Here is a 56589-nt window from a genome sequence, read left to right on the forward strand (position 1 = left end):
GCAAAGGCACGTACGTGCGTACGCTGGCGGTGATGATCGGCGAGCGGCTCGGCTATCCGGCGCATATGTCCGACCTCATCCGTACGGCGTCCGGGCCGTTTCGGCTTGAAGATTGCGTAACGTTTGAAGACGTTGAGCGCCGGGCGGCCGACGGGACGGCTGATGCCTTGCTCATCCCGATCGAGCGGGCGCTTTTTCATTTGCCGAAATATGAAATCAATGATAAAGTAGCAGAGAAGGTAAAAAACGGGGCGCTGCTCCGGCTTCCCGCTTTTTTAGAGAAGCTTGACGGGCCGGTCGTGCTTGTTTCGCCCGAGCGGGAAGCGCTGGCCCTGTACGTGAAGCATCCGGCGCGCCCCGGCTTGATGAAACCGCTCAAAGTGTTTCGTTAACGCCGCGGGTGCAGCGCGGAAATAAAGAAGGTAGGTCATGGACATGGAAACGCTGTTTCTTTCGCATCCCCACCGTCTCGAACGCCAGGCGCTCCCTCCGACGGTGATGGCGCTGGGCTATTTCGACGGCATCCACCTCGGCCATCAAAAAGTGATCCGCACCGCGGTCGAGATCGCCAACGAGCGTGGGTACGAAAGCGCGGTGATGACGTTTCATCCTCATCCGTCCGTTGTGCTTGGCAAACAGTCCGAGCTGCGCTCGATCACGCCGCTTGGCAAAAAGGAGCAGCTGATTGCATCACTTGGCGTCAACCGGCTGTACATCGTTGAATTTACGCCGACGTTTGCTGCGCTGTCGCCAGAAGCGTTCGTTGACCAATATTTGGACGGGTTGCACGTGAAACATGTCGTCGCCGGCTTCGATTTCACTTATGGGCGGTTCGGAAAAGGAACGATGGAGACGATGCCGATTCATGCGCGCGGCCGCTTTGGACAGACGGTCATTCCGAAGCTCGCGGTCGACGGGGAAAAAGTGAGCTCGTCCCGGGTGCGGAAACTGCTCGAAGACGGGGCGGTCGAACAGCTTCCCCGCCTGCTCGGCCGCTTTTATGAGCTTGAAGGAACGGTCGTTGCCGGGGAACGGCGCGGGCGGATGATCGGCTTTCCAACGGCGAACATCGCTTTAAACAGCGATTATGCCTTGCCGGCAGTCGGCGTCTATGCAGTCAAGGCGGTGATCGGCGGGCAAGTATATGAAGGGGTGGCGAACGTCGGCTACAAACCGACGTTCCATAAAACGCGCGAAGGATTGCCGAATATTGAGGTGCACTTATTCGAGTTTTCCGGCGATATTTATGGACAAACGATGACAATTGAGTGGCACCGCCGTCTGCGGAGCGAGCAGAAGTTTACCAGTGTCGATGAACTGACGGCGCAAATCGCCCGCGACAAGAAAGAGGCGGAGCAGTATTTCCGCTGTTTCAGCGAAAAGACTTGCATTTTGCCGGAAAAAGAGGTATTCTAATCAATGTATGCGAACCATTGCTTGGCTAGGCGAGTCACCGACGCCCGCTCGGCAATCGGGGATCTAGGACTAGGGAGGTGAACAAGGATGGCATTGACGCAGGAGCGCAAACGCGAAATCATCGAGCAGTTTAAAATCCATGAGAACGACACTGGTTCTCCGGAAGTGCAAGTTGCGATCCTGACGGAGCAAATCAACAACTTGAACGAGCATTTGCGCATTCATAAAAAAGACCATCATTCACGGCGCGGCTTGCTGAAAATGGTCGGGAAGCGCCGCAACTTATTGGCCTACTTGCGCAAGAAAGATGTGGCGCGCTACCGTGAATTGATTGAGAAACTTGGATTACGTCGATAAAAAAGCGGGAGCATTCCCGCTTTTTTGCTAGTTTATAGGCGTGATTGACACGGCGATGATAACAATGGTGCCAATTCGTCTATACTAATCATCAGCGGATCTATAATTTCATCTGTACATAGAGAGGAGTACTCGTCTGTATGGAACAAGAGAAACGCGTGTTTTCCATCGATGTGGCCGGGCGGCCGCTCATCATTGAGACCGGCGAGCTGGCGAAACAGGCGAATGGCGCGGCGCTCGTCCGCTACGGCGATACGGTCGTGTTGAGCACAGCCACCGCGTCGCGAGAGGCGAAAAACGTTGACTTTTTCCCGCTCACCGTCAACTACGAGGAACGGTTGTATGCGGTTGGAAAAATTCCTGGCGGGTTTATTAAGCGCGAAGGTCGCCCGAGCGAGAAAGCCATTTTGGTGAGCCGTCTCATCGACCGACCGATTCGCCCGCTGTTTGCCGAAGGATTCCGCAACGAAGTGCAAGTCGTCTCGATGGTCATGAGCGTTGATCAAGACTGCGCGCCGGAAGTAGCGGCCTTAATCGGTTCGTCGGTGGCGCTGACGATTTCCGACATTCCGTTTGAAGGGCCGATCGCCGGTGTCATCGTCGGCCGCGTCGACGGCCAGTTTGTCATCAATCCGACGGTCGAGCAAATGGAAAAAAGCGATCTGCATCTTGTCGTCGCCGGCACAAAAGATGCGATCAACATGGTGGAAGCCGGGGCAGATGAGGTGCCGGAAGAAGTGATTTTGGAAGCGATCATGTTCGGCCATGAGGAAGTGAAGCGGCTCATCGCCTTCCAAGAGGAAATCGCCGCCCAAGTCGGCAAAGAAAAAATGGAAGTCGTCCTTTACGAGCCGGATCCAGCGCTGGAGGCGGAAATCCGCCAGCTTGCCGAAGCGGACATTAAGCGAGCGGTGCAAGTGCCGGAGAAACTGGCGCGCGATGCTGCCATTGAAGATGTGAAAGCTGGCGTCATCGCCAAATATGAGGCGGAAGAAGCGGATGAGGAGAAGCTCAAGCAAGTACAGGAAATTTTGCATAAACTCGTAAAAGAGGAAGTGCGCCGTTTGATCACGGTCGAGAAAATCCGTCCGGACGGGCGCAAAGTCGATGAAATCCGTCCGCTTTCATCGGCGGTCGGCGTCCTGCCGCGCACGCACGGCTCCGGTTTGTTTACGCGCGGGCAGACGCAAGTGTTGAGCATTTGTACGCTTGGGGCGCTTGGCGACGTGCAAATTTTGGACGGGCTTGACCTTGAAGAATCGAAGCGGTTTATGCACCATTACAACTTCCCGCCGTTTTCCGTCGGGGAAACCGGGCCGATGCGCGGGCCGGGGCGTCGTGAAATCGGACACGGGGCGCTTGGCGAACGGGCGCTCGAGCCGGTCGTGCCGTCGGAGCGCGAATTCCCGTATACGATCCGCCTCGTTTCAGAAGTGCTTGAGTCGAACGGCTCGACATCGCAGGCCAGCATTTGCGCCAGCACGCTGGCGATGATGGATGCTGGGGTGCCGATTAAAGCACCGGTCGCCGGCATTGCCATGGGGCTTGTGAAAAACGACGACCATTACACGATTTTGACGGACATTCAAGGCATCGAAGACCATCTTGGCGATATGGACTTTAAAGTCGCCGGCACGAGAAAAGGCGTGACGGCATTGCAAATGGACATTAAAATAAAAGGATTGACGCGCGAGATTTTGGAAGAGGCGCTCATGCAAGCGCGCAAAGGGCGGCTCGAGATTTTGGATCATATGATGCAAACGCTCAGCGAACCGCGCAAAGAGCTGTCCAAATATGCACCGAAAATTTTGATCATGCACATCAACCCGGACAAAATCCGGGAGGTGATCGGACCAAGCGGCAAGCAGATCAACAAAATCATCGACGAAACCGGCGTCAAAATCGACATCGAACAAGACGGCACGATTTTCATCTCGTCTGTGGATGAAGCAGCCAACCAAAAAGCGAAGCAAATCATCGAAGACATCGTCCGTGAAGTCGAAGTCGGCCAAGTGTACTTAGGCAAAGTGAAACGGATTGAAAAATTCGGCGCCTTCGTTGAGTTGTTCAACGGCAAAGACGGGCTTGTCCATATTTCCGAGCTCGCTGAAGGGCGGGTCGGCAAAGTCGAAGACGTCGTTTCGATTGGCGATGAAATTTTAGTGAAAGTAACGGAAATCGATAAGCAAGGGCGCGTCAACCTGTCGCGCAAAGCGGTGTTGCGCGATGCCCGCAACATTGGAGGGGAACTGCCGCGGGAATCTAGGGAAAAACGAGGAAGACGGCCGGAGCGCCATCGCATGAAGCCTTAGGAATTTGTTTCTTAAGGCTCTTTTGTTATGTTCTATCCTGTCCCCCTAAGACATATGTTGTAGTAGTAAAAAAGGAGGGGGACAAGGGTGAACAACGGAATTGCCCGCTATATGGCGCTAGCGGTCATGTTTCTTGCCGCCTGGGCGGCGGTTCATTGGCCTCCGGTTGGCGATTACATCGCGAGCTGGCGTCCGATGGAAACAACCGCGATGAAAGAGCGCGACAAGCTGTACGACACGATCGTCAAACAAGCGAAGCAATATGAAATTCCCGCCCAAGATGCGGTCATCGATAAAGTATGGAAGGCGACGCCCGGCTACAACGGGCTCGCCGTCGACATTGACGCCTCCTATCAAAACATGAAGAAAACGGGGATGTTTGATGAGCGAAAACTCGTGTTCCGTCAAGTGCCCCCGCGCGTCCATTTGGACGATTTGCCGCCGGCGCCGATTTACCGCGGCCATCCTGACAAGCCGATGGTGGCGTTTGCGGTCAATGTCGCTTGGGGGGAAGAATACCTCCCCGACATGCTTGAGACGATGAAAAAATACGATGTCAAGGCGACGTTCTTTTTGGAAGGACGATGGGTAAAAAAACACCCGGAGATGGCAAAAATGATAGCAGACGCCGGCCATGAAATCGGCAACCATTCCTACAGCCATCCCGATATGAAAACGCTCGCTGTCGACAACATCCGCCGCGAGCTCGAAAAAACAAACGAAGTGATTGAGGCGGCGACATCGGTTAAATGCAAATGGTTTGCCCCGCCAAGCGGCAGCTACCGCGACGAGGTCGTCGAGGTCGCCGCGGAACTCGGCATGAAAACGATTCTATGGAGCGTCGATACAATTGATTGGCAAAAACCGTCGCCATCTGTTATAGTGAAACGGGTGACATCGAAAGTTCATCCTGGCGCCATCATTTTGATGCACCCAACGATGCCGACGGCGGCTGCACTTGACGAGCTGATCATCTCGATTAAGCAAAAAGGCTACGCCCTAGGCAGCTTGACGGCCTTATTCGATGAGAAAAGACTGGCAAACAAACAGGAGGAACATGGAGTTGATTAACAAATATACGTGCAAAAACGGTGTGCGAATCGTGCTCGAGCAAATTCCGACTGTAAGGTCGGTGGCCATCGGCATATGGATCGGGACCGGCTCGCGCAATGAAACGGAGCAAACCAATGGCATTTCCCATTTTTTAGAGCATATGTTTTTCAAGGGGACAACGACGCGCACGGCCCGGGACATTGCGGAAGCATTCGACAGCATCGGCGGGCAAGTAAACGCCTTTACATCGAAGGAGTATACGTGTTACTACGCCAAAGTGTTGGATGAACACGCGCCGCTGGCGCTTGAAATGCTCGCCGATATGTTTTTCCACTCGACATTTGTGGAGGATGAGCTGCAAAAGGAGCGCAACGTCGTGCTCGAGGAAATCAAAATGTATGAAGATACACCGGATGACATCGTCCACGATTTGCTCGGCAAAGCGTGCTATGCGGGTCATCCGCTCGGCTATCCGATTTTGGGCACGGAAGAGACGCTGCGCACGTTTACTGGCGACACGCTGCGCCAATATATGGCGGACTACTATACACCGGATCGCGTCGTCATTTCGGTCGCCGGCAACGTCGACGAACGGTTTATTGATGAGGTCGAGCGCTATTTCGGCTCGTTTGCCGCAGAGAGCAAGCCGCCTTCTTCAGGGACGCCGGCGTTTGTGCCGCAAAAGATCGCGCGCAAAAAGGACACTGAGCAGGCGCACGTATGCATCGGATTCAACGGGTTGCCGATCGGCCATCCGGACGCGTACCCGCTCCTCATCTTGAACAATATTTTAGGCGGCAGCATGAGCAGCCGGCTGTTTCAGGAAGTGCGCGAACAGCGCGGATTGGCGTATTCGGTGTTCTCGTACCATTCCGCCTACCAAGACAGCGGCCTGCTCGCCATTTACGCCGGCACAGGAAGCAGCCAGCTTGATGTGCTGTTCGAAACGATCCAGCACACCATTCGCCAGCTGAAGGAGGACGGAGTGACCGAAAAAGAGTTGCATAACAGCAAAGAGCAGATGAAAGGAAGCCTGATGCTTGGGCTCGAGAGCACGAACAGCCGGATGAGCCGCAACGGCAAAAATGAACTCCTTCTCGGCCGCCACCGCTCGCTTGATGAGATCATTGAAGAGATTGAAAGTGTCACGGTGGAAAAAGTAAACGAACTGGCGCGCACGGTTTTCACGGACGATTACGCGCTCGCCTTAATCAGCCCGGACGGCGTGCTGCCGCGCCCGCTCCGTTCATAGACCGAGCCCAAAAAAGCTAACGACCTTTCGCTAGGTTGTTAGCTTTTTCGTTTCCGCCTCTTTCACCCTTCCTCGGGGACGTCGATCATCACCATATCGGCGCCGATTTTGCGAATATATTTCCACGGCACGCGAATTTCCTGTCCGTCTTTGCGAAACCCGAACCATTTTCCCGTTGGGATGAGCAGCGCCTCGATCTGCCCCGTTTGCTCGTTGATTTCCAAATCGGTCTGCCCGAGCACCCCGAGCCGCTCGGCTCGGCTTACATCGACAATTTCTTTTCCGCTTAATTCGCTCAGCCTCATGCTGGTTTCCTCCTTTTTCGCTTCTTTACTTTATATGTAAGGAACAAAAACAAAAAAAATGACTGCCTCTTGTCAGCTTTGGGCGTATATCGCCCATTTTTTCCCGCAAGGATATTCACCTATATTTTCCTTCCAACATAAGATGGGAAAGGAAACGGAGCAGTTTGCCAGAAAAGAAGGTGAGCGTACAACATGATGCTGACAGGAATGCATATCGCCATCATCGGCGGCGATGCTAGGCAGCTTGAAGTCATCCGCAAACTCGTTGAACTCGACGCGAAGTTGTCGCTTGTCGGCTTCGACCAGCTCGCCCATCATTTCACCGGGGCGATGAAGCTGCCGATTGGCGAAGTCGATTTTGCCGATTTGGATGCGATCATTCTGCCGGTTCACGGCACGACGCTGGACGGAAACGTCAACAGCGTGTTTGCCCACGAACCGATTCCGTTTACAGAAGAGATGGTGCAAAAAACGGCGCGGCAATGCACGATTTATTCCGGCATCAGCAACGCGTATTTGGACGAATTGGTGAAAAAAACAGGGCGCAAGCACGTGCAGTTGTTTGAGCGCGACGATGTCGCCATTTACAACTCCATTCCGACCGCGGAAGGCACGGTGATGATGGTCATTCAGCATACGGATTTTACGATCCACGGCTCATGCGTTGCCGTCTTGGGGCTTGGACGCGTTGGCATGACCGTCGCCCGGACGTTCGCCGCGTTGGGGGCGAAAGTGAAAGTCGGGGCGCGCCGGTCGGAGCATCTCGCCCGCATTACAGAAATGGGGCTCGTGCCGTTTCACTTAAACGATTTGGAAAAAGAAGTGCGTGACATTGACGTCTGCATCAACACCGTGCCTCATCTCATCGTGACGGCGAGCGTCATCGCCAAAATGCCGCCCCATACGCTGATTATCGATTTGGCGTCAAAACCGGGCGGCACTGACTTCCGCTATGCCGAAAAACGGGGAGTGAAAGCCATTTTGGCGCCCGGGCTGCCGGGGATTGTCGCGCCGAAGACAGCTGGGCAAATCATCGCCAACGTCTTGGCGCAACTATTATATGCAGATTTACAAAAACGGGAGGAGAATCATGCATGAGCGGAAACAGCTTGAAAGGAAAACGGATCGGCTTTGGCCTCACCGGGTCGCATTGCACATATGATGCGGTGTTCCCGGAGATCGAGAAGCTTGTCAACGAAGGAGCGGAGGTGCTGCCGATCGTCACCTATACGGTGAAAACGACGAACACCCGCTTTGGCGAAGGGGAAGAATGGGTGAAAAAACTCGAACAACTGACCGGACATGAAGTGATCGATACGATCGTCAAAGCGGAGCCTCTCGGGCCGAAAATTCCGCTCGACTGCATGGTGATCGCTCCGCTCACCGGCAACTCGATGAGCAAGCTGGCCAATGCCATGACGGATTCCCCCGTGCTGATGGCGGCGAAAGCGACGATGCGCAACCACCGCCCGGTCGTGCTTGGCATTTCGACGAACGATGCGCTCGGCTTAAACGGCGTCAATCTAATGCGGCTTATGGCAGCAAAAAACATTTATTTCATCCCGTTCGGCCAAGACGCCCCGCAGGCGAAGCCGAACTCCATGGTCGCCTACATGCCGCTTTTGCGCGATACGATTCTTGCCGCGCTTGAAGGGAAGCAGCTGCAGCCGGTCATTATCGAGCGGTTCCGCTACAACTGAATCGAAAATCCATGTTCCGCATAAAAATGTTCTCTCGTCCACAGCGGAATGTGATAAAATAAAGACTATGAATTCACTTCTTAGAGTGACGATGTGGAAGGAGAATGGTGGATGGCTCAAAAACAATATCATGTCGCTGTCGTCGGAGCAACGGGGGCCGTCGGGCAGCAAATGGTGCGGACGCTTGAAGACCGGAACTTCCCGGTTGGAAAATTGACTTTGTTGTCATCGGAGCGGTCAGCCGGCAAAAAAATGCGCTTTCGCAGCGAGGAGATCGAAGTGCAGGCGGCATCGCCCGAGCGCTTTGACGGGGTCGACATCGCCTTGTTCAGCGCCGGCGGCGCCGTATCGAAAGCGCTGGCGCCGGAAGCGGTGCGGCGCGGAGCGATCGTGATCGACAATACGAGCGCGTTTCGGATGGAGGAAAACGTGCCGCTTGTCGTTCCGGAAGTGAACGAAAGCGACTTGACGTGGCATAACGGCATTATCGCCAATCCGAACTGCTCGACGATTCAAATGGTTGTGGCGTTGGAGCCGATTCGGAAGGCGTTTGGCCTAGAGCGCGTCATTGTCTCGACGTACCAAGCCGTCTCCGGGGCGGGAGCGCAGGCCATTGAAGAGCTCAACGAGCAGACGAAAGCGGTGCTCGAAGGGAAGCCGGTGGAGGCGAACATTTTGCCAGTGAAATCGGACCGAAAGCATTACCCAATTGCGTTCAACGCCATTCCGCAAATCGATAAGTTTCAAGACAATGGATTTACGTTTGAAGAGATGAAAATGATCAATGAAACAAAAAAAATTATGCATATGCCTGAGCTGAAAGTGGCGGCGACGTGCGTGCGCATTCCGGTGGCGAGCGGCCATTCGGAATCGGTGTACATCGAAATTGAACAAGACGGCGTCACCGCCTCTGACTTGCAGGCGGTGCTCCGCGAAGCGCCGGGCGTCGTGCTTCAAGATGATCCGAGCGAACAGTTGTATCCGATGCCGGCCCATTGCGTCGGTAAGTACGACGTGTTTGTCGGCCGCATCCGCCGCGATTTGGACAACCGCCGCGGCTTCCATCTATGGATTGTCGCTGACAACTTGCTAAAAGGTGCAGCCTCGAACTCGGTGCAAATCGCAGAAAGTTTGTTGAAGCTCGGGCTCATTTGAAAAAGCATCGAGGTGTTAGCATGAAACTCATTGTTCAAAAGTTCGGCGGCACGTCCGTCCGCGACGAGCGCGGGCGGAACTTGGCGCGCCGCCATATTGAACGGGCGTTGGAAGATGGCTATAAAGTCGTGGCCGTCGTATCGGCTATGGGACGTTGCGGCGATCCATATGCGACCGATACGCTGCTTAGTTTGATCGGCGGCGTTCATCACCATGTCACAAAACGAGAGCAAGATATGCTTATGGCGTGCGGAGAAATCATCTCAAGCGTTGTGTTCAGCAACTTGTTGAACGAACACGGCATCAAAGCGACGGCGTTCACCGGCGCCCAGGCAGGATTTTGCACGAACAGCGATCATACGAACGCGAAAATTCTCGAAATGCGCTGCGACCGCCTCCTTGAGGCGCTTCGGCAATACGACGTCGTCGTTGTCGCCGGCTTTCAAGGCATGGCGGAAAACGGCGACATAACAACGCTCGGCCGCGGCGGGAGCGACACGTCGGCGGCAGCGCTCGGCGCGGCGTTAAACGCGGAGTGGGTTGATATTTTCACCGATGTCGACGGCGTCATGACCGCCGACCCGCGCATCGTTGAGAGCGCCCGGCCGCTTGACGTCGTTACGTATACGGAAATTTGCAACATGGCGTACCAAGGGGCGAAAGTGATCCATCCGCGCGCGGTGGAGATCGCCATGCAGGCGAAAGTGCCGCTGCGCATTCGCTCGACGTACTCCGATGCCCCCGGGACGCTCGTCACTTCATCGGTGCGCGGCCGAAAAGGAAGCGATGTGAAAGAGCGGCTTGTCACCGGCATTACGTACGTCGCCGACGTCACACAAATCAAAGTGCTGGCGAAAGAAGGCCACTATGAGCTGCAGTCTGACGTGTTTCAAGCGATGGCCCATGAAGGGATCAGCGTGGACTTTATCAACATTTCCCCGTACGGTGTTGTGTACACCGTGAGCGGCGACATGACGGAAAAAGCGGTGGCCGCCCTGCGCCGCATCGGCTACGAACCGGCCGTGACGCCCCGATGCGCCAAAGTGTCGGTCGTCGGCGCCGGCATTGCCGGCGTACCGGGGGTGACGGCGAAAATCGTCACTGCCTTGTCGGAGCAAGGCATTCAAATTTTGCAGTCCGCCGACAGCCATACGACGATTTGGGTGCTAGTGAAGCAAGACGATATGGAAAAGGCGGTCAACGCTCTGCATGACGCCTTCTGTTTATCCGAGGCGGATGCGGGCGAAGATGAAGCGATTTGGAGCGAGGAGTGAAAACCGTGGTTCAGTTCGGGAACATCATAACGGCGATGGTTACGCCATTTGACCGAAAAGGGAATCTCGACTTGGCAAAAACAACGGAGCTTGTCAACTATTTGCTTGACAATGGCACAGATGCGCTCGTTGTCGCCGGCACGACCGGCGAGTCGCCGACGTTGACGACCGAGGAAAAAATCGCGCTTTTTCGCCATGTCGTCTCCGTCGTCAACGGCCGGGCGCCGGTCATTGCTGGAACGGGCACGAACGATACGCGCGCGTCGATCGAGCTGACGAAAAAGGCGGAAGAGGCGGGCGTCGATGCTGTCATGCTTGTGGCGCCGTATTACAACAAGCCGAACCAAGAAGGGCTGTATCAACATTTCAAAGCGATTGCCGAAAGCACATCGCTGCCGGTGATGCTGTATAACGTTCCAGGGCGCACGTCGGTGAGTCTTGCTCCGGAGACGGTCATCCGGCTGTCCGAAGTTCCGAACATTGTCGCTGTCAAGGAAGCGGGCGGCAATTTGGACGCCATGGCGGAAATCATTGAGCGTACGCCGGACGACTTTTTGCTCTACAGCGGCGACGACAGCTTGACGCTTCCAGTGCTAGCGATCGGCGGCAATGGCGTCGTCTCGGTCGCTTCGCACATCATTGGCAATGAAATGCAGGAAATGATTCGTTCCTTTTTAGCGGGCGATCATCAGAAGGCGGCGGCGCTGCATCGAAAATGGCTGCCGCTCATGAAAGGCTTGTTTGCCGCCCCAAGCCCGGTGCCGGTGAAAACGGCGCTGCAGCTGCGCGGGCTGGACGTTGGTTCGGTGCGCCTTCCGCTTGTGCCGCTCACCGAACAAGAGCGGAAGGAGCTAAGCCGCCTGCTCGATGCGCTGTCGTAACGAAACGATTCCCCAACGCTTTGCTTGCGCGTTGGGGCCTTTTTTTGCCTTGGCTGTGAAATCCATTGGCTGGTGAATGAACCATCTTGTGTTTTTCAGCATCGATTCGTTATAATAAAAGCAAGTGACTTTGAGCGGGTTAGCATCACAATTGGGAGGACGCAGCCTTGAAATCGAAAATAAAGCCGGTAGAGAAAATACGCATTTTTGCCCTTGGGGGAGTCGGAGAAATCGGCAAAAACATGTATGTTGTCGAATTGGACGAGGACATTTTTGTCATCGACGCCGGGGTGATGTTTCCGGAAGACGAAATGCTCGGCATCGACAAAGTGATCCCGGACATCACATATTTGATTGAACGGCAGCATCGCATTCAGGCAATTTTTCTCACCCACGGGCACGAGGAGCATATGGGGGCGATCGCCTACGTGCTCAAGCAGCTGTCTGTGCCGGTATACGGAACGAAGCTGACGCTCGGGTTGGCGGAGGCGCTGTTAAAAGAACAAGGGGTGTCGGGCGCGAAGCTCAATGAAGTTCATCCGGATGCGGAGCTCGTGTTTGACAAGGCGAAAGTGACGTTTTTCCGCACGATCCACAGCATCCCCGATTCGATCGGCATCAGTCTGCATACATCGCAAGGTGCGATCGTGTACACGAGCGATTTTAAATTCGACCAAACCCCGTACGGCAACAACCGCACCGACTTAGGGAAAATGGCGCAAATCGGCGAAGAAGGGGTGCTGTGTCTTTTGTCGGACAGCACAAACGCCGAACGCCCCGGCTACAGCGGCTCCGATACGGTAGTCGCCTATGAGATCGCTGACGTGATCGGCCATGCGAAAGGACGAGTGTTTGTTGCCTGCTACGCTTCCAACATCACCCGCATCCAGCAGGTGCTGTACGCCGCCCACCAATCCGGGCGTAAAGTGGCAGTCATTGGCAAAACGCTGCATAAAGTAATGGACATCGCCGTGCGCCTTGGCTATTTGCATGTTCCAGACAAGGTGACGATTTCTGCGCACGATATCGATCGCTACAATGACCGCGAGCTCGTCATTTTGACAACCGGCGGGCATGGCGAGCCGATGAGCGCGCTTTGGCGCATGGCGCGTCAAGCGAACAAACAAGTGAACATCAAAGAAGGGGATACCGTCATCGTCGCCGCATCCGTCATGCCGGGCTATGAGCTTGGGTTCGCGAAAACGATTGACGCCTTGTATCGGGCCGGCGCCAACGTGATTTACCGCGACCGGCAAGTGCACGTATCTGGGCACGGTTGCCAAGAAGAATTAAAGTTGATGCTCAATTTAATGAAGCCAAAATACTTTATTCCGGTGCATGGGGAATATCGGATGCAAAAAGCGCACGCCCGGTTGGCGAAGGCGGTCGGCATCTCGGAGGAGCGGACGTTTTTAATCGACAAAGGTGAAGTGATCGAGTTCCGCGGCGGTGCCGCCCGCCCCGGCGGCAAAGTGCCGTACGGCAATATTTTAATTGATGGCCTCGGCATTGGCGATGTCGGCAACATTGTGTTGCGTGACCGCCGCTTATTGTCCCAGGACGGCATTTTGATCGCCGTCGTCACGCTGAATAAAGAAGCGAAAACGATCGCCGCCGGCCCGGAAATCATTTCGCGGGGGTTCGTCTACATGCGCGAGTCTGAGACACTGCTTGAGGAAGCAGAGAAAATGGTGGCGGCAATCATCGAGCGCTGCCTTGAATCGTACATGCTTGAATGGTCGTCGTTGAAAGCGAACATCCGTGAAGCGTTAAGTCAGTTTTTATTTGAAAAAACGAAGCGCAGACCAATGATTTTGCCTATTATTATGGAAGTATAATGCAATCATGCTCAAAGTCAACTGGAAAATGCCGGGAACGGTCAGCCGTTGCCGGCATTTTTCTTTTTTCTTTCGGCCATACTAAGCGTATGATCGACAAGAAAGGAGACGAGAAATGGATGGAGAAGGAACGTTATTTTCAAGCGGAAACCGAGGGCGAACAGCCGGAAACAAAGGCCGAGGAAGCGACTGCGGCCATCACCCAGCTTGGGCAGACGAACGTCCCGCAAATGGATCCCGATACGAACATTCATTGTTTGACGATTGTCGGACAGATTGAAGGGCATATTCAGCTGCCTCCGCAAAATAAGGCGACGAAATACGAGCACGTCATTCCACAGATTGTGGCCATCGAGCAAAACCCGAAAATTGAGGGGCTGCTCGTCATTTTAAATACGGTCGGCGGCGATGTGGAAGCAGGGCTCGCCATTGCCGAAATGCTCGCCTCGCTCTCGAAACCGACTGTTTCCGTTGTGCTTGGCGGCGGCCATTCGATCGGCGTGCCGATCGCTGTGTCGTGCAACTATTCGTTCATCACCGAGACGGCGACGATGACGATTCATCCGATCCGTTTGACGGGGCTTGTCATCGGCGTGCCGCAGACGTTTGAGTACTTGGATAAAATGCAGGAGCGCGTCGTCCGCTTCGTGACGAAACATTCGAAGATCAGCGAGGAAAAGTTTAAAGAGCTCATGTTTTCCAAAGGCAATTTGACGCGCGACATCGGCACGAACGTCGTTGGGCCTGACGCCGTCCGGTACGGGCTCATCGATGAAGTCGGGGGCGTGTCCCAAGCGATGGCGAAGCTGCGCGAGCTGATCGCGATGAGGAAAAACGGGGAAGGGAAGATGGTCCAATGATTTTGTATACGATCATGCCCGAACATTTGATTTTTCCGGTCGATGCCGCTGTTTATGAGAAGCGGAAAATGGTGTATTACGATGGCATTCCGTTTCTCGTCCAATCTGTAGAAACGGGAGAATATGAAATCGTGCAAAACTTAAGCACGAATCCGTTCCATTTTTTAAACGCCAAATATGCGCCTGGGGCGAGATTTCCGGCTTCTGCGGCAACATCGTAATGAATTGTTCAGCCGTTCATGATATAATAGTAAACAAACGGAAAAAAGCAGCCATTGTTGGCTGCTTTTTTCCGGCTTGCCAATTCATTCATGCTGGAGTGAACGATCATGGCGAAACGAAAGCGAAGAAGAAAAGGGAAGCCGTCAAAAACACAGCCATGGACGGAAACAATCCGCTTTGAATTGATCGGACTTGGCTTGCTCGCGGTCGCTGTCGTTGCGATGGCCCGCCTCGGGCTTGTCGGGGAGACGCTCGTGCTTGTGGGTCGCTTTTTTTTCGGCGAATGGTACATGCTATTAGTAGGCGGACTTTTCCTATTATCGCTCATCGTCATGTGGCGGCGGGAGTGGCCGTCATGGACGGGCCGCCCGTTTGTCGGCGCTTCGTCCATCGCCGCGGCGCTTCTGCTTTTGAGCCATGACAAGCTGTTTGAACTCATGTCGCGGCGCGGCGAGCTTGATCCGAGCATCATTCGGACGACGTGGGGGCTGTTTTGGAACGAAGCAAGCGGCAAGGCGGCCGATGTGGATTTAGGGGGCGGAATGGTCGGCGCCCTGTTATTTGCCGCCAGCTACCAGCTGTTCGATTCGCCCGGGACGAAATGGATTTGTTTCCTTCTGTTCATCGTCGGCTTTGTCGTGCTGACCGGGAAATCGCTGCGCGAGACGGCCGGCAAATGGGTTGCTTTTGCCGCAGCGTTTGTGCGAAAAGAATGGTTGGCGTTTGTCGAAGATATAAAGCAATGGCGGGCGGGGAGGAAGCGCAAGGAAAGCGGCGGCCGAAGCCGACGCTCGCGGCGGGCGGCCGCAAAGCGGGAAGACGAGCCGGCTGAAGCAAGCAGCGTCGAGCCGGATGAGGAACTGCTTTCCCCGCCGCCGATCATTTCCGATTTTGCCGCGGTCCGGTCGGCCGCTGAGCCGGAAGAAGAGAAGAATCCACTGGTGGAAGGCGACAGTGGGGGGGAGGAGGACAAACCGGCGCCGCCGCTTGCGTTTTCCGAGCATGAAAACACCAATTACGACCTGCCGCCGCTTGATTTGCTTCGCCTGCCGAAGCCGGCCGGGCAATCGGCCGATCATGCGAACATTTACGCCAACGCGCGAAAACTGGAGAAAACGTTCCAAAGCTTCGGCGTCAAGGCGAAAGTGACGCAAGTGCACCTCGGTCCGGCGGTGACGAAATATGAAGTGTATCCGGACGTCGGGGTGAAAGTGAGCAAAATTGTCAGCTTAAGCGACGATTTGGCGCTCGCTTTGGCGGCGAAAGACATCCGCATTGAAGCACCGATCCCCGGCAAGTCTGCGATCGGCATCGAAGTGCCAAATGAAGAGATCGCCACTGTTTCGCTGCGCGAAGTGCTGGAAGCCATTGAGCATACACGGGACAAGGCGAAGCTTTTGATTCCGCTTGGGCGCGACATCTCCGGTGAAGTCGTCGCTGCGGAACTAAACAAAATGCCGCATTTGTTGATCGCCGGCGCGACCGGCAGCGGCAAAAGCGTCTGCATCAACGGCATTATCGTCAGCCTGCTCATGCGCACGAAGCCGCATGAGGTGAAGCTGATGATGATCGATCCGAAAATGGTGGAGTTAAGTGTGTACAACGGTGTTCCTCATTTGTTGACACCGGTCGTCACCGACGCGAAAAAAGCGGCCCAGGCGCTGAAAAAAGTCGTCCAAGAAATGGAGCGGCGCTACGAGCTGTTCTCGCATACCGGCACGCGCAACATTGAAGGATATAACGAGCATATCCGCCACCATAACGAAACGGCGTCGGAACAGCAGCCGCTTTTGCCATACATCGTCGTGATCATCGACGAATTGGCCGACTTGATGATGGTGGCTTCCTCGGATGTGGAAGAGGCGATCACCCGTTTGGCGCAAATGGCGCGCGCCGCTGGCATCCATTTGATCATCGCCACCCAGCGCCCGTCGGTGGACGTCATCACCGGCGTCATCAAAGCGAACATTCCGTCGCGCATCGCCTTCAGTGTATCATCGCAAATCGACTCGCGCACCATTTTGGATATGGGCGGGGCGGAAAAACTGCTCGGCCGCGGCGATATGCTGTTTTTGCCGATGGGGGCCTCAAAACCAGTGCGCGTCCAAGGGGCGTTTGTCTCCGACCAAGAGGTGGAAGAAGTCGTTCGGTTTGTCATCGGACAGCAGCAGGCGCAATATTATGAGGAGATGTTCGTCGAAGACAGCGAACCCTCTTCCTCAGCCCTTGAAGACGAGTTGTACGATGAGGCGGTCCGTCTTGTCGTTGAAATGCAAAGCGCCTCCGTCTCGATGCTGCAACGCCGCTTCCGCATCGGTTACAATCGCGCCGCTCGGCTCATTGATGCCATGGAGGAACGCGGCGTCGTCGGCCCGTATGAAGGAAGCAAGCCGCGCGCCGTTCTTTGGTCGAAGGAAGATTTAAAAAAGACATCATAAATGGGAAAAAGGGCGGGCGAAAAAAGCCTGCCCGCTCAATCATACATCTTATTGGAAGCGTTGCCAATCCTATTTCTTTTTCTTCGACAAAATTTGATATCACCTATTTATTTGCCCAGTAAAAAATGATATAGTAATCTCAAAAAGGTTATATGTCTAATGTCAGAGGTCTGATCTCAACGGAAATGCGTAACACGGAGGACGTTGTCATGTCAATCAAATCAGACAGCCGCCACCTTTACTTGCAAGTGATTGATCGCATCAAGCGCGATATTGAAACGGGAGTGTACAAAGAAAAGCAAAAACTGCCGTCCGAGTTTGAACTCGCCAAACAGCTTGGCGTCAGCCGGGCGACATTGAGGGAAGCGCTGCGGGTGCTGGAAGAAGAAAACATTATCATCCGCCGCCACGGCGTCGGAACGTTTGTCAACGCCCGTCCGCTGTTTACGTCCGGCATCGAGCAGCTCTCAAGCGTCACGGATATGATTCGTCAAGCGGGGCGCAAGCCAGGAACGATTTTTTTGTCTTCCTCCATCCAACAGCCGACGGAAGACGATATGCGCCGCTTCCAATGCCGGCCGGACGAGAATTTGTTGCTCATCGAGCGGGTGCGCACCGCCGATGGGGAGCCGGTCGTTTATTGCTTGGATAAAATTTTATGCAAATATTTGCCAAAGGGCATCTCCTATGAACAGGAGTCGCTGTTTGAAAACTTGCACAACCAAACGCATCGTGATATCGCCTATGCGGTCGCGCGCATCGTGCCGCTCGGCTATCATGAAAAAGTGTCGCCGATTTTGCAATGCGACCCGGAAACGGCGCTGCTTGTGCTCAAGCAAATGCATTTCGATAAAAACGATGAGCCGATTTTTTATTCCGTCAACTACTTCCGCTCCGACAAGTTCAGCTTCCATGTCATGCGGAAGCGGTTCAGCTTTTAAGGGGGGTGAAAATGGGTACATAGAAAGAGAGCGGAAGCTTTATACTAACTAATTAAAGAACAAATTTTCAAGCCAGGGGGTAGTGAATGTGAAAAAGCGAATCGGATTGGTGTTGTCCGTCCTGTTTGCCGCCGGCACGCTGCTTAGCGCCTGCGGACAAGCCGGCAACAATGCGGGAGGCGGCAATCAGAAAGATACGTTCAGTGTCGCCATGGTCACCGATGTCGGCGGCATTGACGACAAATCGTTCAACCAGTCGGCTTGGGAAGGGCTGCAAAAGTTCGGCAAAGACAACGGGCTTGAAAAAGGCCGCGGCGGCTACGACTACTTGCAGTCATCGAGCGACGCTGACTATGCCACGAACTTAAACAAGCTTGTGCGCAGCGACTTTGACTTGATTTTCGGCATCGGGTATTTGATGGGCGACGCGGTGAAAGAAGTCGCTAAGCAAAACCCGAAAAAACATTTCGCCATCGTCGACACTGTTGTTGACGAGCCAAATGTCGCCAGCATCACGTTCAAGGAGCATGAAGGCTCGTTCCTTGTCGGTGTTGTCGCCGGGCTAATGACGAAAACGAATAAAATCGGCTTTGTCGGTGGGATGGAGATTCCGTTGATCGAAAAATTCGAAAGCGGATTCCGCGCCGGCGTGAAAGCGGTCAATCCGAAGGCGACTGTGGAAGTGCAATACGCCGGGGCGTTCGACCAAGCGGATAAAGGGAAAGCGATCGCCTCGAGCATGTACGCATCTGGCATCGACATCATCTACCATGCAGCGGGCGCGACTGGGAACGGCGTCTTCTCGGAAGCGAAAGATTTGAAGAAGAAAGATCCGAACCGCGAAATTTGGGTCATCGGTGTTGACAAAGACCAAGCGCCGGAGGGAGAAGTGAAAGTCGGCGGCAAAACGTACAACGTAACGCTCACTTCGATGGTGAAACGCGTCGACGTCGCTGTCTATGACACGGCGAAACGGGCGAAAGAGGGCGACTTCCCGGGCGGCAAAACGATTGAGTACGGGTTGCCGGAAAATGGGGTTGGCATTGCCCCGACGCAAGACAACATTCCGGAGAACGTGTTAAAAACAGTTGACGAATGGAAGCAAAAAATCATCAAAGGCGAAGTGAAAGTTCCGACAAACCGGAAAGAGTACGAGCAATTCGCTGCGACGATCAAGTGACGAACAAAGGCCAAGAAGGCTAGTGCGCGCCGCTAGCCTTCTTCAAAATCATGAAATGAAGGGCGGCTGTTTCGCTGTCGCCTTTCATTTTGTGATTTTGACCTTGCTTGAGTAAGGAGTGAATCGCTTGGAATACGTGATTGAAATGCTCAATATCCGCAAGGTGTTTGGCACGTTTGTCGCCAATGACAACATTACGCTGCAAGTGAAAAAGGGGGAGATACACGCTCTGCTTGGCGAAAACGGGGCCGGCAAATCGACGCTCATGAACGTGCTGTTCGGTTTATACCAGCCGGACGGCGGCGAAATCCGCGTGAAAGGAAAGCCGGTGCGCATCACCGACCCGAACGTCGCCAATGATCTTGGCATCGGCATGGTGCATCAGCACTTTATGCTCGTCGATACGTTCACCGTGACGGAAAACATCATCTTAGGCAGCGAGCCGACGCGGGCCGGAACGATCGATATGAAGCGGGCGGAGCGGGAAGTGCGCGAATTGTCGGAACGATATGGACTCGCGGTCGATCCGACAGCGAAGATCGCCGACATTTCCGTCGGCATGCAGCAGCGCGTGGAAATTTTAAAGACGCTTTACCGCGGCGCCGATATTTTGATTTTTGACGAACCGACAGCGGTGTTGACGCCGCAGGAAATTCGCGAGCTCATGCAAATTATGCGCACGCTCGTCCGCGAAGGAAAATCCATCATTTTAATTACGCACAAACTCAAAGAAATTATGGAAGTGTGCGACCGCGTCACCGTCATCCGCCGCGGCAAAGGAATTGCGACGCTCAATGTGGCGGAGACGAATCCGAACGAACTGGCGGCGCTCATGGTCGGCCGCGAGGTGCAGTTTACGACCGCTAAGAAACCGGCTGAGCCGGGAAAACCGGTGTTGGAAATTAAAGACTTAGTCGTCAAGGACGCGCGCGGGATCAAAGCGGTCAACGGTTTGAACTTGACGGTGCACGCCGGCGAGATCGTCGGCATTGCTGGAGTCGACGGCAACGGCCAGACCGAGCTCATTGAAGCCATAACCGGCTTGATCAAAGCTGAATCAGGGACAATCCGCCTCAACGGCCGAGACATTACGAATTTGCCGCCGCGTAAAATCATCGAAGCCGGCGTCGGCCATATTCCGCAAGATCGGCATAAGCACGGGCTTGTCCTTGACTTTCCGATCGGCGAAAACATGGTGCTGCAAACGTACTATCAGCCGCCGTACTCGAAACGGGGTCTGTTGAATTTTCAAGCCATTTACGAAAAAGCGCGCCAGCTCATCCGCGAATTTGACGTGCGCACGCCGGATGAATATACGAAGGCGCGGGCGCTATCGGGCGGAAACCAGCAAAAAGCGATCATCGGCCGTGAAGTCGACCGCGACCCGGACTTGTTGATCGCCGCCCAGCCGACGAGGGGGCTTGATGTTGGAGCGATCGAATTTATTCATAAGCGGCTCATTGAACAGCGAGACCGCGGGAAAGCGGTGCTGCTCGTCTCGTTTGAGCTTGACGAAGTGATGAACGTCAGCGACCGGATCGCTGTCATTTATGAAGGAAACATCGTCGCCATCGTTGATCCGAAAGAAACAACCGAACAGGAGCTCGGGCTGTTGATGGCTGGAAGCAAACGGAAGGAAGCAGGTGTGTCGTGATGAAGTCGAATCGTCTCCAGCAATTTTTGATACCATTGTTGGCCGTTCTTCTTGGCATGATCGCCGGTTCGATCGTGATGCTTGCAAGCGGCTACAACCCGATCGCCGGCTTTGGCGCTCTCGTGTACGGGGCGTTTGGCGACACGTACTATATCGGCGAAACGATCCGCCAGACGACGCCATACATTTTAACGGGCTTGGCGGTGGCGTTTGCCTTTCGCACCGGCTTGTTTAACATCGGGGTTGAAGGGCAGCTGATCGTCGGCTGGCTCGCTGCCGTCTGGGTCGGGGTGTCCTTTGATTTGCCCAAAATCATCCATTTGCCGCTTGCCTTGTTGGCCGCCGCGTTGGCCGGGGCGCTATGGGGCTTGATTCCGGGTGTGCTGAAGGCGTATTTAAAAGTGCACGAAGTCATTATTACGATCATGATGAACTATATTGCTTTGCATGTAACGAACGCCATCATCCGTTCCGTTTTGTCTGATGAGGGATTTAAATCAAAGCCGGTGAAAGAAAGCGCATCGCTTCACTCCGACTTTTTTGATGCCATTACGCATCATTCCACCATGCATTACGGCATTTTCATCGCTGTCGCCGCCGCATTTGTCATGTGGTTTTTGCTTGAGCGGACGACGAAAGGGTTTGAGCTGCGGGCGGTCGGTTTCAATCAGCATGCGTCACAGTACGCGGGCATGAATGTGCGCGCCAACATCATTTTAGCGATGGTCATCTCCGGCGCTTTTGCCGGCGTCGCCGGGGCGATGGAGGGGCTTGGCACATTTGGAAACATCTCGACGAAAGCCGGCTTTACCGGCCTTGGATTTGATGGCATCGCGGTTGCCTTGATCGGAGGAAACAACGCGTTTGGCATTTTGCTCTCCGCCTTGTTGTTTGGCGCCTTAAAAGTCGGGGCGTTGGAAATGCCGTCAAGCGCCGGCGTGCCGACCGAACTCGTCGATATTATTATCGCGCTCATCATTTTCTTTGTTGCATCCAGCTACATGATCCGCTGGCTGTTATCTCGTTGGCAAAAGGGGGCGGAGTAAGTGAGCGTGTATGACGTCTTGCAAACGATTGTCCCGACGACGATTTTCTTTGCGGCTCCTCTCATTTTCACCGCCCTTGGCGGCGTGTTTAGCGAACGGTCCGGCGTCGTCAACATCGGGCTTGAAGGATTGATGACCATCGGCGCGTTTGTCGGCATCGTCTTTAATTTGACGTTTGCCGATCGGTTTGGCGAATGGACGCCGTGGCTTGCCTTATTGGCTGCCATGGTGGTCGGCGCTGTATTTTCCCTGCTGCATGCTGTCGCGTCGGTCACATTTCGCGCCGACCAAGTCGTAAGCGGGGTGGCGATCAACTTTTTGGCGCTTGGTCTGTCGCTGTTTTTAGTGAAGAAAATGTACGGCAAGGGGCAGACGGATCAAATTCAAGTTGGGTTTGACAAAATTGACGTGCCAGTGTTAAGCGACATTCCCGTCATCGGGCCGCTGTTGTTTTCCAACGCGTACGCGCCGTCATATATCGCCATTGCGCTGGCGTTTGTATCATGGTATGTCATTTACAAAACGCCGTTTGGCCTGCGGCTGCGTGCGGTCGGCGAACATCCGATGGCGGCGGATACGATGGGGATTCATGTCGCCAAAATGCGCTACATCGCTGTCATGATCAGCGGCGCGCTCGGCGGCTTGGGCGGTGCGGTATACGCGACGATCATTTCCCGCGATTTCAGCCATGCGACGATTTCCGGGCACGGATTTATGGCGCTTGCGGCGATGATTTTCGGCAAGTGGCATCCGATCGGCGCGATGGGGGCGGCGCTCTTTTTCGGGTTGGCGCAAAGCTTAAGCATCGTCGGGCAAACGATTCCGTTCTTGAAAAACGTCCCGACCGTTTACTTGCTCATCGCCCCGTATGCACTCACGATTTTGGCGCTGGCGGGCTTCATCGGCCGCGCTGAGGCGCCGAAAGCGGCTGGCACGCCATACATCAAAGGAAAACGGTGATGAAAGCGGCTGTCCGAAAAACGGACGGCCGTTTTTTGCTGAATGGAATGATTTGCATTTTTCTATTGGCAAAAGGTATATTGTTGATAAGACGCTTTACAATAAAAGATAGTGCATATCTGCAAAGAGAAAAAGTAAGGAGGAGTTGGATTGGTCGACGAAAAAGTCACAGCGGTCGGACCGGTTCGCGTCCATACGATTTCGACCGATAAGTACAAAACGAACACGATCGTTTGGAAAATGAAGGCCCCTCTTGCTAAAGAAACGGTCACGCTGCGCGCGCTTTTGCCATACGTCTTGCAAAGCGGCACGGCCGACTATCCGAGCGTTAAGGCGCTGCGCACCTATTTGGATGAACTGTATGGGGCGACGCTGAACGTCGATTTAACGAAAAAAGGCGAACATCATATCATGACGATTCGCATCGATGTCGCCAATGAACGATTTTTGCCGGAGCAAACGCCGCTTCTTGAGAAAGCGTTTCANCTCTTGGCCGATCTTCTTTTCCGCCCGGCTCTTGATGGCGGGCGGTTTGTCACCGACATTGTCGAGCAGGAAAAGCGGGCGCTCCGTCAACGCATTCAGGCGGTGTATGATGACAAAATGCGCTATGCGAACATGCGCCTTGTAGAAGAAATGTGCAAAGGCGAACCGTACGCCCTCTCGCCAAACGGCGAGCTTGAAGACGTGGACGGCATCACGGCGGAAGGGCTGTATCGCTATTATGAACGAGCGCTGGCCGAGGATGAGCTGGATCTATATGTCATTGGCGACGTGGCTGAAGAGGCGGTGCTCACAGCGGTGAAGCAGCGCTTCTCTTTGCCGGATCGTCCAAAGCGGGAGCGCGCATCGTCGGTTTCTGTCAAGCCGCAAGGGGAAGTTCGCGAAGTCATCGAGCGGCAAGACGTGAAGCAAGGAAAGCTCAACATCGGCTATCGGACAAATGTGACGTACGAGGATGACGATTATTACGCCTTGCAAATGTTTAACGGCATTTTTGGCGGTTTTTCCCATTCGAAGCTGTTCATCAACGTCCGCGAGAAGGCAAGCCTTGCCTATTATGCCGCCTCAAGGCTTGAGAGCCATAAAGGGCTGCTTATGGTCATGTCCGGCATTGAACCGGCCAACTATGAGAAGGCGCGCCGCATCATCGATGAGCAAATGCAGGCGATGAAAAACGGCGATTTCACAGATGAAGAAATGGCGCAGACGAAAGCGGTCATCCGCAACCAGCTGCTTGAGACGCTCGATACGCCGCGCGGGCTTGTGGAGGTGTTGTACCATAACGTCGTCTCAACGCGAAAGCGCCCGATCGATGAATGGATTGCCGGCACCGATCAAGTGACGCGCGAGGATGTGGTGCGCGCCGCTGACAAGGTGGAGCTTGATACGGTGTACTTTTTGACCGGAATGGAGGCGACGGAAGATGGAAAAACGGGTGTATGAGACGTTGCACGAAGAGCTGTTTTATGAAAAAATGGACAACGGCCTTGACGTGTACATTTTGCCGAAAAAAGGATTCAACAAAACGTATGCGACATTCACCACGAACTACGGTTCGGTCGACAACCAGTTCGTCCCGCTCGGTAAAACGGAGATGAAGCGCGTTCCGGACGGCATCGCCCATTTTTTGGAGCATAAGCTGTTTGAAAAAGAAGACGGCGACGTGTTTCAGCAGTTCAGCAAACAAGGCGCCTCGGCGAACGCCTTTACGACGTTCACCCGCACCGCCTATTTGTTCTCAAGCACCGACAACGTCGAGAAAAACTTGGAAACGTTGATCGATTTTGTGCAAAGCCCGTACTTTTCCGACAAGACAGTGGAAAAAGAAAAAGGGATCATCGGCCAGGAAATCCGGATGTACGACGACAACCCAGACTGGCGCGTCTATTTCGGCGCCATCGAAAGCATGTATCACAACCATCCGGTCAAAATCGACATCGCCGGCACAGTTGAATCGATCGCCCAAATTACGAAAGAGTTGCTGTATGAGTGCTACGAAACGTTTTACCACCCGAGCAACATGCTTTTGTTTGTCGTCGGCCCGGTCGATGAACAAAAAATCATGCAGCAAATCCGCGACAACCAGGCGAAAAAGTCGTTCCCGCAAGCCCCGGAAGTGAAGCGGTTTGCGTATGAAGAACCGAGCGCAGTAGCGGAAAAGAAAAAAGTGATTCCGATGCATGTGCAGACGAACAAATGCTTTGTCGGCATCAAAGCGCCGTCCGTTCCTGAAGCCGGCGAACAAAAACTTCGGCATGAGCTTGCCTTCCACGTCGCATTGGACTATTTGTTTGGAAAAAGCTCGCCGCATTATGAACGGCTGTACCGCGAAGGATTGATCGATGATACATTTATGTACGATTATACAGAAGAGCGCGGGTTCGGCTTCGCGTTGATCGGCGGCGATACAAGGGACGCTGAACGGCTCGCTTCGGAAATTCAAACGGTGCTGCTGTCGTTTGCCGCGGAGACTATAAAAAAGGAAGAATTTGAACGGGTGAAAAAGAAAAAAATCGGCGCCTTTTTGCGCGCGCTCAACTCGCCGGAATACATCGCCAACCAGTTTACGCGCTACGCGTTTTACGGATCCAACTTGTTTGACATTTTGCCGGCGCTTTCATCCCTTGCCATGGACGATATCGCGGCGGTTGCCTCTTCTTGCTTCCGCGATTCGCAAATCGCGGTTTGCGAAGTCGTTCCAAAAGGGCAATAAGGCATCCTTCCTGAGAAGGATGCTTTTTTGCGGCAAAAAGGAGAGGATGGTTTCATGCGCTACGCCTTGATCACTGGAGCCTCTGGAGGCATCGGACAAAGCATCGCTCGTGTGCTCGCTCGGGAGGGGTACGGACTTTTTCTCCATTACTATCGGCGACGGGCGCCTGTTGAAGCGCTGAAAGAAGAGCTTAACGATGTGCATATTGTGCCGATTGAGGCCGATTTGTCGGCACTGGATGGGGTGGAAAAGCTCGTTTCGCAAATCGATCGCCCGGTTGATGCCATCGTTTACAACAGCGGTGCAAGCTATTACGGATTGTTGACCGACATGAACGATGAATTAATCGAGCGGATGGTGCGGCTTCACATGACAAGCCCGGCGTTGCTCATCAAAAGGCTGACCCCATCAATGGTGGCGAGAAAGCGCGGTCATATTGTGTTCATTTCCTCGATTTGGGGATTGTGCGGCGCTTCATGCGAGGCGGTGTACTCGATGACAAAGGGAGGGCAGAACGCGTTTGCCAAGGCGCTGGCCAAGGAGCTTGCCCCAAGCGGCATTCGCGTCAACGCTGTTGCACCGGGGGCGATTGATACCGATATGCTGCGGGTGTTTCGTCCTGAGGAGCTGGAAGCGCTCACTGACGAAATTCCAGCCGGCCGGCTCGGCACCCCGGATGAGGTGGCGGAAACGGTGGCGTTTTTGCTGTCTGATGCCGCTTCGTATATCACCGGCCAAGTCATTTCCGTCAACGGCGGCTGGTATTGTTGAACGTATATTTTCCGGTTCGGCAGGCAAACTATCCTTGAAACATTCAACAAGGAGGGATTGACATGTCGGTACTGGATAACTTTGAACAATGGAAAGACTTTTTGGCGGAACGTTTAGAACAAGCGCAACAGCAAGGATTGACTCAGCAAGTGATCACAGATGTCGCTTACCAAATCGGGGATTATTTGGCGAAACACGTCGACCCGAAAAACCCAGAAGAACGGGTGCTCGCTGATCTTTGGAGCGTTGCGGATGAAAAAGAGCAGCACGCCCTTGCCAACATGATGGTCAAGCTGGTCCAACAAAAATAATCACCCGGTAAAAGAGAGGGGCCTCCCTCTCTTTTTTCTTCCTCCTTTTCGGTTGCTTTTCCATTTATAATTATAGTAGTATGAACTTAGCATAAGGCGTTCGTGCGGACACCGGCAAGGGAGGAGACGGGATGGGCAAGCAGGAATGGTATTTGGAATATGAAATTCATGTCAACCGCCCGGGGTTGCTCGGCGACGTTGCTTCGCTGCTCGGTATGTTGTCCATTAACATCGTGACGATCAACGGTGTCCGGGATTCGCGCCGCGGCATGTTGCTTTTGTGCGACAATAACGAGCAAATTGAACGGTTGGCGACGATCTTGCGGACGATGGACAACATTACGGTGACGAAGCTGCGCCAGCCGAAGCTGCTCGACCGCCTCGCCGTCCGCCACGGCCGTTATATCCAGCGCGATGCCGATGACAAAAAAACGTTCCGCTTCGTCCGTGATGAACTTGGACTGCTTGTCGATTTTATGGCGGAACTTTTTAAAGAAAAAGGGCATAAGCTCATCGGCATCCGCGGGATGCCGCGCGTCGGCAAGACAGAGTCGATCGTCGCCGCCAGCGTGTGCGCCAACAAACGATGGCTGTTTGTTTCATCGACGCTGATTAAACAGACGGTTCGCACGCAGTTGATGGAAGATGAGTATAGCGAGGACAACATTTTCATTATCGACGGCATCGTCTCAACGCGCCGCGGGAACGAGCAGCACTGGCAGCTCATCCGTGAGCTCATGCGCCTTGAGGCGACGAAAGTCGTCGAGCATCCGGACATGTTTGTTCGCCATACGGAATACACGCTCGATGATTTTGATTATATTATTGAGCTGCGCCATGAACCGGACGAAGATATTTCCTACGAAGCGATTGACCGCCCGTCATTGTTGGGCGATGACGGATTTTCCGAATTTGGGTTTTAATTTAAAAAAGTGGAAGGTGTTGGCCGTTGACGGAACTAGGAAAACGTTTGCGGGAAGCACGGGAAGAAAAAAATATGAGTTTGGACGAGCTGCAGGAGATGACGAAAATTCAAAAGCGGTATTTGATCGGCATCGAAGAAGGCAACTATGCCATCATGCCTGGAAATTTTTATGTGCGTGCCTTCATCCGGCAATATGCTGAAGCGGTCGGACTTGATCCGGATGAGCTGTTTGAACAGTATAAACAGGACATTCCCCAGTCTTATCAAGATGACATTCCGCAGACGCTGTCGCGCGTGAAGACGCGCCAGCAACTGTCTGCCGAGGGGGCGAAATGGCTCGATTGGCTGCCGAAAGTGATTGTCGCGGCGGTCGTCATCGGGGCGGCTGTCCTCGTTTGGGTGCTGCTCCAGCACGGCGCCGCAAATGAGCCGCCGACAAAGACAAGCCCAAAAACAGCGGAGGTCGAAAAGCCGAAACATTCGCCGCTTGAGCAGGCGAAACAAAAGCAGTCGGCGAAGGAAACGGACGAGAAGGCAACGAATGAAAACGGACAGCAAAATGAACAGCCAGCGCCGACTGGCGAAGAAGAACAGCCGGCTGCGGCGATGAATGTGACGGAAAAGCGCGGCAACACGGCGACGATTGAAGTCGCCAGCTCCGGCGCGTTTTCCATCGAGCTTTCATCCAAAGGAACGTCATGGGTCGAAGTATACAATACGAAAGGCCATACGTTTTACCGCGGCAACTTGACAAGCGGGCAGACGAAAACGTTCGATCTGTCGGCCGAAAGCGAAGTATGGGTGAAAATCGGGCGTACGCTGGACGTCGACATGAAGGTAAACGGCCAGCCGTTTGCCTATCCGTTTGCCCCGAAAGAGGAAGTATACCAAAAGCTGCATTTCGTGTTGAAGAAATGATGGAACAGGGCGCTTTTCCGCAGGAAGGCGCCTGCTTTTCGCACGGACTGAACTATGTTGAATGAGCGGAGGTATTTGTGGTGAACTTGCCGAATAAAATTACGGTAGCGCGCATTATGCTCATCCCGTTTTTCTTGATCGTGATGCTTGTTCCGTTCGGGTGGGGAAGCATCCAAATCGGCGGGACAGAGCTTCCGGTTGCCCATCTTGCCGGCGCGCTCATTTTCATCATCGCCTCAGCGACGGACTGGATCGATGGCTACTATGCCCGCAAATACGGGTTGGTGACGAATTTAGGAAAATTTTTAGATCCGCTTGCCGATAAATTGCTTGTGTCGGCGGCGCTTATCGTGCTTGTCGAGCTCGGGGCCGTTCCGGCGTGGATGGTGATTGTCATCATCAGCCGCGAGTTTGCCGTCACCGGCTTGCGGCTCGTGCTTGCCGGCGAGGGGGAAGTCGTCGCTGCCAACATGCTTGGCAAAATCAAGACATGGACGCAAATTGTCGCCATTTCCGCTTTATTGTTACATAACTTCCCATTCTCGCTCATTTCGTTTCCGTTCGCTGAATTGGCGCTGTGGGTGGCGGTCATTTTCACGATTTGGTCTGGCTGGGATTATTTTGCGAAAAACAGACATGCGTTTTCCCATTCGAAATAGCCGGCCACAAAGGGGGAGAAAAGTCTGTTGAACGCGGAGATCATTGCCGTTGGCTCTGAGCTGTTGCTTGGGCAAATCGCCAATACGAACGCCCAGTTTTTGTCGCAGCAGCTGGCGATGCTTGGCATTAACGTCTATTTCCATACCGTCGTCGGCGACAACGCCGGCCGCCTTGAGCAGGCGGTGAAAACGGCGCAAACGAGAGCGAACCTCATCATTTTCACCGGCGGCCTCGGCCCGACGAAAGACGATTTGACGAAGGAGACGATCGCCCGTTTGCTTGGCCGCCGGCTCGTGATCGACGAGGAAGCGCTCCGAGCGATTGAGGTGTATTTTGCCCGCACAAACCGGCCGATGACAGAAAACAATAAAAAGCAGGCGCTCGTCTTGGAAGGATCGACGGTGCTGAAAAACGAGCACGGCATGGCGCCAGGGATGGCGCTTGTGGCAGACGGCATTACGTACATGCTGCTGCCCGGGCCGCCGAAAGAAATGCGGCCGATGTTCAAAAAATACGGAAACGCCTTTTTGCGCCGTACGTTTTCGCTTTCCGAGCGCATCGAGTCGCGCGTGCTCCGCTTTTTTGGCATCGGTGAATCAGCGCTCGAGACGGCGATTGCGGATTTGATCGACGCCCAGTCGAATCCGACGATCGCGCCGCTGGCCGGCGACGGTGAAGTGACGCTTCGTCTGACAGCGAAGCATCAGGATGAGGCGGAGGCGAAGCGGCTTCTTGACGAAGTGGAATCGGCCATTTTGGCGCGCGTCGGCCGCCACTGCTACGGATATAACGATGAAACGTTGTTTACAAAGACGCTCGAGCGGTTAAAAGAAAGAGGATGGACGATCGCGTCGGCCGAAAGTTTGACCGGCGGCCTTTTCCTCGAACAGCTCACCGCCCTCCCCGGCGCGTCGCAAGTCGTGCAGGGCGGTGTCGTCTGCTACACAAACGGCGTCAAAGAACAGGTGCTTGGCATACCGCGCCCGCTGCTTGAGGCAGAAGGGGCGGTGAGCGAGCCGTGCGCCCGTTTGCTTGCTGAAAACGTCCGCGCGATGTGCGATGCGGATATCGGCATCAGCTTCACCGGCGTCGCCGGACCCGATCCGCTTGAGGGCCACCCGCCCGGCACCGTGTATATCGGCATCGCCGTCCGCGGGCGCGATGCGACTGTCCACCGTCTGATGCTGTCCGGCACGCGTGATGCCATTCGCATCCGCACCGCCAAATACGGCTGTTTTTTTCTGCTTGAGATGCTCGCGGCCGACTGCTGATCGGCCGCCCCCTTCCTTGAACATTCTCCACCGCACATCGTTTTTTCCACCGCATGAGTATGGCGATTGTTGCTAGTTTCTCCACCGAAAAAACGAATGGACGTTCGTTTTTTGCTTGGCAATGGCCGCAAAACGCGGTATAGTATAAGTAGTCCTAGAATAAGGAGGAGTAGGTTAGTGAACCAAGATCGTCAAGCTGCATTGGAGCAGGCATTAAAACAAATTGAACGACAGTTTGGCAAGGGGGCCATCATGAAGCTCGGCGAGCAAGTCGACCGCAAAGTGTCGGTCGTGCCGAGCGGTTCGCTGGCGCTCGACATCGCGTTAGGAGTCGGCGGCTATCCGCGCGGGCGGATTGTGGAAATTTACGGCCCGGAATCGTCCGGGAAAACGACCGTTGCCCTTCACGCGATCGCGGAAGTGCAAAAGCGGGGCGGGCAAGCAGCTTTCATCGACGCAGAGCACGGTGCGACCTGTTGCTGACTGAAGTATGGCGGAAACGCCGTGCGAAAAGTCAGCGGGACTGAGCATGAGTAGGTCCTAACTGCATCACCGAGAGCTCGGTGAAAATCCGAGACGGGAATGAAGGTTGGCATTCCCGCCCTAATACCCCGACGTGCGGTCATGGTGCGCAACATGGCTGTACGAAGCTCGGAGAGGACGGCGAAAAGCAGACCTGAGAAGCGGTTAGCGAAGTAGCCGGGGGTCCATAAAGCTCCTATGGCTAGAGAACGCATAGCGTTGGAACGAACCACCGGAAGTACGGCTCGTAAGGCGTGGGGCGCCGAAAAAAGAAGGCGCTCACCTCCTAAGTGAGGTTCAGCCCTGGATGAGGTATTCGTGTTTGCCGAGTCTGGATTGATCCCGTAGAGGATCTTTGCCTTGAGCCCTCCAACCATGGGCAGAAAGGCGGCTGACGGGTCAGAGGTGGAGCCTAAGGGAGCATGCAAGGATAGGTGATGCGGTACAGGTGAACCACCCCAGCGGATGCCAAGGGATGCGCATCCCGATGCCGCTAAGCAGGAGGAAATGACTGCTGAAGGGGTGGGGCAGCAGCCCGTAGTAGTGATGAAGCAGGGTAACTCCTGCGGAGCGAAGGGGCATAGTCGAGTACCCTAGGTTACTAACCCAGACAATGATTAGGAAGCCGTGAGGAAATCCGTAAGGGTTTCGGTGAGCAAAACTGACTAAAAACGTGTATGGTACAAATCCGCTAGAAAGGATTTGATACTATCAACCAAACGTTTCAAGAACTAATCATTCCTAGGTCGGAGCAGGAATTCCGCGACCTACAAGACAAGATGTACGCCATTACAAAGGAATGTCTGGAAAAAGGTGATGTTCCAAGATTTAAGGGATTGGTCGAAATAGCAAGCAGCGATGTCGTGATCGTATCCGCCATTCACAAAATCAAATCAAACCAAGGAAATAGTACAGCGGGTACAGATGGGAAAACCATCAGCGACATACTAACGCTGAACTATGACGAAGCGATAAACTTCGTTAAAAGATGCTTTAAGAAATATACACCTAACCCGATCAGAAGGGTCCATATCCCAAAACCCGGGAAAAAGGAAAAGAGACCTTTAGGCATTCTGACGATCGCAGACCGAATAATCCAAGAATGTGTGAGGATGGTCATTGAACCAATTCTTGAAGCACAATTTTTTCAACACTCATATGGGTTCAGACCCTACCGAGACGCAAAACAAGCCATCGAAAGATGTGTATTTATATGTAACCGAATAGGGTACAATTGGGTGATAGAGGGAGATATAAAAGGTTTCTTCGATAACGTGAACCACACTATCCTGATCAAGCAGCTTTGGCACATGGGTATACGTGATAGACGAATGCTCATGATTATCAAAGCCATGCTGAAAGCAGGAGTTATAAAAGAAACCAAGATAAATGAAATGGGCACGCCACAAGGTGGAATTATCTCCCCACTATTAGCCAATGTGTATCTTCATAAACTCGACCAATGGATAACAAGAGAATGGGAAGAGAAGAAAATGCGAAATGGTACAACCATTCGCACGGCAAAATACAAGTCCCTCCGAGATCACTCAACAATAACCAAACCAGAGTTCTACGTAAGATACGCAGACGACTGGGTACTGTTCACCAATAGCAGGGGGAATGCCGAAAAATGGAAATATCGAATCAAGAAATATCTAAAAGAAAACCTTAAACTTGAACTATCCGATGACAAAACACTCATAACCAACATTAAGAAGAAACCAATGAAATTCCTAGGTTTCAAAATTAAAATGATACCACACGGTAAAGGTGGAAAATACATCGGATACGCGAGTGCAGACACGGAAAAAATTAAAGGGAAAGTTGAACAGATCAGGAAAGATCTGCGTAAACTAAAATTCGCCACGAATCAAGAATGGCTTATAACGGACATCAACCGAATTAACAGTAAAATTAGAGGTATCATTAATTATTACTCAAGTGCTCCTAGCGTCAACAGAGATGTAAGGCCATTTAAGGAAAAACTTAAATATGCGTCCTACAAAGCACTAAAGAGATATGGAGCGAAATGGATACCTGCTAATCAATGCTACAACTTAGCACCCCTGTACCCAGATAGAACAGAACAAGTGCCTGCAATCAAAATAAATGGAAGATGGCTTGGTATAATGAGTATTGGGTTCGCAACTTGGATTAAAACAAACCAGAAAAATCAGAAGGAAACACCATACACAGCGGAAGGAAGAAGAATTAGGCTTCAAAACACGGGTAAGAAGCCGCTGACCGTAAGAGCACAATGGTTATTAGACAGTGGTTACCTAAACCTAATTCAAGGAGTTAAGTCTAGTAAAATTTACAACTTCGAATTCTTCATGAATCGGTGTTATGCGTTTAACAGAGATAAAGGAAAATGTAAAATATGTGGTGACATTCTGCAGCCATTTAACACTAGAACCCACCATATCAATACGAAACTTCCGCTGAACGAAATTAATAAGGTAAGCAATCTCGTAACGGTCTGCGACAAATGTCATACATTGATCCATTTAAAGGATCTAAGTGATGTCAACCTCAGTCGCTTAAAAACAAACGCAATAAGGAAACTCGAGGAATACAGAAAGTGCGTACACTAGTAAAGTCTAGAGCGGATTAGTAACCGGGGTACTCGATGGAACGCCGTGTGCGGGGAAACTCGCACGCACGGTGTGAAGCGGGGGAAAATAGCCCCTCCGGGTAATGCCGAGGGTGACTATTACCTATCGCTATCGCTCGACCCCATCTATGCACAAAAATTAGGGGTCAATATCGATGAATTGCTGCTTTCCCAGCCTGACACGGGCGAGCAGGCGCTCGAAATCGCGGAAGCGCTCGTGCGAAGCGGCGCGGTCGATATTATCGTCATCGACTCGGTGGCGGCGCTTGTGCCGAAAGCGGAAATTGAAGGGGAGATGGGCGACGCCCATGTCGGCTTGCAAGCGCGGCTTATGTCCCAGGCGCTTCGCAAGCTGTCTGGCGCCATTAACAAATCGAAAACGATCGCCATCTTCATCAACCAAATTCGCGAAAAAGTCGGCGTCATGTTTGGCAATCCGGAAACGACGCCGGGCGGGCGGGCGCTCAAGTTTTACGCTTCCGTCCGCCTAGAGGTGCGCCGCGCCGAGCAAATTAAGCAAGGCAATGATATGGTCGGCAACAAGACGAAAATTAAAGTCGTCAAAAACAAAGTTGCGCCGCCATTTAAAACGGCTGACGTCGACATTATGTACGGCGAAGGCATTTCCCGCGAAGGGGAAATTCTCGACATGGCGTCCGAATTGGACATCGTGCAAAAAAGCGGTTCGTGGTATTCGTACAAAGACGAGCGGCTTGGCCAAGGGCGGGAAAACGCGAAGCAATTTTTGAAGGAAAACCCGCACATCGCCGATGAGATCGCCCGCGCCATCCGCCAGCATTACGGCATCGACGTTGAAGAGGGAACGAGCGAACCGCAGCAAGACGGGTTCGGATTGCTTGAAGAATAACGGGACAAGGCGTCCTGGCAAGCTGCCGGGGCGCCTTTTTCCATCCGTTCGGCCTGCCAAGGAGAGCGATAAGCCTAAAAAAGGACGGCGTGCGGAACGGTCTTGTTCCGTTGTCATCCTCTAGGCGCGTCGGTGTAATATCTTGACAATTCCTATTGCCGCCTTTACAATGAACATGTATATTTGTCCATACGCGCGGCAGGGCCATACGCCCGCCCGCTGCGGCGGACCGCCTTCGTGCGGAAGGCTGCGCGGGTCGATTGTGATGCCAAGCGACTGAGCTAATGGATTGAAAACGGGAATGTCCATCTGCGCCGGTCATGGCGGTGAGAAGAGAGAGCGAAAGGAAACCGAACAGCAAGAGGAGGTGAAACGATGGGTTCGATCATCATCTCCGCTTTGCTTGCCTTAGTCATTGGTGCCGTTGTTGGCTTTTTTGTTCGCAAATCGATTGCCGAAGCGAAAATCGGCGGGGCGAAAGCCGCTGCCGAACAGCTGATTGAGGAGGCGAAACGCGAGGCGGACGCCTTGAAAAAAGAGGCGCTTCTCGAAGCGAAAGACGAGATTCATAAACTGCGTACGGAGGCGGAGCGTGATATCCGCGACCGGAGAAGCGAGCTCCAAAAACAAGAAAACCGCCTGATGCAAAAGGAGGAAAATCTCGACCGCAAAGATGAAGCGCTCAACAAACGTGAGGCGTTGCTTGAGGCAAAGGAAGAAGCGTTGAACGAAAGACAACAGCATATTGAACAAATGGAAAGCAAAGTGGAAGCGCTCGTCAAACAACAACAAGCCGAACTTGAACGCATTTCCGGCCTGACGCGCGACGATGCCCGCCAGCTCATTTTAGAGCGCGTCGAGAAAGAGCTGTCGCATGAGATTGCGATGATGATCAAAGAGGCGGAAACGCGGGCGAAAGAGGAGGCAGACAAACGGGCAAAGGCGATTTTGTCGCTTGCCATCCAACGTTGCGCCGCCGACCATGTCGCCGAAACGACTGTTTCCGTCGTCAATTTGCCAAACGACGAAATGAAAGGGCGGATCATCGGGCGCGAAGGGCGGAACATCCGCACGCTCGAGACGTTGACCGGCATCGATTTGATCATCGACGATACNNCGGAAGCGGTCATTTTGTCCGGATTTGACCCGATTCGCCGCGAGACGGCGCGCATCGCGCTCGATAAGCTTGTGCAAGATGGCCGCATCCATCCAGCGCGCATTGAGGAAATGGTCGAAAAGGCGCGCCGCGAAGTGGATGAGCATATCCGCGAAGTCGGCGAACAGACGACGTTTGAAGTCGGTGTTCACGGCTTGCATCCGGATTTGATCAAAATTTTAGGGCGGCTCAAGTTCCGAACGAGCTACGGACAAAACGTCTTAAAACACTCGGTGGAAGTGGCGTTTTTAGCCGGACTGATGGCGGCCGAGCTTGGGGAGGACGAAATGCTGGCGCGCCGGGCCGGCTTGCTTCATGACATTGGCAAAGCGATCGACCACGAAGTCGAAGGAAGCCATGTGGAAATCGGCGTTGAGCTGGCGACGAAGTATAAAGAACATCCGGTCGTCATCAACAGCATCGCTTCCCACCATGGCGATACGGAACCGACGTCGGTCATCGCTGTGCTCGTCGCGGCGGCCGATGCGCTGTCGGCGGCGCGGCCGGGAGCGCGCAGCGAAACGCTGGAAAACTATATCCGTCGTCTAGAGAAGCTTGAAGAAATCGCCGAATCGTACGAAGGCGTTGAAAAATCGTACGCCATTCAAGCTGGGCGTGAAGTGCGCATTATGGTCAAACCAGATATGATCGACGATTTGGAAGCGCACCGGCTGGCGCGTGACATCCGCAAACGAATCGAAGAAGAGCTCGATTACCCGGGCCATATTAAAGTGACGGTCATCCGCGAAACGCGGGCGGTCGAATACGCGAAATAAAGTGGCTATTGCCACTTTCTTTTTTTGTGCGTAAAATAGGAGGGTATAACGATGCGGAGATGGGCGCAAGGCGATATTTTTCGTTTAGAAAGGGATCAGGGATGAGAATTTTATTTATCGGCGACGTCGTCGGTTTGCCGGGGCAAAAAATGGTGGAGCACTATTTGCCAAGGCTGAAGGAAAAACATCGGCCGGACGTTGTTGTGATCAACGGCGAAAACGCCGCCGGCGGGAAAGGAATCACCGAACCGATTTACCGGGCGCTTCTCGCTTGGGGGGCTCATGTGATCACGTTGGGCAATCACGCATGGGACAAACGCGATATTTTTGAGTTTATCGATCAGGCGAAGGCATTGATTCGCCCGGCGAATTACCCGCCCGGCACGCCGGGAAAAGGCATCGTCTTTGTGCCGACCGAGCATGGCGAAGCGGCGGTCATCAATTTGCAAGGGCGGGCGTTTTTGCCGGCGATTGACTGCCCATTTCAAAAGGCGGACGAGCTGATCGCCGCCGCCTCCGCGCGCACGCCGGTCATCATCGTCGATTTCCATGCCGAGGCGACGAGTGAAAAACAGGCGATGGGCTGGTACTTAGACGGCCGCGTATCCGCGGTCATCGGCACGCATACACACGTCCAGACGGCCGATAACCGCATTTTGCCAAGAGGGACGGCGTACATTACCGACGTTGGCATGACCGGTCCATACGACGGCATTTTAGGCGTCGATCGAGAGGCGGTGCTGCGCAAATTTTTAACCGGGCTGCCAGTTCGTTTCGACGTCAAGGAAGGACGAAGCCAATTGAATGCCGTCTTTGTTGATGTAGACGAAAAAAGCGGACGGGCGTTTCGCATTGAACGGTTGATCATTAACGATGACCACCCTTATTTTGAATAGTCCATCTTTTAAAAATTTTTTAAAATGTCCTCCTCCCATGCAGGAATAGTTGTCGAAACAGTGAATATAGTTACAATGAAGACCTTTTACCGAAATCATTTTCCAAGGAAACGAGGGAGGAGCTAGGAATGGAAATATTAAAAGTTTCAGCAAAATCGAATCCGAACTCTGTAGCTGGTGCACTTGCCGGGGTGTTGCGCGAGCGCGGCGCAGCGGAAATTCAAGCGATCGGCGCAGGTGCATTGAACCAAGCCGTTAAAGCAGTAGCGATCGCACGAGGGTTTGTGGCACCGAGCGGCATGGACTTGATTTGCATTCCGGCGTTTACGGATATTATCATCGACGGAGAAGAGCGGACAGCGATCAAATTGATTGTCGAACCTCGTTAACTGGATGATCAGACAATGGCGGCTATAACCTGTTGGCGCCTTCGGCTGCGAAGGCAGGCAGGTTATTTTTGCTTTTTCAAGGGGGGAACGGAATGATCTTCGATGCACATTGCGATGTGTTGATGAAGTTATGGCAAGATCGGTCTCTGTCGTTTTACGACGGAGCTTCGCTTCACGTCACTCTTTCCGGGATGGCGGAAGCAGGGGTGAAAGTGCAATGCTTTGCCATCTACATACCGGAAACGGTGCCGGAGGAAGCCCGGTTCACTGTTGCGCTGGAGATGGTGGACATCTTCTTTGCCCGCATTATCGATGCGTTTCCGTCTGTGAAGTTCGTGCGGACGAGACGGGATATCGCCGCCCTTAAAAAAGAGGAAGTCGGCGCCATGTTGACGCTGGAAGGGTGCGACGCCATCGGCGTCAACCTTGTCAAGCTAAAGACGCTCCTCCGCCTCGGCGTCGCTTCCGTAGGGTTGACATGGAACTTCCCGAACGCTGTCGCTGACGGAGCGTGGGAGAAGCGCGGCGCCGGGCTGACGGCGTTTGGCCGGCAAGTCGTTGCACTTCTTAATGAAGCAAAACGATGGGTCGATGTGTCCCACTTATCGGAGAAAGCGTTTTGGGATGTCATCGAGATGGCTCGGTTCCCCATCGCTTCCCATTCCAACGTGCATCGTCTATGCCCACATCCACGCAACTTAACCGACGAGCAGATCAAAGCGTTGATCGAAAAAGACGGCATGATCGGCATTAATTTCGTTCCGTATTTTTTGACGGCGAAGAAAAACGAGGCGATGATCGCTGATGTGCTTCGCCATCTCGACCATATATGCGCGCTCGGGGGGGAAAACAACGTCGGGTTTGGCTCCGACTTCGATGGCATCACGGAGACGGTCGCCGGCCTTGGAACGGTAAGGGAATATGCGCGGCTTGTCAACGAGTTGTACAAGCATTACTCCACCGAGCAAGTATCCCGCTTTTTATTCGGCAACTTCTACGCCCATTTGCCGGAGTGACGAATATCACTGAGTATCGGCTCTGCGTATCCTAGAATAGAAGACAGGGCATCCGCGGCGCCGGCTGAAAAAGGCGTTCAAAATGGTAGTTTCCTTGTCAGAAAAGTGGTACAATAGTAGCGAAAGGCTGGAGTGAATATAAAGGGGTGTAATTCATGATCGAACAGCTGTCATGGAAGGTAGGCGGCCAGCAAGGGGAAGGAATTGAAAGTACAGGGGAAATTTTTTCCACAGCGCTGAACCGCCTCGGATATTACTTATATGGATACCGCCATTTTTCTTCACGCATCAAAGGGGGTCATACGAACAACAAAATTCGCGTCAGCACGAAACCGGTGCGGGCGGTCGCTGATGATTTGGACATCTTGGTGGCGTTCGACCAAGAGACAATCGACTTCAACTTCCACGAGCTGCGTGACGGCGGCATCGTCATTGCGGACGCCAAATTCAATCCAGTGATTCCGGAAGGAAAAGGAGTGGCGCTTTACGCCGTTCCGTTCACCGATATCGCTACACAGCTTGGCAATCCGCTGATGAAAAACATGGTTGCCATCGGCGCGACAAGTGCGGTGCTCGATTTGGACGCCGCCGTGTTCGAAAGTGTTGTTGTGGATACATTTGGGCGCAAAGGGGCGCAAGTCGTTGAGAAAAACATGGAAGCGATTCGCGCTGGAGCGCAATATATGAAAGAGCAGCTCGATGGTTCGACGAAAACGATGAAACTAGCCAAAGCCGACGGCAAACGGCGAATGTTCATGATTGGCAACGATGCCATCGCCTTGGGCGCCATTGCCGGCGGGGCGCGCTTTATGGCCGCCTATCCGATCACCCCAGCTTCGGAGATTATGGAGTATTTGATTAAAAAGCTGCCGGATTTTGGGGGCGCGGTCATCCAGACAGAAGATGAAATCGCGGCCTGTACGATGGCGATCGGCGCCAACTATGCGGGCGTGCGGGCGTTCACCGCTTCCGCCGGACCCGGGTTGTCGCTTATGGCCGAAGCGATCGGACTAGCTGGGATGACGGAAACACCGCTTGTTGTGGTTGACACGCAACGAGGCGGTCCAAGCACCGGCTTGCCGACAAAGCAAGAGCAGTCGGATTTGCTCGCGATGATCTATGGCACGCACGGGGAAATTCCCAAAATTGTCATGGCGCCAAGCACGGTCGAAGAAGCGTTTTACGATATGGCGGAAGCGTTCAACTTAGCTGAGGAATACCAATGCCCGGTCATTTTCCTGTCGGATTTGCAGCTGTCGCTCGGCAAGCAGACGGTTGAGCCGCTTGATTACGATCGGATCGAGATCCGCCGCGGCAAGCTGATGAATGGTGAGCTGCCGCCGCTTCCGGACAAAGACAACTTCAAACGGTATGAAATCACGCCGGACGGTGTTTCGCCGCGGGTGCTGCCGGGAACAAAATACGGCATCCACCATGTCACCGGGGTCGAACACGCCGAAACAGGCCGCCCGTCAGAGACGGCGGCAAACCGCCGGGCGCAAATGGAAAAACGGATGCGCAAACTCGAGCACATCCACTTCCCGACGCCGGTGCACAAACAACTCCGCCACGAAGAACCGGATTTGCTCCTTGTTGGCTTTTTATCGACGCGCGGAGCCATTGAAGAAGCGATGGAGCGGCTCGAGCAAGATGGCGTCAAAGTCAACCATGCGCACATCCGTCTGCTTCATCCGTTCCCGGTTGACGACGTGCGGCCGCTTGTCGAGAAAGCGAAACGAGTCGTCGTCGTCGAGCAAAACGCCACCGGGCAGCTGGCGAACTTGTTGAAAATGAACGTCGGGCACGCTGATAAAATCGCCAGCGTCTTAAAATTCGACGGCAATCCGTTCTTGCCGGGCGACGTCTATACTAAATGCAAGGAGTTGTTAGCGCAATGGCCACCTTTAAAGATTTCCGCAATGATGTGAAACCGAACTGGTGTCCGGGGTGCGGCGACTTTTCCGTGCAGGCCGCCATCCAGCGCGCGGCCGCCAATCTCGGGTTGGAGCCGCACGAACTCGCGGTCATTTCCGGGATCGGCTGCTCGGGCCGCATTTCCGGCTACATTCACTCTTACGGCTTTCACGGCACGCACGGCCGCGTTTTGCCGCTGGCGCAAGGAGTGAAAATGGCGAACCGCGATTTGACGGTCATCGCCGCCGGCGGGGATGGCGACGGATTCGCGATCGGCATGGGGCACACGGTTCATGCCATTCGCCGCAACATCGACATCACATACATCGTCATGGACAACCAAATTTACGGGTTGACGAAAGGACAAACATCGCCGCGCAGCGCTGCCGGCTTCCAAACAAAAAGCACGCCGCACGGGTCGATTGAGCCGGCTTTGTCGCCGCTTGAGATCGCGTTAAGCGCCGGAGCGACGTTTGTCGCGCAAGGTTTCTCAAGCGATTTAAAAGAATTGACGAGCTTGATTGAGGAAGGCGTCAAGCATAAAGGCTTTGCGCTCATCAACGTCTTCAGCCCGTGCGTGACGTACAACAAAGTGAATACGTACGAGTGGTTCAAAGAGCGGCTCATCAAGGTGAGCGACATCGAAGGATACGACCCGTCCGACCGGGAGATGGCGATGCAGACGGTCATGAAATACGATGGGCTCGTCACCGGGATCATTTATCAAAACAAAGAACAAAAGTCGTACCAAGAGCTTGTGCCAGGCTACAGCGAGGCGCCGCTTGCCGAGGCGGAGCTGAAAATGAGCAAAGAAAAGTTCGCCGAACTCGTAGCAGAGTTTATGTAAAAATGGAAACAATTTGCACCCGATGGAGGCTTGCCTCATTGGGTGTTTTTTGTTATCATGACATGTTCCGGTCCTCCGGAACAAACCCCATTGTGTTTCCTTGCCGCTCGCGATATACTATGGTAGTGTGTGGTTGGAAGAAATTTGCCGAGGCGAGGCCGGCTGCACAGGAAACGGCGGCCGCTCGTCTCGGATGATCGAATGATTTTGTGAAGAAAGGAGATTGCTATGAACGAAAAACAACGTTTGGAGCAAACGGGACAAATCAAAACCGAAAGCCATCCAGCGGACAGAAAATCCGCCTTGGACCGGCTGAAAGAAAAAACGACGAAAGACTATGAGAAATATTTCACGAGCGTGTTTCTCCCGCCGAATTTAAAAGAGGCGAAGAAACGCGGCAAAGAGGAAGTCAAGTACGTCAAAGACTTTTCGATTCCTGAAGAGTTTCGCGGCATGGGGCGCGGACGGAAGTTTTACATCCGCACGTATGGCTGTCAAATGAACGAGCACGATACGGAAGTGATGGCCGGCATTTTCATGGCGCTCGGCTATGAGCCGACCGACCGTCCGGAAGAGGCAAACGTCATTTTGCTCAACACGTGCGCGATCCGTGAAAACGCGGAAAACAAAGTGTTTGGCGAGCTCGGCTACTTAAAGCCGCTCAAAACGACGAACCCGGACTTATTGCTCGGCGTGTGCGGCTGTATGTCGCAAGAAGAATCGGTTGTCAAGAAAATTTTAAAGCAATACCAATACGTCGACCTTATTTTCGGCACGCACAACATCCATCGCCTGCCGTACATTTTGCATGAGGCGTACATGTCGAAAGAAATGGTCGTCGAAGTATGGTCGAAAGAGGGCGACGTTGTTGAAAACTTGCCGAAAGTGCGCAAAGGGAAGATTAAAGCATGGGTCAACATTATGTACGGCTGTGACAAGTTTTGCACGTACTGCATCGTTCCGTACACGCGCGGCAAAGAGCGAAGCCGCCGTCCGGAAGACATCATCCAAGAAGTGCGCCAGCTCGCCGCCCAAGGCTATAAAGAAATTACGCTCCTTGGGCAAAACGTCAACGCTTACGGAAAAGATTTCACCGACATCCAGTACGGCCTTGGCGATTTAATGGATGAGCTGCGCAAAATTGACATTGCGCGCATCCGCTTCACAACGAGCCATCCGCGCGACTTTGACGACCGGCTCATCGAAGTGCTCGCCAAACGCGGCAACTTGGTTGAGCATATCCATTTGCCGGTGCAATCGGGCAGCACGGAAATTTTAAAAATGATGGGCCGCAAATATACGCGCGAGGAGTACTTGGAGCTCGTTCGCAAAATCAAAGCCGCCATTCCGGATGTCGCGTTGACGACGGATATTATCGTCGGCTTCCCGAACGAGACGGACGAGCAGTTTGAAGAAACGCTGTCGCTTTACCGTGAAGTCGAATTTGACTCGGCCTACACGTTCATCTATTCACCGCGCGAAGGCACGCCGGCGGCGAACATGAAGGACAACGTGCCGATGGAAGTGAAAAAAGAGCGGCTCAAGCGTCTCAACGACCTTGTTCAGGAAATCGCGGCCAAGAAAATGAAGCAATACGAAGGGCAAGTCGTCGAAGTGCTTGTGGAAGGCGAAAGCAAAACGAATCCGGACGTATTGGCGGGTTATACGCGCAAAAACAAGCTCGTCCACTTCGTCGGCCCCAAATCGCTCATTGGCCAATTGGTCAACGTGCGCATTACGCAGGCAAAGACGTGGACGCTGACGGGCGAGCTAGTCAATGAAGCGATCGAGGTGAACGAACATGGCAAAATATACGCGGGATGATATCTTGGCCCAGGCGAAGCAGCTGGCGAAAATGATCGCCGAAACGGAAGAAGTCGACTTTTTCAAACGAGCGGAAGAAAAAATCCACCAAAACGAAAAAGTGCGCACGTTGATCAACGAGCTGAAATCGTTGCAAAAGCAAGCGGTCAACCTTCAGCATTACGGAAAACATGAAGCGCTGAAACAGGTTGAGGCCAAAATTGACGCCATTTACGAAGAGTTGTCGCAAATTCCGATCGTCAGCGAATTCCAGCAGTCCCAATCCGATGTGAACGACCTGCTTCAGCTCGTCGCCTCGACGATTTCGAATACGGTGACCGATGAAATTCTCGCTTCGACGGGCGGCGACGTGCTGCGCGGCGAAACCGGCGCCGCGCTTCGCTACAACAAACACGGCGGCTGCCATTAATGGCATGCGGCTCAAAAGCGTCCTTCGGGGCGCTTTTTTTCTTATGGGCGCGCTCTCCCTTCCCCCAAACCGCGGGCGGCTGCCTGGCGGCAAAAAAGAAGGCACATCGAACGGAGCAGGCGCATACAATGAACTATACGGAATAATGATTCATTTGCTGTGCACATTAGCGGAGATGGCGCATAGGATGAAATGAAGATTCATTTGAGGAGGGTTCCGTTCGATGTCTGAATACAGAGAAATTATTACGAAAGCCGTTGTCGGCAAAGGCCGCAAGTTTACACAATCGACCCATACGGTGACGGCGCCGAACCGCCCGTCAAGCATTCTTGGCTGCTGGATCATCAACCACCGTTATGAAGCGAAAAAATGCGATAAAACGGTCGAAATTCACGGCCATTATGACATCAACGTCTGGTATTCGTACAACCACAATACAAAAACCGAAGTCGTCACCGAAACGGTGTCGTATACGGACGTCGTCAAATTAAAATATCGCGACAAAGATAATTTAATCAGCGATGACACCGATGTCATCGTCCGCGTCATCCAGCAGCCGAACTGCCTCGAATGCACGATTTCGCCAAACGGCAATAAAATCGTTGTCGATGTTGAGCGGGAGTTTGTCGCCGAAGTGATCGGCGAAACGAAGGTGTGCGTTGCCATCAATCCGGAAGGATGCGGCAAGGACGACGATTTTTGCGACGAGGATGACCTTGATGAAGAATTAGAAGATTTAAGCCCAGATTTGCTGCTTGGCGAAGAAGAATAAAACTAGGAAATTTCTTTCCTAGTTTTTTCTTTTGCCGCTTGTTATAATAGTAGCGCAATCAACGAGCCTTCGGGCCGAAAAGGTTGGGGAGAAGCGATGCCATCGTACACACCGATGATCCAGCAATATTTGCACATTAAAGCGCAATATCCGGACGCGTTTTTATTTTTCCGGCTTGGCGATTTTTACGAACTGTTTTTTGACGACGCCATCAAGGCGGCGCAAGAGCTGGAAATTACATTAACAAGCCGCGACGGCGGCGATGAACGGGTGCCGATGTGCGGGGTGCCGTACCATTCGGCGCAAGGATATATTGAGCAGTTAATCGAAAAGGGATATAAAGTCGCCATTTGCGAACAAGTCGAAGACCCGAAAACGGCCAAAGGCGTCGTTCGCCGCGAAGTTGTGCAGCTCATCACCCCAGGGACGCTCATGGAAGGCAAAGGGCTCACCGAGAAGGAAAACCACTACTTGGCGGCGCTCACGCCGTTTGCTGATGGTACATACGGATTGGCTTACGCCGATTTGTCGACCGGCGAGGTCCGGTTGACGCTTCTTTCTTCGTGGGAGGAAGCGGCAAACGAATTGCACGCCGTTGGAGCGCGGGAGATCATCGTTGCCACAGACAGCGGCGAAGAGTGGGTGCGCGAGCTGAAAGAGCGGTACGGGGCGGCGGTCTCTTATGAGGACGACACATCTCTATGCGACGAATGGAACGGCGTCATCGGCCATGTGGCGCAAGAAAAGCTGCGGCAGGCCGCAGCCCGCTTGCTTCATTACCTCGTCCGCACGCAAAAGCGGCGGCTCGATCATTTGCAGCCGGCTGAGTTGTATCAAGTTGACCACTATATGAAAATGGACCGACATTCCAAGCTGCATTTGGAATTGGTCGAAACGGTGCGGTCAAAAGGAAGGAAAGGCTCGTTGTTATGGCTTTTGGATGAAACGGTGACAGCGATGGGCGGGCGGCTCTTAAAACAATGGCTGGACCGGCCGCTCATTGATCGGCGCGAAATCGAACGGCGCCTCGATTTTGTGGAAACGTTGAAAACGAGCTATTTTGAACGGCAGGAGCTGCGCGACAGGCTGCGCGGCGTTTACGACATTGAGCGCCTTGTCGGCCGTGTCTCCTACGGCAACGCCAATGCCCGCGATCTCGTGCAGCTGAAAAAGTCGCTTCTTCAAGTGCCGGCGCTCCGCCAGACGGTCGGCGCACTGCCGCTCGCTGAAGCGGACAAGCTGTGCGAGCGCCTTGACCCGTGCGAAGAGCTCGTCGATTTGCTCGAGCGCTCGATTCAAGAACAGCCGCCGCTTTCCGTCAAAGAAGGGAACCTCATCAAAGACGGATATGACAAGCAGCTCGACCGCTACCGCGATGCGAGCCGCAACGGCAAGGCGTGGATCGCTGAACTTGAGGCGAAGGAGCGGGAAGCGACCGGCATCAAATCGCTCAAAGTCGGCTACAACCGAGTGTTTGGCTACTATATTGAAGTGACAAAGCCCAATCTCCCCCTTGTTCCGGAAGGACGTTACGAGCGGAAGCAGACGCTCGCCAACGCCGAGCGGTTTATCACCCCGGAGTTGAAGGAAAAAGAGGCGCTCATTTTGGAGGCGGAAGAAAAAAGCATCGAACTCGAATATGAACTGTTTGTCGCCATTCGCGAGCAGGTGAAGCAATACATCCCGCGCCTGCAGACGTTGGCGAAAGCCATTGCCGAGCTTGATGTGCTTCAATCATTCGCAACGATCAGCGACGAGTATCGCTACGTGCGTCCGCAGTTTTCCACGGAGCGCGTCTTGGTGATTCAAGGCGGCCGCCACCCGGTTGTCGAAAAAGTGCTCGGCGCGCAAATGTACGTGCCGAATGACTGCTACATGAACCGCGAGCGGGAAATGCTGCTCATCACTGGACCGAACATGGCTGGAAAAAGCACGTACATGCGGCAAGTGGCGCTCACCGCCGTCATGGCGCAAATCGGCTGTTTCGTTCCCGCCGAGCGGGCGGTGCTGCCCATTTTTGACCAAGTGTTCACCCGCATCGGCGCTGCTGACGACCTGTCGGCAGGACAAAGCACGTTTATGGTCGAAATGTTGGAGGCGCGCCACGCCATCGCTCATGCGACACAAAACAGCCTCATTTTGTTTGATGAAATCGGGCGCGGCACATCGACGTACGACGGCATGGCGCTCGCCCAGGCGATCATTGAGTACATTCACGACCATATCGGCGCGAAAACACTATTTAGCACCCACTACCATGAACTCACCGCCTTGGAGCGTTCGCTCCCGCGGCTTTCGAACGTCCATGCCCGCGCCATCGAGGAAAACGGCAAAGTCGTCTTTTTGCATCAAATCGCCGACGGGCCGGCCGACAAGAGCTACGGCATTCACGTCGCCGAGCTGGCCGGGCTGCCGGCTTCGCTCATTGAACGCGCGCGGGCCATTTTAGCGGAACTGGAGAAAGCGGCGGGAAAACAGGAAGCCGCCGCAGGCAGGATGGACGATGGCGCTTTGGCGGAAGCGGGTTTGGCTTTTCAGGGGAACGAAGCGTTAGACGTCGGCAGCAAGGTTGAGCGCGAGAAGGCCTCCCGTCCGTCAGCCGGCGCGGCGCGGGAGGGCGTTTTGGCGGAAGCGGCGTTTGAGCAGCTGAGTATGTTTCCTGACCTTGCCCCGGCGCCTGTGGAGCCGCCTCTTTCAAACAAAGAGAAAAAGGCGCTCGCGGCGCTGAAAGAGATCAATTTGCTCGAGATGACGCCGCTTGAGGCGCTCAACAAACTGTATGAACTGCAAAAGCTCCTCAAGTAAAGGAGGGAGGCCCGATGGGACGCATCCGCAAGCTCGATGACCTGCTGGCAAACAAAATCGCCGCCGGCGAGGTCGTCGAGCGGCCGGCTTCGGTCGTCAAGGAGTTGGTGGAAAACGCCATTGATGCCCATAGTACGGTCATCAACATCGAGCTTGAAGAGGCGGGAATGGCGAAAATCCGCGTCATCGACAACGGCGACGGCATGGAGGAAGACGACTGCTTGCTCGCTTTTGAACGCCATGCGACAAGCAAAATTCATGACGAGCACGATTTGTTCCGCATCCGCACGCTCGGGTTCCGCGGTGAGGCGCTGCCGAGCATCGCTTCTGTATCCGAAGTGGAGCTGACGACCGGCACGGGCAGCGGACCGGGAACGAAGCTTGTGCTTCAAGGCGGCGCACTCGTCTCCCGCGAGCGGGCGGCGGGGCGCAAAGGAACGGATATTACCGTATCGAACTTGTTTTTCAACACCCCAGCGCGCTTGAAATATATGAAAACGATCCACACCGAGCTCGGCCATGCGGCCGACGTCGTCAACCGACTAGCGCTCGCCCATCCGGACGTATCATTTCGCCTCCGCCACCAGGGCAAAACATTGCTTGCCACCAATGGCAGCGGCGATGTCCGGCACGTGCTCGCCGCTATTTACGGCGCCGAGACGGCGAGACAAATGATCCCCATCGAAGCGGAATCGCTCGATTTTACCGTTCGCGGCTACATTTCGCCGCCGGACGTGACGCGCGCCTCGCGCAACTACATCTCGCTTGTTGTCAACGGCCGCTATGTGCGCAGCGTGCCGCTCATGAAAGCGATTGAAGCCGGCTACCATACGCTCTTGCCGATCGGCCGCTATCCGATTGTGTTTTTATCCATTGAAATGGATCCGGTGCTTGTCGATGTCAACGTCCATCCGGCAAAGCTCGAAGTCCGCTTTAGCAAGGAAGCAGAGCTGAATGAGCTCGTCACAGACGCCATCCGCCAGGCATTTCGCAAGCGGACGCTCATTCCGTCCGTATCTGCCGACAGCAAGATGGCAAAACCAAAGGCGGAGCAGGCGGCTTGGACGTTCACTCATCGCGTCCGCGAGCCGTCTGTCTTATCGAGCGACATCGGCGGCGGGGAAGATGCGACCGCCCCTCTTGCGCCGCTAACCGGTGACGCACCGGCTGAGCGGCCATCCGCGGCTGTGCAGACGGATGAATGTGGAATACCGGACGAACATGGGCCCGCTTTCGAGCGAAAGCAGGAGGAAGAGGAGGGAGAAGAGCGGTGCTCTCCCCGCTTGCCGACAGATGGGCAAGCGGAGGATAAAGCGGCGGCCGATCGCCTGCCGCCGCTTTATCCGATTGGACAATTGCATGGGACGTACATTTTGGCGGAGAACGAACATGGGCTGTATATGATCGATCAGCATGCGGCTCAAGAGCGGATCAACTATGAATATTTCCGGGAAAAACTCGGCGAAGCCACGAAGGAAGTGCAGGAGCTGCTCGTTCCGTTGATGTTTGAATATCCAGCCGACGAGTACGAGCGGATCGCCGCCTGCCGCGATGAGCTGGCGCGCTGCGGCGTGTTTCTTGAGCCGTTTGGGCCGCGGGCGTTTCTCGTTCGCTCCCATCCGACGTGGTTTCCGAAAGGGAGAGAAAGGGAAATCATCGAGGAAATGATCGAACAAGTGTTGGCGGCCAAAACGGTCGACATCAAGCAATTGCGCGAACAAGCGGCGATCTTAATGAGCTGCAAGCGCGCCATTAAAGCAAACCAACATTTGCGCCAGGATGAACTGTTCGCTTTGCTTGAGGCGCTGCGGCAGACAACGGACCCATTTACTTGTCCCCACGGCCGGCCGATCATCGTTCATTTTTCGACATATGAAATTGAAAAACTATTTAAACGGGTGATGTAGCCTGCGCCCCCTTTGCGCGACAAAGGGGGCGCTTTTTGTAATCGTTTTGTAATCTACTTTTATTCTTTCTGTTACAGACGGATTGCTTTGATTTTACTATAATGGCTCATGTGTAGGAATACGTGGTGAATTTTGTAGAGTGATAGCGAATTTTGGCTAAGCGGCTGGATAGATAAAGATCCATATCGACGTCATAGGGGGATGCAGCATGAAAAAGACGGTTGTATTGACAAGCACGTTGATCGGCTCGCTGTTGGCCGGCCACGCGGCATCGGCGGCGAGCTATACGGTGCAAAAAGGCGATACGCTTTGGAAGATTGCCCGGCAATCCGGCACGACGGTCGCAGCGTTAAAGCAAGAAAACGGTTTGTCTTCGGATTTGATTTTTCCCGGACAAGTATTGCGCGTCAATGAACCAAATAAATCAAACGAAACTTCTTCGAATACATATACGGTCGAGCCTGGTGATACGCTAAGCGGAATCGCCCGCAAGTTTAGCACGACTGTGGATGCGTTGCTCAAGCTTAATCCAAGCATTACGAACCCAGACTTCATTCGCGCCGGGCAGAAGCTGCAAGTAGCAGGGGAACAGGAACGTTCCAATACATACAATGTGCAGCCGGCAGCCGTGCCGACAAGCGGCCGGTATATCGTGCAGGCGGGGGATACGCTGCTTGAGATTGCGAACAAGTTTCAAACGACGGTCGACCGTCTATTGGCACTGAATCCGCAAATTACAAACCCGAACACCATCCGCATTGGCCAAGCCATTAAAGTGGCGGGCGGAACGACTGATGTCCGGGAGGCCAAGCAGCAAGTATCGGCCGCCAACTCGGCTGCCACTGAGTCGTCCGCATCGCTTGCCGACCGAATCATCGATATTGCGGAAAAATATTTAGGGGCGCGTTATTTGTACGGAGCAAGCCCGTCGCGCACCGATGTGTTTGACTGCTCATCGTTTACGATGCGCGTCTTCAGCGAAGCCGGCATTTCGCTGCCGCGCACATCCACCGCTCAAGCGCAAGCCGGAAGAACGGTGTCGTTTAACCAATTGCAAAAAGGCGATCTCGTCTTTTTTGACACCGATTCAAATGGGACGATCAACCATGTCGGCATTTACGCTGGCAACGGGCAAATGATCAACGCGACCGTTTCGTTGGGTGTTGCGTATTCGTCGCTGACGTCATCCTATTGGAAAACGCGGTATGTAAAAGCGGTTCGGGTCATCAACTAAATGAAAGACGATTAACGCAGCTGTTCGTGCGAAGCCTTAGGCGCTTCGGTGAACAGCTTTTTTGTTGTTCGTGCGAGTGAAAGCCGAATCCAACAAAGATGCAGGATGATGCCGCGGAAAAACGGGTTAGCGGTTTTGAGGCTTTCTGCTTTTAAGGCAACAAAAAACAGCAACAAGTACAAATAGTCCGGCTTTCTGGCGCGTATCATTTGGTGCCATGATGATTCATCATGTAAAATAAGATATTCATAGATGATCAAAAAGGAGGGCATTGGTATGAACAGCCGTCTGTCCGTGATGGTGAGCATTGTGCTGGCCATGCTCGTCGCCTCGATGGATACGACGATCATGAACACGACGATGCCGATCATCGCCAAAGAACTTGGGGGATTCTCCCTTTATGCATGGGCGTTTGCGTCATACATGATTACGACAACCGTCCTGTCACCGATTGCCGGCCGTCTGTCCGACCTGTTTGGCCGCAAAAACGTATTCAGCTTTGGCATCATTTTATTTTTGATTGGCTCGCTTCTTTGCGGTTTGTCGCAAAATATGGTGCAACTCGTCCTGTTCCGCGCCGTACAAGGGGTCGGCGCCGGGTTTATGATGCCGTTTCCGGCCATTATCGCCGGCGATTTGTTTCCGGTGGAAAGGCGCGGAAAGATCCAGGCGTTTTTTACCGCCATGTGGGGGATTTCCGCCGTCTTGGCGCCGCTTTTAGGCTCGCTGTTTGTCGAATACGCGACATGGCGCTGGATTTTTTATGTCAACATTCCCATTTGCCTGCTCTCGCTTGTGACGTTGTTTCCATATAAAGAAGTATATGAACCGAAGCGGGCGGCGGTTGACTATATGGGGGCGGTGTTATTTGCCGCCGCAGTCAGCCTGCTTTTGCTCGTCACTGTTGCGAAGCGCGGACAATGGTGGTACGGGGCGGCCGGTGCGCTCTTGCTCATGGTGTTTTACTTTTTCGAAAAACGGCAGCCGTCTCCGCTCGTGCCGCTTTCACTTGTTCATCACCGCACGCTCAAATGGATGAACATTAACGGCTTTGTCAGCTGCGTCGCGCTGTTTGGCACGTCAAGCTACATTCCGCTCTTTTTGCAAAATGTTGCTCATTTATCGGTATTTATCAGCGGCGTCGCTTTGCTCGGCTCGTCCGTTGGTTGGATGATCGCCGCCGTGCCGGCCGGGAAATGGATTTTGCGCTATGGCTACCGTCCGCTTCTCATCATCGGCAATGTGCTGCTGGTTGCGTCCGGCTTGCTTCTGGCGCTGCTGAACGAAAGTCACGGGTTTTGGTATGTGTTTTTCGTCATGTTTGTCCAAGGGCTGTCGTTTGGGTTGACCTCGACCGTCGGCGTCATCGGCTCGCAGCAGCTTGCGGACGTCCATGAAAAAGGAATCGCGACGTCCTTTTTTATGTTTTGCCGCAATATCGGCACGGCGATCGGCGTGACCGTCATGGGAGCGTTTTTGACGAAGGCGCCGACGTTTATGACCGGCATCCATCATTTGTTTTTATTCGGCCTCATTGGCAGCATCGCCGCGCTTGTCACCTCGCTTTTCATTCATGATGAAGCCGAAACCGGCCGAAACACGTGGCAGCCGGAAGGAACGGCGTAAGGCGGGGAAGCGGCATGGGGGCGGCCGGTTTGCTCTCCTTGCGAGTTTACGGTGAAAGAGGAGGCTCATTGAGAAAATCCAGTTGATTTTCTCAATGAAGCAGGCCTTTTCATCAAAGATGGCGAAAGAGCCAAAAAAAATACTAAACATTGGCTGTTATCATCCGATAATGTAGATGGAACAACATACTGATTCACAGACGGAGGACTTGCCAATGAACATGAAAATGACCGTGCGCAAAAAACTGCTGGCTGGCTTCGGCCTCGTCTACGTGTTGATCGCGCTGCTAGTCGGGTTTTCTTATTACGAAATTTCGACTCTTGACCGTACATACACCGATGTGATCGACAAACGGGTGACGAAGCTTGTCAATGCCAAAGAGCTTGAAGTATTGATCCGCCGCGAGGTCGGCAGCATGCGCGGCTATTTGTTGACCGGCGATGAGACGTCAAGGAAAAATTTTGAAAAAGCGCATGGGGAGTACAAGAAAATAAGCGAAAAGCTTGCGGCGGAGCTGACGCGGGAAGAAACGAAACAGTTGCTTGCCGAGCTCGATTTGCTTGAACAGCAGTTTTACGAACTTGGGCAAAAAACGTTCGACCTAAAAGCGCAAAACAAACCGGAGCAGTACATCGCCCTTGTGACCACAACAGGGCGCGACTTAACAACCCAATTTGATGAAAAGGTGAATCAATTGGTCGCTCTCCAGCAGCGGGAAATGAAGGAAGCTAATGATGATGCGAGCGCATCGGCGGCTGCGGTCCAGCGGCTGATCATCATCGTCGGCTTGTTGACGGCGGCGGCTGGAGCGACCGTCAGCTATTACATCAGCCGCTCGCTTTCCCGCCCGCTATTGGCGCTGTCGGAAGCGGCGAAGCGGATCGCCGCCGGCGATTTGACGGACGGGCGGCTCTCGGTTCGCAACCGCGATGAAATTGGCGCACTCGCCGCTTCGTTTGAGCAAATGGCGAAAAACTTGCGCGAAGTGCTTCAAGAAGTGGCGCAAAACGCCGAGCAAGTCGCCGCTTCGTCGGAGGAGCTGGCAGCGAGCGCCGAACAGACGAGCAAGGCGACCGAGCAAATCGCCATGACGATTCAGGGCGTTGCTTCCGGCATGGACAAGCAAATGCAAAGCGTGGAAGAAACGTCCGCCGCCGTCGATTCGATGTCTGAGAGAATCGAGCAAATTTCCGGACGGGCGCAAAGCGTGTCCGCCATCGCTGCTGAGGCGTCAAGACAAGCGGCTGAGGGAGGGCAAACGATCGAGGCGGGCGTTGCGCAAATGAACAAAGTCAACGATACGGTCGAGCGGCTGGCTGACCTCATTAAAGGGCTTGGCCACCGTTCCGAGCAAATCGGCTCGATCATCGAAGCAATCCGCAGCATCGCGGCGCAGACGAACTTGCTCGCCTTAAACGCCGCCATTGAGGCGGCGCGCGCCGGCGAGCACGGGCGCGGCTTTGCCGTCGTTGCTGACGAAGTGCGGAAGCTCGCCGAGCAATCGGCCCAATCGGCCCAGCAAATCGCGGAATTGATCGCTGCCATTCAAGAAGAAACGGTCCATGCCGTCCAATCAATGGAGTCGGTCGTCAACGAAGTGACGGCCGGAACGAACGTCATTCGCGCCTCGGGAGAAATGTTCGCCCGCATTCGCGCCGCCGTGGACGAAGTTGCGGCGCAAATCCGCGACGTATCCACCGCGGTCAGCGACATAGTCTCTTCTTCGGAGCAAATGGTGCGCTCCGTCCGGCTTGTCGCCGACGTGGCCGAGTCGACATCGGCCGGTGCGCAGGAGGTGTCGGCGGCGACCGAGGAACAGCTGGCCTCGATGGAGGAAATTTCAGCTTCGGCCGCGTCGCTCTCGAAAATGGCGGACGATTTGCAGGCGATTGTCAACAAGTTTTCATTATGATGAGCGCCTTTTATGGCGTTCATTTTTTTCCATATGGTTATGGCGAAAGGGAAGAAAGGCGATTTTTCGCGCTGCCATGTATAAAACGATTTGTGGATGGCGAAAACGTATGAAAGAAATGGTTCCATGCACAGCTGTTTTTATGTATAATGATGGTTGACACAAGTCCCACAACAGAAAGCAGTGACGCGCTATGGCTGAAAAAGTCGCCGTCATCGTCGGGCCGACGGCGGTCGGCAAAACGAAGCTCGGCATCGCGTTGGCGAAAAAGCTGGGCGGAGAGGTCATCAGCGGCGATTCGATGCAAATTTATAAAGGGATGGACATTGGCACGGCGAAAGTGAAGCCCGATGAGATGGAAGGAATCCCGCATCATTTGCTGGACATCAAAGAGCCGTGCGAACCGTTTTCCGTCGTCGAATTTCAGCGGCTTTGCCGTGCGCTCATCACCGAGATTTCGGCGCGCGGCCGGCTGCCGATCATCGTCGGCGGCACCGGGCTGTACATTCAGGCAGCCCTTTACGATTACCAATTTTCCGCCGCCCCTTCCGACGAAGCGTACCGCCGGGCGCTCAAACAGCTGGCGGCCGAGCAAGGAGCCGAAGCGCTTCACCGGCGGCTTGAGGCGGTTGATCCAATAAGTGCGGCCCGTATTCATCCGCACAACATCCGCCGCGTCATCCGCGCCTTAGAAGTGTATCATTGCACCGGAAAGCCGTTCAGCGAGTGGCAGCAAGGGCAGTCAAAGCGGCTTTTGTATGAGGCGGCCATCGTTGGCTTGACGGCGGAGCGGGAGGCGCTTTACCGCCGCATCAACGAGCGGGTCGATGAGATGATCGCCGCAGGGTTGATCGAAGAGGCGAGGGCGCTTTATGACCGCGGCCTGCGCGACTGCCAGGCGGTGCAAGCCATCGGCTACAAGGAGCTGTACGACTATTTTGACGGCCGCGTTTCCCTTGATGAAGCGATCGAGCAGCTGAAACAAAATTCGCGCCGCTATGCGAAACGGCAGCTCACTTGGTTTCGCAACCAAATGCCGGTGAAATGGTTTGACATGACCGACGCTGGGCAGTTCGCCGCCAAGGTGGAGGAAATTTCTCGCTATGTAGCAGGAAAGCTTCAACTTGAAGCGAATATATAATTATATCCTTAGAGAGAAAAGAGGAGGACGTTTGATGAAAAATACGATCAATATTCAAGACCAGTTTTTAAACCAGCTGCGCAAAGAGGGCATTCAAGTGACCGTCTTCTTATTGAACGGCTTCCAACTGCGCGGATACATTAAAGGGTTTGACAACTTCACCGTACTTTTGGAAGTGCAAGGAAAACAACAGCTCATTTACAAGCACGCCATTTCGACGTTTGCGCCGGAGCGGAACATCCATTTTGAAACCGAACAGTAAGACCGACGGTACATACGCCGCCGAAAAAAGGCGCCTTCCTTCGCGGAGGGCGCCTTTTGCCATTTCCCGTTTTCCTTCCGCGCCCGCTATTTGATCGACAAGCTCCTGCGTCACCCGAAGGGAAGTGAGGGACGAGGTGAATTCAGATGCGTAAACCGCCGCTTTTGTGAATAAACATATACAAACTTTTTCCGCTATAGCCGACCCGCTGTTCGTTTGGGCGATTGTCACGGATCGGCGGTGGCGTACGTATACTAGTAACGAAAAGGCAAGGCGTCAAAAGCCAAGTCGGAACGGGTGCGGATGGCAGAAAACGGGAAGCGAGGTGACGCCCCTTGTCAGAATTGACGATGAACAAGGCGAAAGGGCAAATCAACATCGTGTTGAACTCCAAAACGGTAAACCATTTAGTGAAAGAAGAGAGAAACGACTGGCTCGATGGCGAAGAGCATCAGGCGCTCCGCAATATTCAAAAGGAGCTTGATCAGCTGATCGGCCTTGATCATGTCAAAAAAATCATCAAGGAAATTTACGCCTGGCTGTACATCAACCGGCTGCGCAAGGAGAACGGCTTAAAGGCCAACCGCCAGGCGCTCCATATGATTTTCAAAGGCAATCCCGGCACCGGCAAAACGACGGTGGCGCGCTTGCTCGGCAAGCTGTTTTTTGAGATGAACGTGCTGTCCAAAGGGCATTTCATCGAGGCGGAGCGGGCCGATTTGGTCGGAGAGTACATCGGGCATACGGCGAGCAAAACGCGCGATTTGATCAAAAAAGCGCGCGGCGGAATTTTGTTCATCGATGAAGCGTATTCGCTCGCCCGCGGCGGGGAAAAAGATTTCGGCAAAGAAGCGATTGATACGCTTGTCAAAGGAATGGAAGACTATTGCGACGACCTAGTCGTGATTTTGGCCGGCTATCCGAAAGAAATGGACTATTTTTTGTCGTTAAATCCTGGCTTGCCGTCGCGATTTCCTCTCACGATCGAGTTTCCCGATTACACGGTCGAGGAGCTTGTGCAAATCGCCAAGCAAATGCTGCGCGAACGCGAGTATGAAATGACGCCGGAAGCGGAGCGGAAACTGTACATTCATCTCGAAGGGACGCTGGAAGCGACCGGCCGCCTCAAGTTCAGCAACGGCCGCTATGTGCGCAACTTAATCGAAAAAGCGATCCGCAAGCAGGCGGTCCGCCTTCTTCATGAAGGGCGCTACGACAAAAAAGAGCTGATGACGATCCGTGACCGCGATTTAGTGATTCATGCTTGAACGCTCTCCCACCTA

47 protein-coding genes and 5 pseudogenes are annotated in these 56589 nt (G+C 53.7%); 50 read left to right on the forward strand and 2 right to left on the reverse strand.

The features are described 5' to 3' along the window. The 6 genes and pseudogenes from truB to VU18_RS05510 all read left to right on the forward strand — a co-directional run. A pseudogene (gene truB / locus VU18_RS19405) lies at positions 1–392 on the forward strand (tRNA pseudouridine(55) synthase TruB); the annotation flags it as partial. Positions 393–435: 43 nt separating this feature from the next. Beyond that, positions 436–1416 carry a bifunctional riboflavin kinase/FAD synthetase gene (ribF, locus tag VU18_RS05490; RefSeq protein ID WP_031206507.1) on the forward strand — a complete coding sequence of 327 codons (981 nt, stop codon included), beginning with the start codon at positions 436–438 and terminating at the stop codon, positions 1414–1416. Between the two features lie 87 nt (positions 1417–1503). Next, positions 1504–1773: a 30S ribosomal protein S15 gene (rpsO, locus tag VU18_RS05495; protein ID WP_011230768.1), complete on the forward strand. Its 270-nt coding sequence runs from the start codon at positions 1504–1506 to the stop codon at positions 1771–1773. Positions 1774–1913: 140 nt separating this feature from the next. Further along, the gene (pnp, locus tag VU18_RS05500) at positions 1914–4085 is read left to right on the forward strand and encodes a polyribonucleotide nucleotidyltransferase (RefSeq protein ID WP_015374434.1); all 2172 of its coding nucleotides are present in this window, start codon (positions 1914–1916) and stop codon (positions 4083–4085) included. A gap of 87 nt (positions 4086–4172) precedes the next feature. Then, on the forward strand, positions 4173–5156 hold the full coding sequence (locus VU18_RS05505) for a polysaccharide deacetylase family protein (RefSeq protein ID WP_047757750.1): 984 nt from the start codon (positions 4173–4175) through the stop codon (positions 5154–5156). Beyond that, on the forward strand, positions 5143–6390 hold the full coding sequence (locus VU18_RS05510; protein ID WP_014195480.1) for a pitrilysin family protein: 1248 nt from the start codon (positions 5143–5145) through the stop codon (positions 6388–6390). Before VU18_RS05505 ends, VU18_RS05510 begins: the two co-directional genes overlap by 14 nt. Before the next feature lie 62 nt (positions 6391–6452). Here VU18_RS05510 and VU18_RS05515 read toward each other — a convergent pair whose 3' ends face one another. Continuing rightward, positions 6453–6695 carry a YlmC/YmxH family sporulation protein gene (locus VU18_RS05515; protein WP_011230772.1) on the reverse strand — a complete coding sequence of 81 codons (243 nt, stop codon included), beginning with the start codon at positions 6693–6695 and terminating at the stop codon, positions 6453–6455. A gap of 192 nt (positions 6696–6887) precedes the next feature. On the opposite strand from VU18_RS05515, the gene dpaA reads away from it, so the two are divergent. The 39 genes and pseudogenes from dpaA (at position 6888) to VU18_RS05700 (ending at position 50365) form a co-directional block, all read left to right on the forward strand. Then, a complete protein-coding gene (dpaA, locus tag VU18_RS05520; RefSeq protein ID WP_013145722.1) occupies positions 6888–7793 on the forward strand; it encodes a dipicolinic acid synthetase subunit A in 906 nt (301 codons plus the stop codon). Further along, a complete protein-coding gene (locus tag VU18_RS05525; RefSeq protein WP_011230774.1) occupies positions 7790–8395 on the forward strand; it encodes a dipicolinate synthase subunit B in 606 nt (201 codons plus the stop codon). Before dpaA ends, VU18_RS05525 begins: the two co-directional genes overlap by 4 nt. Positions 8396–8506: 111 nt before the next feature. Next, on the forward strand, positions 8507–9550 hold the full coding sequence (gene asd, locus VU18_RS05530; RefSeq protein WP_014195482.1) for an aspartate-semialdehyde dehydrogenase: 1044 nt from the start codon (positions 8507–8509) through the stop codon (positions 9548–9550). A 20-nt stretch (positions 9551–9570) separates the two neighbouring features. Continuing rightward, positions 9571–10824 carry an aspartate kinase gene (gene dapG, locus VU18_RS05535; protein WP_011230776.1) on the forward strand — a complete coding sequence of 418 codons (1254 nt, stop codon included), beginning with the start codon at positions 9571–9573 and terminating at the stop codon, positions 10822–10824. A gap of 5 nt (positions 10825–10829) precedes the next feature. Beyond that, a complete protein-coding gene (gene dapA, locus VU18_RS05540; RefSeq protein ID WP_011230777.1) occupies positions 10830–11705 on the forward strand; it encodes a 4-hydroxy-tetrahydrodipicolinate synthase in 876 nt (291 codons plus the stop codon). Between the two features lie 167 nt (positions 11706–11872). Next, a complete protein-coding gene (locus tag VU18_RS05545; protein ID WP_011230778.1) occupies positions 11873–13543 on the forward strand; it encodes a ribonuclease J in 1671 nt (556 codons plus the stop codon). A gap of 119 nt (positions 13544–13662) precedes the next feature. After that, positions 13663–14403, forward strand: coding sequence for a ClpP family protease (locus VU18_RS05550; protein ID WP_011230779.1), 741 nt, complete (start codon positions 13663–13665; stop codon positions 14401–14403). Further along, entirely contained in the window at positions 14400–14624 is a 225-nt protein-coding gene (locus VU18_RS05555; protein ID WP_011230780.1) for a YlzJ-like family protein, read from the forward strand. The genes VU18_RS05550 and VU18_RS05555 overlap by 4 nt, the downstream gene beginning before the upstream one ends. Positions 14625–14732: 108 nt before the next feature. After that, positions 14733–17063 carry a DNA translocase FtsK gene (locus VU18_RS05560; protein WP_011230781.1) on the forward strand — a complete coding sequence of 777 codons (2331 nt, stop codon included), beginning with the start codon at positions 14733–14735 and terminating at the stop codon, positions 17061–17063. Between the two features lie 209 nt (positions 17064–17272). Continuing rightward, positions 17273–18004: a GntR family transcriptional regulator gene (locus VU18_RS05565; protein ID WP_011230782.1), complete on the forward strand. Its 732-nt coding sequence runs from the start codon at positions 17273–17275 to the stop codon at positions 18002–18004. Between the two features lie 88 nt (positions 18005–18092). Further along, positions 18093–19184, forward strand: coding sequence for a BMP family protein (locus tag VU18_RS05570; protein WP_014195487.1), 1092 nt, complete (start codon positions 18093–18095; stop codon positions 19182–19184). A gap of 127 nt (positions 19185–19311) precedes the next feature. Further along, positions 19312–20838 carry an ABC transporter ATP-binding protein gene (locus VU18_RS05575; RefSeq protein WP_011230784.1) on the forward strand — a complete coding sequence of 509 codons (1527 nt, stop codon included), beginning with the start codon at positions 19312–19314 and terminating at the stop codon, positions 20836–20838. Then, the gene (locus VU18_RS05580) at positions 20838–21884 is read left to right on the forward strand and encodes an ABC transporter permease (RefSeq protein ID WP_013145711.1); all 1047 of its coding nucleotides are present in this window, start codon (positions 20838–20840) and stop codon (positions 21882–21884) included. The genes VU18_RS05575 and VU18_RS05580 overlap by 1 nt, the downstream gene beginning before the upstream one ends. Continuing rightward, the gene (locus VU18_RS05585; RefSeq protein ID WP_011230786.1) at positions 21885–22844 is read left to right on the forward strand and encodes an ABC transporter permease; all 960 of its coding nucleotides are present in this window, start codon (positions 21885–21887) and stop codon (positions 22842–22844) included. It abuts the gene before it with no gap. A gap of 150 nt (positions 22845–22994) precedes the next feature. Then, positions 22995–23329 (forward strand): annotated as a pseudogene (locus VU18_RS19410) (insulinase family protein); the annotation flags it as partial. A 1-nt stretch (position 23330) separates the two neighbouring features. Further along, a pseudogene (gene yfmF, locus VU18_RS05590) lies at positions 23331–24290 on the forward strand (EF-P 5-aminopentanol modification-associated protein YfmF); the annotation flags it as partial. Beyond that, complete coding sequence (yfmH, locus tag VU18_RS05595; protein WP_011230788.1) at positions 24271–25560, forward strand: EF-P 5-aminopentanol modification-associated protein YfmH; 1290 nt, start codon at positions 24271–24273, stop codon at positions 25558–25560. The pseudogene yfmF and the gene yfmH, both read left to right, overlap by 20 nt. A 54-nt stretch (positions 25561–25614) precedes the next feature. Further along, positions 25615–26331, forward strand: coding sequence for an elongation factor P 5-aminopentanone reductase (ymfI, locus tag VU18_RS05600; protein WP_021322287.1), 717 nt, complete (start codon positions 25615–25617; stop codon positions 26329–26331). A gap of 62 nt (positions 26332–26393) precedes the next feature. Beyond that, positions 26394–26642 carry a DUF3243 domain-containing protein gene (locus tag VU18_RS05605; RefSeq protein WP_011230790.1) on the forward strand — a complete coding sequence of 83 codons (249 nt, stop codon included), beginning with the start codon at positions 26394–26396 and terminating at the stop codon, positions 26640–26642. A 131-nt stretch (positions 26643–26773) separates the two neighbouring features. Continuing rightward, positions 26774–27565: a DUF3388 domain-containing protein gene (locus tag VU18_RS05610; protein ID WP_011230791.1), complete on the forward strand. Its 792-nt coding sequence runs from the start codon at positions 26774–26776 to the stop codon at positions 27563–27565. A gap of 26 nt (positions 27566–27591) precedes the next feature. After that, a complete protein-coding gene (locus VU18_RS05615; RefSeq protein WP_011230792.1) occupies positions 27592–28485 on the forward strand; it encodes a RodZ domain-containing protein in 894 nt (297 codons plus the stop codon). An 80-nt stretch (positions 28486–28565) separates the two neighbouring features. Then, positions 28566–29144, forward strand: a complete 579-nt coding sequence (gene pgsA / locus VU18_RS05620) for a CDP-diacylglycerol--glycerol-3-phosphate 3-phosphatidyltransferase (RefSeq protein ID WP_011230793.1) — start codon at positions 28566–28568, stop codon at positions 29142–29144. 27 nt (positions 29145–29171) lie between these two features. Further along, complete coding sequence (locus VU18_RS05625) at positions 29172–30416, forward strand: competence/damage-inducible protein A (RefSeq protein ID WP_011230794.1); 1245 nt, start codon at positions 29172–29174, stop codon at positions 30414–30416. Between the two features lie 177 nt (positions 30417–30593). Next, positions 30594–30881 (forward strand): annotated as a pseudogene (locus VU18_RS05630) (DNA recombination/repair protein RecA); the annotation flags it as partial. Between the two features lie 836 nt (positions 30882–31717). Continuing rightward, on the forward strand, positions 31718–33532 hold the full coding sequence (ltrA, locus tag VU18_RS05635; RefSeq protein WP_020278219.1) for a group II intron reverse transcriptase/maturase: 1815 nt from the start codon (positions 31718–31720) through the stop codon (positions 33530–33532). Positions 33533–33604: 72 nt separating this feature from the next. After that, positions 33605–34420, forward strand: coding sequence for a recombinase RecA (recA, locus tag VU18_RS05640; RefSeq protein ID WP_021322290.1), 816 nt, complete (start codon positions 33605–33607; stop codon positions 34418–34420). Between the two features lie 375 nt (positions 34421–34795). Continuing rightward, a partial coding sequence (locus VU18_RS19415) for an Rnase Y domain-containing protein (protein WP_236687298.1) occupies positions 34796–35535 on the forward strand: 740 nt, incomplete at its 3' end. A 2-nt stretch (positions 35536–35537) separates the two neighbouring features. Beyond that, positions 35538–36352: pseudogene (gene rny / locus VU18_RS19420) on the forward strand (ribonuclease Y); the annotation flags it as partial. Positions 36353–36453: 101 nt separating this feature from the next. Then, on the forward strand, positions 36454–37248 hold the full coding sequence (locus VU18_RS05650) for a TIGR00282 family metallophosphoesterase (RefSeq protein ID WP_011230798.1): 795 nt from the start codon (positions 36454–36456) through the stop codon (positions 37246–37248). Positions 37249–37376: 128 nt separating this feature from the next. After that, complete coding sequence (spoVS, locus tag VU18_RS05655; protein WP_003251598.1) at positions 37377–37637, forward strand: stage V sporulation protein SpoVS; 261 nt, start codon at positions 37377–37379, stop codon at positions 37635–37637. Between the two features lie 92 nt (positions 37638–37729). Further along, positions 37730–38653, forward strand: a complete 924-nt coding sequence (locus VU18_RS05660) for a dipeptidase (protein WP_014195492.1) — start codon at positions 37730–37732, stop codon at positions 38651–38653. Positions 38654–38808: 155 nt separating this feature from the next. Next, positions 38809–40581 carry a 2-oxoacid:acceptor oxidoreductase subunit alpha gene (locus tag VU18_RS05665; protein WP_011230800.1) on the forward strand — a complete coding sequence of 591 codons (1773 nt, stop codon included), beginning with the start codon at positions 38809–38811 and terminating at the stop codon, positions 40579–40581. Next, positions 40548–41414, forward strand: coding sequence for a 2-oxoacid:ferredoxin oxidoreductase subunit beta (locus VU18_RS05670; RefSeq protein WP_011230801.1), 867 nt, complete (start codon positions 40548–40550; stop codon positions 41412–41414). Before VU18_RS05665 ends, VU18_RS05670 begins: the two co-directional genes overlap by 34 nt. A gap of 228 nt (positions 41415–41642) precedes the next feature. Then, positions 41643–43238 (forward strand): tRNA (N6-isopentenyl adenosine(37)-C2)-methylthiotransferase MiaB, encoded by a 1596-nt coding sequence (miaB, locus tag VU18_RS05675; RefSeq protein WP_011230802.1) that lies wholly within the window; start codon positions 41643–41645, stop codon positions 43236–43238. Beyond that, entirely contained in the window at positions 43216–43647 is a 432-nt protein-coding gene (locus VU18_RS05680) for a RicAFT regulatory complex protein RicA family protein (RefSeq protein ID WP_011230803.1), read from the forward strand. The genes miaB and VU18_RS05680 overlap by 23 nt, the downstream gene beginning before the upstream one ends. A gap of 223 nt (positions 43648–43870) precedes the next feature. Next, positions 43871–44419: an outer spore coat protein CotE gene (locus VU18_RS05685; protein ID WP_011230804.1), complete on the forward strand. Its 549-nt coding sequence runs from the start codon at positions 43871–43873 to the stop codon at positions 44417–44419. A 96-nt stretch (positions 44420–44515) separates the two neighbouring features. After that, positions 44516–47224 carry a DNA mismatch repair protein MutS gene (gene mutS, locus VU18_RS05690; protein WP_047757753.1) on the forward strand — a complete coding sequence of 903 codons (2709 nt, stop codon included), beginning with the start codon at positions 44516–44518 and terminating at the stop codon, positions 47222–47224. 14 nt (positions 47225–47238) lie between these two features. After that, positions 47239–49131, forward strand: coding sequence for a DNA mismatch repair endonuclease MutL (mutL, locus tag VU18_RS05695; protein ID WP_033025124.1), 1893 nt, complete (start codon positions 47239–47241; stop codon positions 49129–49131). A 208-nt stretch (positions 49132–49339) separates the two neighbouring features. Then, positions 49340–50365: a LysM peptidoglycan-binding domain-containing protein gene (locus tag VU18_RS05700; RefSeq protein WP_011230807.1), complete on the forward strand. Its 1026-nt coding sequence runs from the start codon at positions 49340–49342 to the stop codon at positions 50363–50365. Between the two features lie 11 nt (positions 50366–50376). Here VU18_RS05700 and VU18_RS18510 read toward each other — a convergent pair whose 3' ends face one another. Continuing rightward, positions 50377–50625 (reverse strand): hypothetical protein, encoded by a 249-nt coding sequence (locus VU18_RS18510; protein ID WP_020278225.1) that lies wholly within the window; start codon positions 50623–50625, stop codon positions 50377–50379. A 16-nt stretch (positions 50626–50641) separates the two neighbouring features. Here VU18_RS18510 and VU18_RS05710 point away from each other — a divergent pair, with 16 nt between their 5' ends. The 5 genes from VU18_RS05710 to spoVK all read left to right on the forward strand — a co-directional run bounded on the left by VU18_RS05710 (position 50642) and on the right by spoVK (position 56574). Next, positions 50642–51991: an MDR family MFS transporter gene (locus VU18_RS05710; RefSeq protein ID WP_033025125.1), complete on the forward strand. Its 1350-nt coding sequence runs from the start codon at positions 50642–50644 to the stop codon at positions 51989–51991. 214 nt (positions 51992–52205) lie between these two features. Next, positions 52206–53903, forward strand: coding sequence for a methyl-accepting chemotaxis protein (locus VU18_RS05715; protein ID WP_033025126.1), 1698 nt, complete (start codon positions 52206–52208; stop codon positions 53901–53903). 193 nt (positions 53904–54096) lie between these two features. Then, positions 54097–55044, forward strand: coding sequence for a tRNA (adenosine(37)-N6)-dimethylallyltransferase MiaA (miaA, locus tag VU18_RS05720; protein ID WP_011230811.1), 948 nt, complete (start codon positions 54097–54099; stop codon positions 55042–55044). A gap of 34 nt (positions 55045–55078) precedes the next feature. Next, entirely contained in the window at positions 55079–55306 is a 228-nt protein-coding gene (gene hfq, locus VU18_RS05725; RefSeq protein ID WP_011230812.1) for an RNA chaperone Hfq, read from the forward strand. Between the two features lie 335 nt (positions 55307–55641). Beyond that, the gene (gene spoVK / locus VU18_RS05730) at positions 55642–56574 is read left to right on the forward strand and encodes a stage V sporulation protein K (RefSeq protein WP_011230813.1); all 933 of its coding nucleotides are present in this window, start codon (positions 55642–55644) and stop codon (positions 56572–56574) included. The last annotated feature ends 15 nt before the right edge of the window (positions 56575–56589 follow it).

It is taken from the genome of Geobacillus sp. ZGt-1 (genome assembly GCF_001026865.1).
Classification (GTDB): Bacteria; Bacillota; Bacilli; order Bacillales; family Anoxybacillaceae; genus Geobacillus; species Geobacillus thermoleovorans.

Bases quoted from the DNA above. Each gene is read 5' to 3' on its own strand.
- ribF (WP_031206507.1), top strand. From the start codon at position 436: ATGGAAACGCTGTTTCTTTCGCATCCCCACCGTCTCGAACGCCAGGCG.
- rpsO (WP_011230768.1), top strand. From the start codon at position 1,504: ATGGCATTGACGCAGGAGCGCAAACGCGAAATCATCGAGCAGTTTAAA.
- pnp (WP_015374434.1), top strand. From the start codon at position 1,914: ATGGAACAAGAGAAACGCGTGTTTTCCATCGATGTGGCCGGGCGGCCG.
- VU18_RS05510 (WP_014195480.1), top strand. From the start codon at position 5,143: ATGGAGTTGATTAACAAATATACGTGCAAAAACGGTGTGCGAATCGTG.
- VU18_RS05515 (WP_011230772.1), bottom strand. From the start codon at position 6,695: ATGAGGCTGAGCGAATTAAGCGGAAAAGAAATTGTCGATGTAAGCCGA.
- dpaA (WP_013145722.1), top strand. From the start codon at position 6,888: ATGATGCTGACAGGAATGCATATCGCCATCATCGGCGGCGATGCTAGG.
- VU18_RS05525 (WP_011230774.1), top strand. From the start codon at position 7,790: ATGAGCGGAAACAGCTTGAAAGGAAAACGGATCGGCTTTGGCCTCACC.
- asd (WP_014195482.1), top strand. From the start codon at position 8,507: ATGGCTCAAAAACAATATCATGTCGCTGTCGTCGGAGCAACGGGGGCC.
- dapG (WP_011230776.1), top strand. From the start codon at position 9,571: ATGAAACTCATTGTTCAAAAGTTCGGCGGCACGTCCGTCCGCGACGAG.
- VU18_RS05550 (WP_011230779.1), top strand. From the start codon at position 13,663: ATGGAGAAGGAACGTTATTTTCAAGCGGAAACCGAGGGCGAACAGCCG.
- VU18_RS05555 (WP_011230780.1), top strand. From the start codon at position 14,400: ATGATTTTGTATACGATCATGCCCGAACATTTGATTTTTCCGGTCGAT.
- VU18_RS05560 (WP_011230781.1), top strand. From the start codon at position 14,733: ATGGCGAAACGAAAGCGAAGAAGAAAAGGGAAGCCGTCAAAAACACAG.
- VU18_RS05565 (WP_011230782.1), top strand. From the start codon at position 17,273: ATGTCAATCAAATCAGACAGCCGCCACCTTTACTTGCAAGTGATTGAT.
- VU18_RS05580 (WP_013145711.1), top strand. From the start codon at position 20,838: ATGAAGTCGAATCGTCTCCAGCAATTTTTGATACCATTGTTGGCCGTT.
- yfmH (WP_011230788.1), top strand. From the start codon at position 24,271: ATGGAAAAACGGGTGTATGAGACGTTGCACGAAGAGCTGTTTTATGAA.
- ymfI (WP_021322287.1), top strand. From the start codon at position 25,615: ATGCGCTACGCCTTGATCACTGGAGCCTCTGGAGGCATCGGACAAAGC.
- VU18_RS05605 (WP_011230790.1), top strand. From the start codon at position 26,394: ATGTCGGTACTGGATAACTTTGAACAATGGAAAGACTTTTTGGCGGAA.
- VU18_RS05610 (WP_011230791.1), top strand. From the start codon at position 26,774: ATGGGCAAGCAGGAATGGTATTTGGAATATGAAATTCATGTCAACCGC.
- ltrA (WP_020278219.1), top strand. From the start codon at position 31,718: ATGTACGCCATTACAAAGGAATGTCTGGAAAAAGGTGATGTTCCAAGA.
- VU18_RS05650 (WP_011230798.1), top strand. From the start codon at position 36,454: ATGAGAATTTTATTTATCGGCGACGTCGTCGGTTTGCCGGGGCAAAAA.
- spoVS (WP_003251598.1), top strand. From the start codon at position 37,377: ATGGAAATATTAAAAGTTTCAGCAAAATCGAATCCGAACTCTGTAGCT.
- VU18_RS05660 (WP_014195492.1), top strand. From the start codon at position 37,730: ATGATCTTCGATGCACATTGCGATGTGTTGATGAAGTTATGGCAAGAT.
- VU18_RS05665 (WP_011230800.1), top strand. From the start codon at position 38,809: ATGATCGAACAGCTGTCATGGAAGGTAGGCGGCCAGCAAGGGGAAGGA.
- VU18_RS05670 (WP_011230801.1), top strand. From the start codon at position 40,548: ATGGCCACCTTTAAAGATTTCCGCAATGATGTGAAACCGAACTGGTGT.
- miaB (WP_011230802.1), top strand. From the start codon at position 41,643: ATGAACGAAAAACAACGTTTGGAGCAAACGGGACAAATCAAAACCGAA.
- VU18_RS05680 (WP_011230803.1), top strand. From the start codon at position 43,216: ATGGCAAAATATACGCGGGATGATATCTTGGCCCAGGCGAAGCAGCTG.
- VU18_RS05685 (WP_011230804.1), top strand. From the start codon at position 43,871: ATGTCTGAATACAGAGAAATTATTACGAAAGCCGTTGTCGGCAAAGGC.
- mutS (WP_047757753.1), top strand. From the start codon at position 44,516: ATGCCATCGTACACACCGATGATCCAGCAATATTTGCACATTAAAGCG.
- mutL (WP_033025124.1), top strand. From the start codon at position 47,239: ATGGGACGCATCCGCAAGCTCGATGACCTGCTGGCAAACAAAATCGCC.
- VU18_RS05700 (WP_011230807.1), top strand. From the start codon at position 49,340: ATGAAAAAGACGGTTGTATTGACAAGCACGTTGATCGGCTCGCTGTTG.
- VU18_RS05710 (WP_033025125.1), top strand. From the start codon at position 50,642: ATGAACAGCCGTCTGTCCGTGATGGTGAGCATTGTGCTGGCCATGCTC.
- VU18_RS05715 (WP_033025126.1), top strand. From the start codon at position 52,206: ATGAACATGAAAATGACCGTGCGCAAAAAACTGCTGGCTGGCTTCGGC.
- miaA (WP_011230811.1), top strand. From the start codon at position 54,097: ATGGCTGAAAAAGTCGCCGTCATCGTCGGGCCGACGGCGGTCGGCAAA.
- hfq (WP_011230812.1), top strand. From the start codon at position 55,079: ATGAAAAATACGATCAATATTCAAGACCAGTTTTTAAACCAGCTGCGC.